The following is a 57,671-nucleotide window of genomic DNA, read 5'->3' on the forward strand; positions in this document are numbered from 1 at the left end:
CCATTTCTGAATGCTTGGATCTGCGATCCGCGCATATTGATGTTCGCATATAAATCCCCCCAATGCTCTAACCGGACTGCGCCACTGACATTACGAATTAGCCCATCGCTCATGCTGACGACCTGTTGGTCTGCCAGCACCTTATTGGTTACGACTTGAACATTTTGCGGAATTTCTAATAAGGGTTCGTTCAAGCGCAAGCTTGTAGAGGTGGTATCTACCTTATATTGTTTCTTACGGCTAGAAATAATCACTTCTTGGAGCTGTTCATTCGTTGCTTGCACCAAAAAATCTTCGATAAGTTCTTTTCCATCGAAGTGAATGAGCCGTTCTTGTTTTTGAATGCCAATAGCTGATAAAACCAGCGTATGCTCGCCCGCTTTAACGCCTTGGATCTCATAAGCTCCTTTACTGTTTGTTTTTCCGCCGATTCGAGTACCCTTAATCCACAGGGATACGCCTACTGCCGGCTCGTTCGACTGGTTGAGTACCGTCCCTTTAATTTGCGCATGAGCCAAATGTCCACATATGCTCAATATTACAACTAAGCTGAATGATTGTCGCTTTTTCACTTTATTTAGAATAAATCTAGTTAACAAATCTTGCACAAACGTACAATTTGTTTCAAAACCTGTCAATGTTTTTTTAGACTTATTTTAATAAGGTATGTATTAATTGGTCAGCCGCTGTTAAAGTGCCATTAACGGCATCTGGGCTCAGCGACGATCAAAACGCTGAGCCCATCCAACTGCTTTAAGGCCTGCCTCTTCTATCTAAAATCCTCATCATCCAATTCATCCTCATCGTCCTGCTCGAATGATGAATTGAAAAGACTACCGAACATATCCGAGAAGGCGAAGCCGCCGCTTAAAATGTTCTTGCTCAGCTGGGAGTACTCTGCTAATCCGTGTAAAACAAACTCCATTAACAATAGTGTCTGATTATCACTTAACTTTTTATGAAACTCTTTAACCACTGAACGCAACCCGGGGACGTGATTCAAAATTGCCGCATATTCTTCGGCAGATAAGGCCTCATTTATATCCAGCTTATTACCTGCGGTAAACCAGTCGACGATATCCTGATACGGATTTTTGGCTTTGGTCTTTTTTAACTTCTCGGGATCTGGAAAATACTGGATAAACAAGGTTTTAATGGCACTGCTAATGAGCTTGTTCGCTACATGAATCGGGCCCTCTAATTCGCCTTCGTATACCAATTCTATTTTTCCGGTAATCGCCGGGACGATCCCCGCGAGATCTGCAATTCGAACAAAGGTTTGCTCTTCATTAGAAAGAAGCATCCTCCGTTCGGCTGTACTTACTAAATTTTCGTAGGCAGAAATCGTTAGTCGCGCTGAAACACCCGATTTCTGATCGATAAATTCGCTTTTCCGCGCTTCAAAGGCCACTTGTTCGATAAGATTCTTCAATAATCCGTCAACTTCAATAAAGCTTTTCTGTTGCGGCGAAAGCTTCGCTTCCTGAAAGGTAATGGCCCTTGAAACGTCAATGGTTTTCGGATAATGCGTTAAGATCTGGCTTTCAATTCGGTCCTTTAAGGGGGTCACAATTGAACCTCGATTCGTATAATCCTCCGGATTCGCCGTAAAAACAAACTGTATATCCAAGGGCAATCGCAATTTAAACCCTCTAATTTGAATATCCTTTTCCTGCAGCATGTTAAAAAGCGCCACCTGTATTCTCGCCTGTAAATCGGGCAATTCATTAATCACAAAAATTCCGCGATGGGCCCGGGGTATTAATCCAAAATGTATCACCCGCTCATCATTATAGGTTAGCTTCAAAGTCGCCGCTTTAATCGGGTCTACATCGCCTACCAAATCGGCCACCGTCACATCTGGTGTTGCCAATTTTTCCGTATAGCGTTCCGATCGGTGTAGCCATGCTATGGGCGTGTCATCCCCTTTCGCTTCTATTTCACTCTTGGCATACCAAGAAATCGGATGAAGCGGGTCATCAAATATCTCACTACCGGCCACGTAGGGTATGTATTCGTCTAAAAGGTTGACCATTAACCGGGCAATACGCGTCTTCGCTTGTCCACGTAAGCCCAATAAGAGAATATTATGCCGCGAAAGAATGGCTGTTTGCAGCTCTGGGATAACCGTCTCATCATATCCCAAAACCCCTTCAAAGCCCTCTTCTTTGCCTTTTAGTTGTTTTATCAGATTTTCACGCAATTCTTCTTTAACCGACCTGCTTTTGTACCCTGATGCTTTTAACTCCCCTAATGTTTTGATCATATTTCTATTGTTAGCTATCAGCCGTCGGCTTTCAGCTTTCGGCTGATTTAATTCGTATAAAGTTTATTAGCAGGCTATCTACCTCACCGTTCTTCTTCTATTTCTGATGTAGTCCTCGAAAATATACTCACCCAAACCATTCAGTGAACTGTAAAAAGCTTTACCTCCATTAACTTGGGTAAACTGCCTCACAAACTGTTGTAAATAAGGGTCGCGGGCAATCATAAAAGTCGTAATAGGTATTTTTAGCCGTTTACATTGAGCAGCCATAGTAAGCGTTTTATTAATCACTTTGCGATCCAAGCCCATGCTGTTTTTATAATACCTTCCGTTCTCTTTGAGACAGGTAGGCTTACCGTCCGTAATCATGAAGATCTGCTTGTTATGGGTCTTTCGTCTACGTAACAAATCGGTTGCAAGTTCCAGGCCTGCATAGGTGTTGGTATGGTAAGGCCCTACCTGCAAATAGGGTAAGTCTTTCAATGTGATAGGCCACGCATCATTCCCGAACACAACAATATCGAGTGTATCTTTTGGGTATTTCGTTCGGATTAACTCAGCCAAGGCCATCGCCACTTTCTTTGCGGGAGTAATCCGATCTTCACCATATAAAATCATACTGTGCGATATATCAATCATCAATACCGTTGAAGTAAGCGTCTTATAATCCCTTTCTTCCACTTCCAAATCCCGCTCAGTTAACGTAAAATTCTGTAGTCCATGATTGATCTGCGCATTATGAATAGACGCTGTCATATCAATTTGATCAAGGCTATCTCCATACTGATACTCCCTGCGATCAGCATTTTTTTCTTCGCCTACCCCACTGCGATTGCTTCCGTGATTTCCCTTACCCGACTTCTTTAGTTTTCCGAAGATCTCTTCCAGGGCCGACTGACGGATGGTTTGTTCCGTTTTTGCCGTAATCTGAAAAGTGCCATCTGTCGGGTTCTCTTGGATGTACCCTTTATTTTTAAGGTCATCGATAAAATCTCCCATTCCATAAGTATCGTCTGTCAGATTGTATTGCTTATCCAACTCATTCATCCAGGCCAAGGCTTCAGCAGCATCGCCCGCGGTGTAATTTAGTAGTTGACTAAACAATTTTAACAGATTATCGAAGCCCCCTTTTGGCATCTCCGTAGGGAGGAATTCGGAAAAACGGAATCCTCTCATAGCTAACTCCCTTCTATTTTCTTAATAATATGAACGCTCAACCGAAGATAAAAGTTTCCGCGGAAATCATTTCTAAGCTCAAGGTCATTTTTAGCAAAGAGCCTTTAGAAATCAGCCTTCCGTTATCAGCTTACTCAAAATTGATCCGATAGCCAATTTCTGAAAGCGCGCTTACAGCTTCACCACACCGCCACTATTCGCACTTTCAATAGCCGCCTCAATCAGCTTCATGGTTTGCACCCCTTCTGCTGCAGTGACCGGCTCCGGTAGATCGCTGACAATCGCCTGGTAAACGCCTTCATAAAAATCAAGGTAATTACCCTTTTCAGAAGGGGCGCGCTCTCTAAAGGCTTTATCATCGCGCTCGGCATGTAATACACCCCATTCGCTTTCAGGTTCTTCGCACCAGGTTTCTGCATTTGGCTTTTCTCCCGCCAACAGTCGTTCCTCTTGCCTATCCGCACGGCTTTTCAGAAAAGACCCCGCCTTTCCGTGAACGATATAAGAAGGAGCCATTTCCCTTGCCAGAAAACCACCCTTTAAGCGCACTCTTTTGTCATCATAATAAAAAAGCAACTCAAAATAGTCGTTCACCTTCGAACCCGTCCGCATAATAGCCAGGTCGGCAAACAGTGCCTTCGGATAACCGAAGAGAAACAATGCCTGATCGATCATATGCGGACCGCGATCTCTTATCAAGCCCGCTGCAGGTGATGGCTCTTCCAAATGAGCTTTTGTATTTAATTTAGGTAGATAAGCTTCATATGAAAAGGTGACTTCCACAATTTCGCCCAAAATACCCGACTCTACTATTTTCTTTACCGTTTTAAAGTCGCTATCCCAACGCCGATTCTGAAAAACCGCCAGCTTAAGTCCGCGCTCTTTTGCCAGGGCTTCCAGCTCCATTGCTTCGTCCGCCGTTATGGTAAAAGCTTTTTCTACAACTGCATGTTTCCCAGCCTCCAACACCTGCCTTGTAAAATCGTAATGAGTGCCGGTGGGTGTGTTTACAATTACCAGTTCAATCGACTCATCTTCCAAGATAGCGTCAAGAGAAGGATAACTTGCTACTCCCGGGTAATCTTGTTGAATAAGCTTTTTGCTTCGTTCCCACGAACCTGCTAGTTCAAAGCCCGTATGCAAATCAATAAAAGGTGCATGGAATACGCTTCCAGACATTCCATAAGATAATAACGCTGTTTTAATGGTACGCATCGATCATTCTATATTGGTTCTACTTCAAACCTAATCTATTTTTCCGAATTTTCTATCCATTCTAAACAAATTAAATACGAATCAGTTATATTTGAATGATCAGTACATGAATTTATCCCAATATTTTGAATAAATGCCCATGGATGCGATTAACCTAAAAGTAAACGGAAAAGATTATTCACTACGTGTAGCTCCTGACACCCCTCTCCTCTATGTATTACGAAACAATTTGCAATTAAACGGACCAAAATACGGTTGCGGTATAGAAAGATGCGGTTCCTGTATGGTGCTGTTGGATGGTGTGGCGATGCCCTCCTGTAGGCGCCCGTGCGATTCACTTGAGCATGTGGCAATCACAACCCTCGAAGGAATCGGACAAGCACCACAGCTAGACGTTGTCCAAGAAGCGTTTATTGCTGAACAGGCTGCGCAATGTGGCTATTGCATTAACGGAATGATTATCGCGTCAAAAGCCTTGCTACAGAAAAATCCGGAACCCACGGAAAAAGAGATTCGAATCGCTTTAGAAAGAGTGTTGTGTCGCTGTGGCAGCCACACCCGCGTGATGCGTGCCGTTCGCCGAGCCTCACGTAAATTAAAAGCAGAAGCATGAATAGAAAGGAATTCCTAACCAAAACGGGCTACCTCGTCATGGGCTTTCATTTATTTCCCTTTTCCTCCTGCTCGCCCGGAAGAGAGGCTAACGGCCTGTCGAGCCCACCCGATAGTAATAACATAGACGCTTGGTTAAAGTTGAACGACCAAGGAAAAGTGACGCTTCTTACCGGAAAAATGGAATTAGGCCAAGGGATTCGCGTCGCTCTGAAACAGATCGCCGCCGAAGAACTAGACGTCGATATCCATCGGATTAATATCATTATCGCAGATACCGGACAGACACCGGACGAGCGGTATACAGCCGGTAGTGCTTCAATAGAAAGCAGTGGTATGAGTATTCGCCAAGCGGCCGCAGAAGCACGCCATCGATTGGTAAATATGGCCGCAGAGCGACTTCAGACGCCGTTCGACTCCCTAATCATCAGTGATGGCTTAATTCGTACCCGATCGAAGCCAGAGAAATCGATAAGTTATTGGGAACTATTACAAGGAAAGGCCATTGAGGGTGAAGTTAAGGGAGATGCACCTACCAAAAACCCGAAAGATTATCGTCTGATTGGCAAAGCAATTCCTCGCGACGACATCCACCGCATGGTGGAGGGCGCACCCTATTACATACAAGACCTTCGTTTCCCCGATATGCTGCATGCTCGTGTAGTACGACCGCCGGGCTATCAGGCGCAGTTATTATCCATCCCCGAAAAAGAAGTTAAAAAGATGGCTGGGGTTAAAGCCTTGATTAGAAACGGTGATTTTTTAGCGGTCGTGGCGCAGGAAGAATACCAAGCTATTCGTGCCCAAACCTATCTCCGGTCGGCTACGCAATGGAAGAAACAAGCCCTATCTCCTCCACCAGCCACTTTATTCGACGAAATGTCAAACTACAACGGAGAAGTCAAGTTAGTGGAAGAAAAAGGCCAAATAAATCAGCAACGCTCAGCCATTGAGGCCACCTATACACGTCCGTATCACATGCATGGATCCATTGGCCCGTCATGCGCCTTAGCCAAGTGGAGTGAAAATAAGCTCACCGTATGGACCCATAGTCAAGGCGTGTATCCCTTAAGGAAAAGCTTGTCAGATCTTTTAAATCTACCCGAAGAGTCTATCCACGTGATGGGTGTACCCGGCTCGGGATGCTATGGACATAACGGTGCAGATGATGTAGCCGCCGATGTAGCGCTGATTGCGCAAGCGCTACCGGGTAAAACCATCCGTCTGCAATGGATGCGTGAAGACGAACATCTTTGGGAACCATATGGTTCGGCCATGCGCATCCAGCTCCGCGCCGATATCCAAGACGGAAAAATAAGCTATTTGGAAAGTGACCTTTGGTCGGACACACATAGCGTGCGGCCTGGCGGACAAGCGTCGCACCTCCTTGCCGCGCAATATGTTGAGCCAAAACGATCTATTGATAAGAAGGGCGTATCCGGAGGAGCCTATCGAAATGCTGTACCAATCTATGCTATCAACAACTTAAAGATCAATGCCCATGCCTACGAAGGCCCGCTGCGCACATCTGCTCTCCGAAGCTTAGGCGCCTACGCCAACGTGTTTGCCCTTGAATCCTTTATCGACGAGTTGGCTTTAGCAAGTAAAGAAGATCCCGCAAGCTTCCGTTTAAAACATTTAACGGATACAAGGGCCATCGCCGTCATTGAAGCGTTGTGCGATAAGGTTAATTGGAACAAGCGACATCAAACCCGAGATACAGGCCTCGGCTTAGCTTTTGCCCAATATAAGAATCATGCATCCTATTTTGCCGTCGCTGCTGAAATCAAAGTCGATCGCCCAAATAAGCGCTTTAAACTCAGTAAACTAACCGGAGTCATTGATGCCGGGCAAACGATTAATGCCGATGGATTAAAAAACCAAACCGAGGGAGGTATGATCCAATCTGCAAGCTGGACCTTATTTGAGGCCGTCGACTATTCAGCAGATGGAATACGCAGTAGCAGCTGGGAGAACTATCCGATTATGCGTTTCTCTGATGTACCTGAAACCGAGGTAATCATTATTGATCGTCCGGAAAAGGAACCGCTGGGAGGAGGTGAAGCCGCACAGGGCCCAACAGCGGCAGCCATCGCCAATGCCCTATATGCCGCTACCGGCACAAGGATCAGAAATCTCCCCCTGAGCGCCGACAAAGTACAATGGTAGTTTTTGCTGCTCATGAGCTAATGCGTATTCTGGGTTAAAGCACGGTTGACTAGCTACGATGATCGTCAGCATCGAATTTCGTTTTTATGTATAAAGCCTCCACCTTTTCCCTCGCCCAGGGCGTTCTTCTTAGAAACTGGAGACTTGATTTAATGCTTGGTTCATTGGCAAAGCAGTTCAATCGCACTAGGCGCGCTAGCTCTTTCCACCCATAATGTTGTTCCAACCGCGTTATGATCATCTCCAACGTAACGCCGTGCAAGGGATTATTGGGCTGTTCTTTATGAAAATCTCTCTGCATATTACTCAGTTGCCGAAGTTTCCAGATAGGTTATAATGGCCATCACATCTTTTTCTCCCAGTCCTTTCTCCAGCGCTTTATTATAGGTGTCAACTAACGGTTGAGACAAAGGGAAGTCGACCCCTTGTTCACGTGCCAAGCGAAGGTCCTTTGCCATATGCTTTAAGGCAAACGCCGCCGGAAAGCTTCCTGCTACGATGCCACTTGTTTTAAGCTTTGTAATTGCACTTCCACAAGCCCCTTCATTCACGATACGTAACATATCTTCTGCTTTTATCCCATTCTTCTTCGCGAACAGCACCGTTTCCGCCAAGCCCTCTAATGTAAGTGCCAGAAAATAGTTAATCGCTAATTTTGCGGACGATCCGGCACCAACGGCACCTAGCCAAAGAGATAGTTTTCCGAGCTTTTCAAATAGAGGTTGCGCCGCACGAAAACTGTCTTCTTCGCCGCCTACCAGAATCAACAACGCGCCATCTTCAGCCGGCTTCACGCTTCCTGAAACAGGAGCTTCCAAAAACCTGGCTCCCACAGCGCTGCTCATCTCTTCCAGCTCATAAGAGGTCTTTGGCGACACGGTGCCCATATTAATAAACAGCTTACCGGTAGCTTTGCTGTTAAGCAGCCCCCCTTCGCCCAAGAAAACGCCTTTTACGGCCTGATCATCCGAAAGCATGGTAATTACCACATCGCTTTCCGAGCACAGCTCTTGAATGCTATTGGCTAAAGTAGCGCCCTCATTGACCAGTCCATCCGCCTTGGATGCCGTGCGATTGTATACGTTTAAGGCGTATCCCGCTTTGAGCAAGTTTCTTGCCATGGGATACCCCATGTTACCTAAACCTATCCATCCAATCGTCTCATTCATTTAACTTGATTTTTACAATGTATATAATCGCTTTTAACGTCCCCCAAATAAACAAACGCAGCCAGCAAATGTTTATGATTAAATACAGTTACAGGCGGTCTCATCACAGACTACGTCTCCCTCGAGCTTAGCATCATTACGGAAAGCTTTCCGTTTGTTAAAAACAAAAGCAAACAATGCACCCACAAAAGCCATAGCCGCACCCACAACAGCCGGCCAGGTATAGTCGAGATGATAAACCAGCGGTAAACCACCTAAGAAGGCCCCTAAGGCATTTCCTATATTAAAACTGGCCTGACTCACAGAAGCAGCAATCATTTCCGCACCCTTGGCCGTATTGATCATCAGCATTTGGATTGGGGCGGCCAAGGCAAAAGCCACAGCGCCGGTCACGAAGGTCATCACAAGCGCCATCGTTGGATTGTAGGAAATGAAATGCACCACCATCAAGGTAATGGCCATAAGCACCAATAAAGCAGCCGAAGCCTTACCGGGTGAAAAACGGTCGGCCAAAAAGCCGCCTACAAGATTTCCAACCATCATACCAACGCCGGCCAACACGAGAATATACGTTACCGCATCTTCGGAGAACCCGGCTACACCAGTCATCATTGGCGCAATATAACTATACCAGCAAAACAAGCCTCCGGTGCCTATGGAGATCATAAATATAATCAGCCACGCTTCGGTTTTCTTGAAAAAGCCTAGTTCCTCCTTCAGGTTTCTATTGGTGTTGGCCGATAAAACCGGCAACAGAGCCTTTAAGCTAAAAATGGTAATCAGTCCCACCGCCACAACGATAGCAAAAGAAAAGCGCCAGGAAAAATTATGCCCGATATAAGTACCTAACGGAACTCCGGCAATGTTCGCAATAGTCAGTCCTAAAAACATCAGCGATACTGCCTGCGCTTCCTTTCCTTTCTTTGCGATACGGCTCGCCACAACAGAGCCCACGCCAAAGAAAGCGCCGTGCGGCAGGCCAGAAAGCAGTCGGGCAATAAAAAGGCTGTTAAAATCCGGCGCAAAGGCTGAAAAAGCATTAAATGCGGTAAACATCACCATCAAAGCGATCAATATGTTTTTTGGCGGATATTTGCCGGCAATCGCTACCAATAAGGGCGCGCCGATCACAACACCCAATGCATAAGCCGATATCAAATAGCCGGCTTCCGGAATAGAAACCGCTAAATCCTTCGCTATGTCGGGCAGAAGGCCCATCATTACGAATTCGGTTATTCCAATACCCAATCCTCCTAAAGTCAACGGAAGTAAATTTTTGTTCATAGCTGCTTAGTGTCTAAAATACACCATGCAAAGTTAGTACATTCCCGTCCAACTTGTATCAAGCTCCGTCGAATAACTCGCTAAGCCTTTTCATATTTACATCAAGAAAACAATCGATACCGCAAAAGGTATTCTTCCATTTTCGCCTACGCGAGGTTTCTTCCTAAATGAAACGCCATTGCCGGTTTTCATATAACAGAAAAATTAAGTAAGTTTGGTTATATGGCATTCGATGTAAACGATCAATTCCCGCTACTGGCACAGTCCACCTACGTTAATACACCGGGTTCTGGGTTGCTATCAAAAGATATTTTAACCTGGCGAAGACAACATGATCAAGACTATTTTAATACCGGTAGCTCTTTTCGGATAAACCAGGAAAGCTTTCTTAGAGAGGTGAAGCAAAGCGTCTCCGATTTCTTTCGCGCAGATGCGGGTTATACCTATCTGGTTCCCAACTTTTCTTTCGGCATAAACACGTTTCTGGATGGCTTGTCGGCAACAGAACGTTTTCTAATGCTAGAAGAGGATTACCCCTCGGTTACTTATGCGGTCAGGAGTAGAGGCTTTCAGGTTGATACGGTTCCAGTAGATGAACAGCTGGAGGATCGTATTTTGACCAAGATTCGCGAATTTAAACCAACGGCTTTTGCTTTCAGTTTAGTACAATATATAAACGGCATTAAGCTCGATATGGGTTTTATAAAGAAGTTGAAAGCTGAAAATCCCGAGCTTTTATTGATTGCTGATGGCACGCAATATTGCGGCACCGAGCGGGTCGACTTTATGGCCTCCGGCCTGGACTTTTTAGGGGCCAGCGGTTACAAATGGATGCTTGCGGGCTATGGCAACGGCTTTGTCTTTCTCAGCAAAGGCAGCGTGGACCGTTTGTATAGGTGTGCATCCAAACAGGATCTTCCAACTGAGCCGTTCCTAAATCAAAAAACAGCACTTTCCTTGTGTTTTGAACCCGGACATCTGGACACCCTGTCATTCGGAACCCTGCAGCGCTCGATCGACTATTTCAATAACATCGGTATGGAGACGGTAGAGGCTGCGATCCGCAACCTGTCGCTTAAAGCGCGTACTGCCTTTTTAGACCGCGGGCTGTTAGCTGATGCTGTTTCCAAACGTCCCGCGCATTCGTCCATATTCAGTCTATCTGTCAACGATGCTGTTTACAAGCGGCTTCAAGAAAGCAACGTCATCTGTATGCGTCGTGGATCAGGTGTCAGAGTGGGCTTTCATTTTTTCAACTCCGAAGCCGATTTAATTAGCATACTGAGCATTTTGGATCAGATCCATGATTCCTAGTCAGTTTTGAGGTGGCTGTATCAACGGTTTAGCTCCTTTATTAATTAAATAAGCCCGACCTGACCGACGATGCCTTTGGTAAAATACGCAGGTATCCTGTCAAAAAACTAATTTTATTTAATTAACAGTCAAATGCTTACTGGAAAAGTAACTGAATTTTCATACGCTCGATAAACTTTGTGCACCGTTTTACTGTTTTTCCTAGGTTTCCGGCACAGCGAACGGTTTTATTATAACTTTCATAGCTTAGTTAAAACTGTTAAATGGTTTTATTATTAACTGGAAATAAAGTAAGTTTGGGAGGCATAGATGAAGAACCACACATCTTTTAATTGTTTATAGATGGGAAAGGCTTATAGGAGAAACCGTTATTTGCGCATCCTCAGCGATGTGTTTCACATTAAAACTATTTCTTTTGCACTCATTTTTATTATTTATTGCCATGCTGGTTACGCGCAACGCCCAGGATATGAAATAGAGCCTTCCAGATCAAGGGCCGACACCACCAAGCAGAAAGATCTGATCGATCTGGCGAAGGACTTTCTTAATATAGAACCACCAAAAGGGCCCGACAGCAGCGGCAAATCGATCTATTTCTCTTTTCTACCTTTTTCCACAACCGTACCGGGCGGCGGACAAGCCTTAATTACATCTACTACAGCAGGTTTTTATACAGGGAACCGCCGCACCACCAACATGTCTAGGGTAACTTTTACACCCTATACCAATTTTAATGGGCGTTTTGGCCTTCCTATTCGCTCCTATGTTTGGTTAAATAATAATGAGTGGGTTATTATTGGTGATACGCGTTTAATGAAGTATCCGCAATATACCTGGGGTTTGGGCAGGCAACATAGCGAAGACGAAAAAATACTGGTTGACTATACTTATGTACGGTTTTACCAATATGGCTTGCGTAAATTTGAGCGAAACTTTTTTGCAGGTTTAGGTTATAACTTGGATTATCGCACCAATATTGACGCAGAAAAAGACGGCATGCTTTTAAAAGAGTACGTCGACTATCCCTACGGAACAGACGATTTTGGTCGGAGCCTATCGTCGGGACTAAGTTTTAATTTCCTTTACGATACCCGAGCGAATTCGATCAACCCTATGGACGGCTATTACGCCTATTTTCAATACCGTATCAACCCCAAATTTCTCGGAAACGACCATTCTTGGAGTTCTGTTTACCTCGACCTCAGAAAGTATCTCCGCTTTACGCAAGATCCGAACCGACAAAATATGCTTGGAATATGGACGTATTACTGGTCGGTTTTGAGCCGAAAAGTTCCTTATTTGGATTTGCCCAGTATCGGCTGGGATGTATACAACCGTTCTGGCCGAGGTTTCGATCAGAACCGCTTTCGCGGCCGGCACTTATTGTATCTGGAGGCAGAATACCGAAGGGATATCACCGATAATGGCCTGTTAGGCTTCGTGGTCTTCACGAATATGAATACCGTCTCCGGACCGAACAGCCAGATTTTTAAAGATTGGAACCAGGCCTATGGTGGCGGACTGCGAATTAAATTCAACAAAGGATCCGGAACCAATATCGCAATAGACTATGGACGCAGCAAGGGTTTTTCCGGCTTTCAAATTGGGCTCGATGAGGTCTTTTAGGAGGCTGTCGGATTTCGGCTATCAGCGTTCAGCTTTATTTCCGTTTCTCAATTTCCGCTTCTTTTGCTATATTGCAAAGTAACAAACTAGCTATTTGCTGATGGACAAAAAGGTTTATAATCGGATTAAAGCCGTTCTGGCAGAACAGGGGAAAACGAACAAATGGCTCGCCGAAACCTTGGATAGGAACATTAACACCGTTTCCAAATGGAGCACCAATAAAATGCAGCCAACGGTAGAGTCGCTTTTTGAAATAGCCGAAGCTTTACAGGTAGATGTCCGCAGCTTACTTGTTTCCACTAAGTCGAACTAAATCGCGCATCGGTAGTTCCGGTTGATGAATAAGACTTATCTTTGTATCCATTACCGGACACCCGTATTAAACAAAAAATGATGAACTATAAGATAGGAGACTTCGTTCGCTTCGTTGAGGAGGATTTCGAAGGACATATTACAAAAATAATTAACAATGAGCTGGTGGGAGTAACCGGAGAGGACGGTTTTGAAATCCCGGTGCAAACTGCTAAAATAACACACGTATTTGGCCAACAAAGCCGAAAAGAGGTGGATTTCGATGAGGACAACAAAAAGCCAACCGCATCTTCGGGGCCTTTCGTTGCGGAAGGGATTTATTTAGCCGTTACAGGTGATCAAAAGCAGAACATAGCCGTCTTTAATCTGGTGAACGAAACGTCTTATGAGTTACTAACAAGTTTCAGCACCGAAAAAGCCAAGCAAGGGGTTGGGGAATATGCAGGAATTATCCCTCCCAAGAGCACACAGAAAATTTACAGCACCAAAATTAGTGAGGTAAGCTCTTGGCCATTATTCGACTTTAAGTTTTTGTTTCATACCGCCCAACTGCAACCCTTAAAACAGGCATTAGCAATTACGAAACGTATCCGACCGCTGGATTTGTCGGAAGCAAAGAAGCATGTTCCGCTGTTAAATGACCGTGCATGGCTCTTCCGGCTCGATGAGGACATTAAAATCGATGCCGAAAAACTGAAAGAGAGTTTTTTTAGCCACCGACCGGAAAAGAAATAATGTGCTTCTTTATGGTATCTTTACGGTCAACGTACCATAAACTCGTCGCCACTGCCTACATCAGACAGGTAAAATTATAGGACCAGTAGTGCATTCCACCGCAAAATGTAATTTTAGAGGCGACCTTACTCGAAACCGGCAGTAGTCGGCTTCTAAGCGGACGTATTAAATTTCTTGAGCCGGAGCGATCCCAGACCTACATTATAACCCTCGTTCTTATAGGAAAGCCGAACACTTCTGTCCGATTCCGAACACCTGAATGTTCAAAAACGAACACCTTTCAACCTTAAAACCCCTCTGGCATATCTTTTTACCTCTTTTACGCTTTGGCGCTGTAATTGGATCTGTAAATTAACAAGCCATTAAACGGCATAGCCGGTCTGATGACAGCGTTTAGAACAGCAAACAACGAGTATGTTAAAAAACTACATCAAAATTGCCTGGCGAAGTCTTGTGAAGCACAAGGTCTATTCCGCCATAAAAGTCGGAGGCTTTGCCTTTAGTATCGCTGCCTGTGTCCTTATCAGCCTATATATCTTGCATGAATTGAGTTATGACAAAACCTACCCTAATGCGGATCGCATTTATCGGATCGTAGGTGAGTTCAACGATCAAGGGAAAGTGATGCGCGGAACAGCATTTCAAGCGCCCTTAAGTAAAGCAATAGCGGCTGATTTCCCCGAAGTAGAGCACATCGGGCGATTATTGCCTAATGCGCTCTTTTATGGAGCAGGAAGTAACCAAATCACAACCGAAGATAATCCAGAGAGCGTTTACGAGCAAGGCTTTACCTATATGGATCAGGAGTTGTTAGACATGCTACAGCTTCCCATGGTTTATGGAGAACGGGCGACCGCACTTACCGACCCGAACACTTTGGTCTTGACGAAAAGTAAAGCGAAAAAGTACTTTGGACAAGGCAATCCCGTTGGAAAAACCATCTATTTAAACGGCGACAAAACCAGTCCCTATACCATCAAAGGAGTCGTAGACGACCTTCCTTCTACCTCCCATTTGAACGCTTTTCAATTCTTTCTTACCCTTAAAGGCGTGGAATTTTATCCCGGAGAGCAAGAAAACTGGGGCGCCACTAACTATCCCATGTACCTTAAACTCAAAAAGGGAACATCGGTAGAACAGTTCGAGAAAAAACTGACTAAAACCGCTCAAGACCATTATTGGGTTCCTAATCTGAAACAAACGGAAAACAAGAGAGCGATTGAAATCTGGAGTGCTATTACGCTGCACTTACAGCCCATAAGAAAAATACACCTTTATTCTTCAGACATTGAAGACTATAAGCAAATTCAGCAGGGAGACATCAAACTTATCTGGCTATTTGGCGGTATTGCAGCTTTCATCTTATTGATTGCCTGCATTAATTTCGTCAACCTTTCTACAGCAAAATCGGCTAATCGGGCAAAAGAAATTGGCCTCCGTAAAGTCGTGGGCTCTTATCGAAGTAGTTTGATCGCCCAATTACTTGCGGAATCGGTTTTATACAGCTTATTATCCTTTATGGTCGGTTTGCTGTTTGCTCGACTGTTACTCCCCCTGTTTAACAGTCTGTCTGGCAAAGCGCTCCTTTTTCCCTGGACCGACTGGCTATTTTTTCCGATCGTCCTTGGTGCCGCATTGATCATCGGATTGATTGCCGGAGTTTACCCTTCCTTTTATCTTTCTGGCTTTCGGCCTATTGCCGTATTAAAAGGCCAAATGAGTGAAGGGTCTAGGGCTCCCATCCTGCGGAATAGCCTCGTTGTCTTTCAATTTGTTGCCTCCATACTGCTCATTATCGGAACTTTAGTCATTAATCGCCAAATGAACTTTATCCTTCACAAAAAGGTCGGCTTTGATAAAAACCATGTGATGATATTACAGGGAACAAACACGCTGGGCGACCAGATCAAAACACTGCGGACTGAAATCGAAAAACTCCCCCAGGTAAAAGCGGCTTCTGTGAGCGATTATTTGCCCATCCGAATGGAGGGAATCAAACGAAACGGCAATGGCTTTTGGAAAGAAGGGAGAACGAAAGAAGATCCCGCTGTTAGCACTCAATTTTGGGAAATCGACGAAAATTATATCTCGACTTTGGGCATGAAACTAGTGGCCGGCCGAAATTTTTCAAAAGACCTGGCTACAGATTCCCAAGCGGTTATTATTAATCAAAAATTGGCAAGGGAGCTCGGATTGATAGATCCCGTCGGAGCCCGGATAACAAATGGAATGGCATTCACTGTCATCGGCGTTGTAGAAGACTTTAATTTTGAATCGCTCAAGGGCGATGTGGAGGGCGTCTGCATGAGCTTAAGCAACAGTCCGAGTATGCTTTCTATTAAGGTAAACGGCCAAGATATGCAAGCGGCCGTTCGGGAAATTTCCAGCCTTTGGAAGAAATTCGCACCTGCGCAGGCCATTCGTTATACTTTTCTGGACGAAGGGTACGCCGCAATGTATGCAGATGTCCAACGTACCGGCTATATCTTCACGGGTTTCGCCGTGTTAGCTATTTTTATTGCCTGTTTGGGCTTATTCGGATTAGCCGCTTTTATGACCGAGCAGCGCACAAAAGAAATCGGCATCCGGAAAGTTTTGGGTGCCAGCGTAGAAGGGATTATTGGATTACTTTCCAAAGATTTTATCAGGTTGGTGTTTGTCGCCATTGTCATCGCCTCACCATTAGCGTGGTGGGCGATGAACCAATGGTTGAGTGATTTTGAATACCGAGTAGAGGTAGAATGGTGGGTATTTGTATTAGCCGGAGCCTTAGCAACAACCATAGCGCTTTTAACCGTTAGTTCACAAGCCATCAAGGCAGCAGTAGCGAATCCGGTGAAAAGTTTGAGGAATGAATAAAGGTTATGAGTTACCAGTTGTGAACGAAAGCCATGGAACAAAAAAGCCTAAAGCGATGTAAAGTTATACGTAGTAAGTTGCACGTTTTAAAGTTGCGAAAGCAGAAATCGTTTGAGCGACGAAGCCGGTTCGCACAAAATAAATCGGTTCAAAATCGATTGAATAGTCTTTACTTAACGTTAAGCATGTACAAATCCAAAAAGTATTGCCACGATTAAGAAACCTGGATTGCCCAATATTAAAATTCTCTGTTGTAATGAACTCGTCATTAACCCAAGCAGGACACCTCTGAAAACCATTTCTTCATCTATTCCTCAAACTGAAATTTGGAAAGCCAATGTTTCATAATCAAATGTTGAGTTAAGGCAAACAACCGACAACTATACAGGCAAACGCCTCTCCCTAACTTACCACCAACAAGCTAAATATCTATTAGTTAAAATTGAGCTAATTGGGAACTTCATAGCATATTATTCGCTTTTATCCGAATGAGGTCCGAACAAGGTCCTTATAAGTTCCCTACTAGCTCCTAGTTATTTAGCCAGTTAGGGATACGTAGGTGCCTGCTTAGTGTCTTGTTAAGGCGGATAGAAACACCGGAATTATATGAATGTGGAGGAGGGCATTTGAGTTAATTTCCTAAACACACTGTCCGATTCCGAACATAAAGTGTTCAGAATCGGACAAAATACAAAAAAACTATAAACATAAACACCTAAAAAACAGTACGATAACTAGTAGGATTGTTTTTTGGGCAGGCAATGGAAGCGTGGGAGTTCAACCACTAAATCGAGATCATCAAGTTAAAACCATAAGCCAATCGGCGAATAGCTGAAACGCCTCTAGAAAAACAAATGATATGTTGCAAAACAGCTTGCTTACTGCGCTTCGATACTTCTGGAAGAATAAGATCACTACCCTTATCAATATTTTGGGGCTAGCCATTGGTATCAGCGCTTCATTGGTTATTTACATCATTATCCGCAATGAATACAGTTATGAAAAGGATGTTCCAAATAAAGAACATGTTTATAGGGTAGTAACCGATGGGGAATGGAAAAACTCCGGTATACGCGTTCCTCTGGCAAGGGCGATTAAAGAACAGGTTAGTGGAATCGAGGCGGTTTCCCAAATATATTTTGATGGCTTTGGGAATACGGTACGGGTGCCAATAAACAACGAAAAACAACCTAAACTTTTTAAGAAAGAAAAGAATATCGCTTTTATAGACACGGGGTTCTTCCATATCTTCCCTCACAGATGGGTAGTCGGAAATCCCGCCCAAGCGCTATCTTCTCCACATCAGGTCGTGCTGACAGAAAGTAAGATGCGCACTTTTTTCCCTGGGATTAATGCTCAGGAAGTTATTGGCAAAGTAATTATCTTTAAAGACTCTTTAGCTGCTTCGGTAAGCGGAATTGTCAAAGACCGGGAAATTAACAGCGATTTTCGTCCGGACATATTCATCTCATTAACGACCATCCCTCATGAACCCTCGTTAAAAGCACTTACCGCCTGGGACGAATGGAACAATACCAACAGTAGTTCTCAATGTGTGGTCATCTTGAATCCGAACACGTCTGTGAAAAAAGTAAACCAGCAAATCGAAACGATCTTCAAAAAAAACAATAAGGAGGAAGACGAGGATGGTGACTTCCACCGCCTTCAACCGATCCAGGACATCCATTTTAATCCCGCTTTTTCGGGACAGAATCCAACGATTGAAAAGTCGACCCTCCGCAACCTGTCAATTTTAGCAGTATTTTTAGTCCTGTTAGGTGCTATTAATTTTATTAACTTATCCACAGCCCAATCTGTCGAAAGAGCAAAAGAGATCGGTATCCGCAAAACTTTGGGTGGTGCAAGAACACAATTAGTTTCTCAGTTTCTCCTTGAAACCTTTTTAATTACGGCAGCAGCCGGTTTATTATCTGTTTTAATCTCTCCGCTGATTTTTCAAGCCTTTTCATCTTTTGTCCCTCGGTCATGGAGTTTCGCTGACCTGCTAGATGGACAGATCTTATCTTTCTTATTGGCCATTATCATAGTCGTTGCTTTTCTAGCAGGACTTTACCCATCATGGGTACTCACCTCCTTTAATCCAGTAACTGCCCTGAAAAACCAAGTGGCCTCCAATAGCAGTCAAACCCGTTCCGCATGGGTCAGGAAATCCTTAACTGTTTTTCAATTTGTGATTGCACAGGTATTCCTGATCTGTGTGTTGGTGGTCAGCAAACAGATCAACTTTTCAAAAAATAAAGACATGGGTTTCCGAAAAGACGCTGTCATCAATTTCTATATTCCCGACTTTTTGGATCAGAAAAGTAGAAAGAAATTTGTCTTGTTCAATGAACTGAAAAATATTCCTGAAATTGAAGCTGTAAGTTTAGGAAACCAGAGTCCGGCCTTCAGTGGATCCATGTCTATGGGGACCTCCTTTATGCGTGGAGATGAAAAAGTAGAAACCAACATAGATACCCGTACCGGCGACGATCATTTTCTGGAGGTTTATCGCATTCCATTGGTGGCAGGAAGAAACGTCGTTGCCACAGATTCAATCAAGGAGCTTTTAGTGAACGAATCCATGGTGAAATTTATGGGTTTAAAATCACCACAAGAAGCTTTAGGCAAAATATTAAACGATGAATGGACGATTGTAGGAATTATGAAAGATTTCAACATCGCCTCTGTCCGCTCCCCCATTAAACCGTTGACCTACCGCAATCAGCAAGATGGATTTGTGATGCATATTGCACTCCGTTCTGCTGACCCTTCTTCCTGGAAGGCAGCTTTATCCAAAATGGAAAAAGCCTGGCACCGTATTTATCCAGATAACGACTTTGACTATACTTTCCTGGATAAGACTATAGAAAATTTCTATAGAAACGACCTCCGCTTATCTCGTCTCTTAAACTGGGCCAGTGGACTGGCTATATTTATCGCTGGAATGGGGCTTTTTGGATTAGGCGTCTTTACCGCCAATCAACGGACAAAAGAAATCGGTATCCGGAAAGTACTGGGAGCTGAGATCGTACAGATTATGGTGTTATTGATAAAAAACCTAGCTGCTCTGGTTTTACTGGCATGCTTCATTGCCTTTCCTATTGCAGCTTATTTTATGCATAACTGGTTAAATGATTTTGCCTTTAAAACGGAATTAAGCTGGTGGATATTCGCACTATCCGGTACAGGAATGCTCCTCGTCGCCATCGCCGTTCTAGGAATAAAAGCCTATAGAGCCGCAATAGTCAATCCGGTAGAGAGTTTAAGAAGTGAATGATTTTAGTTGCGAGTTGTTAGTTGTCCGTTGTGAGACCGATGCTAACAGCCCTCATCTCAATAGTAAACAATCGTTAGTTAACGGATTTAAAAACCCGCAACTCACAACCCATAACGCATAACTCTTATGATTAGGAACTACATTAAAATCGCTTGGCGGAATATCAAAAGGAATAAGGCTTTCGCCTTGATCAATGTGTTTGGTCTTTCCCTGGGCATTGCCTGTGCCTTACTTATTTTTGCACTGGTGACTTATCACCTCAGCTTTGATAATTTTCATCGTAATCCTGATCGTATCTATCGTTTGGTCACGGAATGGCATGATGAGACCATTGACCGTTCGTCCGGTGTACCTAGTCCACTAGGAAACGCCTTCCGGGAAGATCTAAAACTAGATGAGTTCACGGCCAGAATCATCAATTACCGCAACGCCGTTGTTTCTTTTCCTGAATCAGGAGATAAGAAAAAATTTATGGAAGAAACAGGGATAGCTTATGCAGAACCTTCATTTTTCTCCATTTTTAACTACCCATTGCTTAAAGGAAACGCCAATACAGTTTTAAAGAATCCCAATGAAGCGCTGCTTACAGAGAAAATTGCCAAGAAATATTTCGGAAGCAAGGACCCTCTTGGGCAAACCATCCGCATAGACAATAAGATTAATTTCGTGGTAAAAGGTATTTTAAAAGATCTTCCGAACAATACCGACTTAAGACAAGAGATCTTTCTCTCCTACGACAACCTGAAAGACCAAAACCCATTCATTGCAAAAGCTGACAGTTGGGGAGGCGTTTACAGCGGCTCCGAAGTTTACACGCTGTTAAAACCGGGAGTTACACAGGCTGCTGCCGAACAAGCCCTTCGCAGTACTTCCAAAAAGTACTACAGTGAAAAAGAAGCCAAGTCCTGGTATTTTAAATTACAACCATTATCAGATATCCACTTCAATCCAGATCTCGGAGGGCTTGACAAAAAGTACCTTTGGGCTTTGCTTATTATCGGCGCTTTTCTTCTGGCTACGGCTTGTATTAATTTTATTAATCTTGCGACAGCACAAGCTTTAAATCGGTCCAAGGAAATCGGTATCCGGAAAGTACTGGGCAGCCAGCGGAAACAATTATTCTGGCAATTTATTACGGAAACGGCCATTATCACCTGCTTCGCCGGTGTTTTAGCTTATGGTATAGCCAAGATCTCCCTTCCTGGTATCAACCAACTCTTCCAATCTGAAATTGCCCTAAATCTCTTCTCTCAGCTCTCTTTAACAGTCTTCTTTATAAGTGTCCTGCTGTCGGTTATTTTCTTGTCAGGCTCTTATCCAGGACTGGTTTTATCCGGCTTTCGGCCTATACAGGCCCTACGAAGCAAAATCACCCAAAAAGAGGTAGGTGGGTTCTCCCTTCGTCGCACCCTGGTAATCGGTCAGTTCGCTATTTCCCAAATGCTAATCATCGGCATGATCATCATTTCCAATCAAATACGTTACGTCAGGAACAGCGATTTAGGATTTGACAAGGAAGCTATCGTGAATATTGATATACCACAATCTGAAAAAGGTAAACTCTTACGTGATCGGTTTGCTAACGTGAAAGGTGTAAAGAACATATCGCTTAACTATAAAGCGCCCGCATCCAACTCCAATAACACGACTTCCGTCCGCTACGATAACCGCGCCGAAGACGAACGTTGGAGCATCAACGAAAAGTTCGCCGATGATCAGTATTTGCCAACCTTTAATTTGAAACTGGTTGCTGGCCGAAACTTCTTTCCTGCTGACACCACCCGCGAGCTTTTGGTCAACGAGACTTTTGTTAAAAAGTTGAATTTAAAGTCGCCCGACGAAGTATTGGGCAAAAACCTGAATGTAGGAGGCGGCGCGGTCAAAGGAACCATTGTTGGTGTAGTGAAAGATTTTTACAATTACAGCTTCAGGATTGAAAAAGATGCCATTTGCATTATGCCGGACACTGGACAATACTTTAACTGCTCCATTAAATTGGACGGCCCCCAGATTCAATCGTCACTGGCCTCATTCGAAAAAATATGGAACGAAACTTTTCCTGACTATGTATATTCCCATCAGTTTTTAGACGACTCCATTGCCCGTTTTTATGAAATGGATACCATCATGTTGCGGCTGGTACAAGGTTTTGGTTTAGTTGCTATCTTAATCGGCTGTTTGGGGCTTTATGGATTGATTTCTTTCATGGCTTTTCATAAAACAAAAGAAATTGGGGTACGAAAAGTACTGGGAGCAAGCGTTTCCCATATTGTTTGGATTTTTGGCAAAGAGTTTACACGCCTATTATTGGTTGCTTTTGTCATAGCCGTACCGATCGCCTGGTGGAGCATGACTCATTATTTACGGGATTTTTCCTACCATATCAACATTGGATGGGAGATTTTTGCGTTGGCCGTCGGGGTAACCTTTATGATAGCGACGATAACCGTGGGTTATCGATCCGTCAAAGCAGCAACAGCCAATCCGGTGAAGAGCTTGAGGAGTGAATGAAATTTAGTTGTTGGTTCTTGGTTGATAGTTGTTCGTGAACACATCAAACTAAAGACTAAGAAATTGATTGTACACTAGTCAGGGCTAACAACGAATAACGATCAACAAACAACGAAAATGCTAAAGAACTACATTAAAATCGCTTGGCGGCATCTGAGCGGGACAAACAATTGTTGCAGCCAATTAAGTGGCCAAAAAGCGTTAAATATGCAACGTATCCAACAAGAGTCGTAGTACTATGCTATATATCAGCGGGAGATATTCGCTTATGGAAACAGGATTAAAACCTCACAAAGGCCTTAATAACTCCAGTAAAGCTTCTTTCGAAAATCCTTCCTCCATAAACGCATTTCCTTGACGGATCAGTTTATGAAACAATGCTTTTTTTGAAGACTGAAGCTTGATCATCTTCTCTTCCACGGTACCTGAACAGACCAGACGCACCGCAACGACCTTCTTATCTTGCCCCAAACGATGGACACGATCGATCGCCTGGTTCTCTACTGCCGGATTCCACCAAGGATCGATGAGGTACACATAGTCAGCCTGTGTTAAATTTAAGCCCGTACCTCCGGCCTTTAAGCTGATCAAAAATACGCGTTTGTCCGGATCCGATTGAAAGCTATCTACCACATCCTTCCGATTACGTATACCGCCGGTCAGGTAGCTGTATCCAATAAGCCGCTTATCCAGTTCTTTGCGGATTAGATCAAGCATGGATACGAACTGTGAAAAGACCAATATTTTATGATCCGGCACATTTTCCTCTATTTGAGCGACAAGCGTATCCAGCTTAATGGAGTCGTCCCCCGGCAAGCGACCTTCCCCGAGCAAAACGGGCGAGTCACAAATCTGCCGGAGCCTCGTTAATCCCCTCAATACATTCATAGAACTCTTTTTCAGTTCTTCCTGACTCGTTGCCGATATATACTCGCGGAACTCTTTTTCGTAGGCCAGGTAAATCTGCCTTTGTGTAGCGCCCATTTCGCAATACAATACCATCTCCGTTTTTTCAGGAAGCTCTTTGGCTACTTCCCGCTTGGTACGACGAAGGATAAAGGGTCGGACTTTCTGCTGCAACTGCCTCAACCTTGTCTGGTCATGAAACATGTCGATAGGCCTGAGGTAAACGTCCTTAAAATATTTGGCGTTACCCAGGAAACCCGGGCACGCAAAAGAAAGCTGCGCGTAAATATCAAACACATTATTTTCCAATGGGGTTCCGGTAATAGCTATTCGGTTACGGCCCTTGAGCAAACGGGCAGCCTTATAACGCTGTGATTCCGGATTTTTAATCTGTTGCGATTCATCCAGAAAAATGCCATTAAAGGTATATTTCTTTAAAACCGGAATATCCGATACCAAAACACCATAAGTCGTTAAAACCACGTCGTAATCCTGGAAGGTAGATTCATCTTTGTTTCTTCCTGTCGTATAGTACAACAGCACTTTCAAGTCTGGAGCATAGCCAGCCAATTCTTTTTGCCAATGAAAAAGTAAAGTGGTAGGCACCACTAATAAATGGCATACAGCCCCTTTCTTCCTTCGTTGTGCAAGCATAAAAGCAATGATCTGCACGGTTTTGCCCAAACCCATGTCGTCGGCCAAACATCCTCCTAAACCAAATTCGTCCAAAACATTTAACCAAGCCAGGCCTTCCTTTTGGTATTCCCTTAATTCCACCTTTAAACCGGCCGGGACAGGAATCCTTTCCATTGTCCTGTATTTCTTGAGTTTTTCTTCGTATTCCCTGATTTCTACTTTAACCGCATCATCCAGGACTTCTTCATCAAATAATTCCTGGATTAAAGAAAAGTTCGATTTTGAAATGCCTAGAGTATCCTCATCCAGAATTGCTCCGATATTGAAATAGGTATTGAACTTACTTATCCATTCTTCCGGCAGAGTCCCTAAAGTTCCATCGTCCAATCGTATATATTTACGTTTGTCCCTTAAGGTAGCATACAGCCTCCTAAGCGAAGCCTTCTTTTGCCCATAAGTGACACTTAATTTCATGTTAAACCAGTCCATCCCACTTAAAATATGGATACTGATTTTAGGTCGATACGGCTGCATCCTATTCCCTTCCAAATCATTGAACCCATACACCGTAATACCTTCTGTAAACCAAGAATCAAAGACATCCAGAAACCAGTTTTCATCCAAAAAATGCTTGCGGTGGAGATATAGGTATTCAAATTCACTGTCCTGCTGTTCTTCGAAAAAGGGATGTTGCCGAAGAAGGAGCGACATGAAATCGTTTTCTACCCGCTCGTTCCTTTTAACCAAAAAGACATTCCCTTGTCCGTCTTCCAAGTGGATTTGCCGTTTTGTACGTATCGGGACTTCCGCCTCGCCGTAACGCATAACCGGAGTGATTGTTACAAAGTTGCCAAATTCAGCCAGATAAATGAGTTTTTCCTCTTCTATGCCAAAAGCATTTAACTGCGACACAGCGGCTTGCTGTGCATAGACATATTGAACCTCCAGACCAGCTTCCAATTTGCTCAGTACCTGTTTCCGGAAAGCCGGGTATTTTTGTTCATGGATTAATAAATTAGCAGGCTTATCTCTTAAAAGACGAAGTAGTCCCAGCACCGGCGGATGATCAATTAGGTAAAGCGTATCTTCGATCCGCAAAAAATAGCCATAATATAACGTTAAACCGTTTAGGGGATAAACAACATCATCCACCAGTAGGCTTCCGCCCAATTCATAAAAAGGCGGTTTTCGGTTAATGGTTGCCTTAACCGTTTTCGGCAATAGTGCAAGCTGAATGGGTACTAAGGTAGCAGCATTAATTTTTTCTGAACGTTCTTCGTTATGGTAAAAGACAGGATAATGAAAAGGGTTTTGCACAATAGCCTTCAAGGCCTCCACATCCAGCTGTTGCTGTGGTTTCTCCGTTATCGTTGCTTGAAACCGCTGAATAGCCGAAAAAAAACGGCCATATTGCTGTCCTTCCAAAGTCCAAAGCTGCTCTAGAGGAGAAAGCTCTTTCAACGGGTTTTTAATTTTTCCGGTTTTTGTCGCGCTTGCCTGATACAGGCCGATCATTAAATGACGATAATATTTATGGCGCTTAAGCACTAAGATGATTTGTTGATCAGTTTGGGGATTAAGTGCCGGGTTTGTTACGGAAGGTTCCAGCCATTCCGACCATTCCTGTAAATCTTGCTCTCTCAACGGAACTAAAGCACTCAGCTTGGGAATGATACGAAGTCCTTCCTGATAATCCAGCTTGAAGAAACGATCTAAATCAGGTTCCTTTTCCAGACCATAATCGGCAGCCTTTTCTTTAAATAATCTTGCCCGGAGCTGTTCGTCGAAAAAGGCGCGAAAATCCGCTTTCTTTGCAATAGCCAATAGCGCCAATAGCTCTTCCCGGTTTAACCGGCCTTCTCGTCCGTCCAGATCGCTTCCGATTAACAATCCTTCGGTAGACTGTGTAACCTGTATTTTAGAAAAATCCGGTTTGTCCAAGGCATTAAAAAAAACGCCTTTACCCAAGGTTAGTTCTTCTGCTTGAATAAATTGATAGTCTGACGGACCAAGGGTTATGTTCTCTTCAGCCAGTTCCATTAAAAAGGCTTCAGATAAATGGACAAGATGGAGTCCTTCCAGCCATACTTCATGTCGATTAGCCATTGATCAAAGATAAAGGAAAAAGGTGGAAGGTGGCACGGAATCCCAAGTGATTACTCGGAAAATTACTTTGAATTTTTACATCCTTAATCTGCTGTTCAATTTGGAACAATAAGTGTCCGAAAACGAACAGTTTGCTTCTTTCCCATAAAGACAAACAACTATAAATCAGATACTTATTATTTTTGGCGCATTTGATGCGATACTATCAGAAAAGATATAAGACCGCAGTAGCAAGACACAGGACCTTTAAATAATATTGATACTTGATACTATAATGCTAAAAAGCTACATAAAAACAACCTTTCGTTATTTATGGCGGAATCGGCTATTTACCGGTCTCAATGTGCTGGGATTGGCGATCGGAATCAGCGCCTGTTGGTTGGTGTGCCGCATCGTTATACACGAGTTAAGTTACGACCGGGGAATCTCAGATGCGGAAACTATCCATCAGGTTATTTCAAGGGACAAAGGGGAAACGGAAGGAGGCTTTGCCGGCGTTCCTTTGGGGCTCGCCCCATTGTTAACAGCACATGCACCGGAAGATGTATTGGTGATACCCACCTATGATCAATCCTTTGAACGGTTACGAATACAGCAGGAAGACGGTAGAGAGCCTTTACATGTGGAAGACCCTGATAAAATTATCAGTACGCGAAGCGATTACTTTAAGATACTTCCCTATAAATGGCTAGCAGGAAACCAGCATACCGCCTTTGCTGATCCGCACAGTGTGGTGCTAACAGCAAAGCGGGCAAGGATGTATTTCCCATCTTTAGACCCGACAGACATTATAGGTAAGACCATCATGGCTGATACCACGCAGTTCATGGTGACCGGCATTGTCCAAGACCTCTCCTTTCCTAGTACCTTCCAAGGACAGGTATTTATGCCGATATCCACACAAGACTGGACAGACCTAAACTGGACAAGCTTATGGTCGGCGCGTACCTTATATATTAAAACCAAATCACAGGCTTCTCTACATCGATTGTTGGAAGTAGCTCAAGCGGAATACGATAAAACAGGAGCATTAGAACACGCTAAATACACGAACACCATTGTTTTTACTTCCTTTGCCATACCCAATAAACATTTTATGCGGCAATATGACACCAACGGGAGCTCTACCGACAAGAAAGTGCTCTATGGACTGATGGCTATTGGCGGGTTCCTTCTTCTCTTAGCTTGCATCAATTACATAAATTTAAGCACAGCATTAATTCCTCATCGCACCAAAGAAATAGGGATACGAAAAACCCTGGGTGCCAAACCGACCTACCTTACAGCTAACTTCCTGATCGAGACATTGACTGTCACTTTGTTTGCCCTCTTTATTTCGTGGCCACTTGTTAGCCTTTTCCAAAAAGGTTTTCCCACTCTCATGCCCGATAACCTTTCGGACTTCAACGCCTATGGTATACTTGCGTTATTTCTGGTGGGGCTATCGTTGCTGATTACCTTGGTTTCAGGATCCTATCCGGCGTACTTAATCAATCGGGTTCGCTCTATTGAAACCTTGAAAAAAGGGACAGCTGCAAAAAAGGGCGGCAACCGCCTGAGCTTACGCAAATCTTTAATTGTCTTCCAGTTTGTGATTGCCCAATTTTTTATTATCAGCGCCTTAATCATTGGACAACAACTGAACTTTACATTAAATACGGATTTAGGGTTTGCCCATGATGCTGTGATCAATATGCAGATGCCTTATAAATCGTATCAAAACAGCGACGTTAATCCCTTTCTATACAAACGTGCCTTGCTCAAACACCCTGAAATCGCTGGTGTCTCATTGGGACACGAACCGCTTAATAACAGCCATTGGGGCAGTATCTATTATTTTAACGGCGACACGGGCCGCGTTAAATTCACCACTCCTCGCAAATATATCGATGAAGATTACCTCGCGGTTTACCAAATCCCTTTATTAGCAGGCAGAAACATACATGCTACCGACACGATGCGGGAAGTGTTGATCAATGAAACAGCATTAAATGCTTTGGGTTTAACCTCTCCTGCCCAAGCAATAGACCAATCCCTTGTTGGCACCAATAATGAGATGTTAACTATTGTGGGTGTATTTAAAGACTTTAACCAAAAATCACTACGCACTAAAATTGAGCCCCTATTGCTCGGTTCTTCCAACAAAAGGGGCCATTTACAAACGTTCAATATTAAATTGCCGAACGACCGTAACCGCTGGAGCCGTTCCTTAGCGGTCATGAAGAAAGAATGGGCCACCATTTATCCCAACGCGCCCTTTGAATATAGCTTCAACGACGATAGGATCAAAAATTTGTACGAAACGGAATACCGTACCTCTAAATTGATTGGTTTGGCAACGAGTGTCACCATTCTCATCAGCTGCCTCGGCCTGTTCGGCTTGGTTACGTTGGCTGCTTTTCAGCGATCAAAAGAAATCGGTATCCGCAAAGTTTTAGGAGCAACAATCTCTAACATAGTCACCTTATTGTCCAAAGATTTTGTGAAGCTTGTTTTGATAGCCCTGCTCCTTGCCGCACCCATAGCCTGGTGGATGATGAATAAGTGGTTAGAAGACTTTGCTTATAGAATCGACATTAAATGGTGGATGTTTGCCATAGCTGGCTTGGGAACTGTAGTTATTGCTTTATTGACCGTCGGCTATCAGGCCGTCAAAGCGGCTTTGGCCAATCCAGTAGAGAGTTTGAGGAATGAATGATTGATTTGTTGGTTCTTGGGTTATTAGTCGTTCGTGACAATCATCGAACTAATGCCTAAAGAATTGATAGTACACTGGCTACAACGATTAACGAACAACGAAAATGATAAAAAACTATTTCAAAATCGCTTGGCGGAACTTAAGCCGTCATAAAATGTTTAGTGCAATCCATATCTTCGGCTTAGGATTGGCTTTTGCAGCTAGCCTGCTGCTGTTTCTTACGGCAACTTTTGAATTATCATTCGACAATTTTCATGCTCGAACGCAGGATCTTTACCAGACTTATTACGAAACCCATACCCAGGAAGGCAAGGAGGTAGATCCAGCCATGCCCGTACCTTTCGCTGAATTAGCCAAACAAGAGATTCCAGCTATCGAACATCTCACGCGTTATGGCATTCGACAAATGGCCTACCGCGTAGGCGAAAAAGAAGTCTCTTTATCTTCTCGTTTTATCGATCCTGATTTTTTTGAAATGTTCAATTTTAAACTTTTGTCAGGAAGTATAACCTCTTTTGAGCAACCCGGTCATATTGTCCTATCTCAACATACAGCAAAAACCCTTTTTGGCGAGGAAGATGTTATAGGGAAAACACTTGAAATTAACCGTGGGGATAATTGGGAGCAGGCTACGGTTTCCGCCATCATTGAAGATGCTCCACGCAACTCTACGTTGGATGTATCTGTTTTAATGCGTTTCCAAGATTTTCCCCAGTATCAAGAACTGAAAGACAATTGGAATGCCTTTAATCATTCCGCATTTGTACGTCTACATCCTGGTACATCTCCTAAAACTTTCGCCAGGCAGTCTAAACTTTTTAATGAAAAATACCTACGAGAAGATATCGACAACCTAAAACGAGATGGAGCCAAAGCAGACGAAAATGGAGCTTATCTCGCTTTAAATTTACTTTCCATAAAAGATATTCATTTCAGTGATAAAGGTCTAGGATCGGGAATCAACCCCTTTTATCCCTGGATGTTGTTTAGCGTTGCAGTACTCATTCTTTTTATTGCATCGTCTAATTTCGTTAACCTTTCTTTAGCATCTTCCTTTAATCGTGCACGGGAAATAGGAATGCGGAAAACCTTAGGCGCTTGGACCTATCAGCTCATGCTTCAATTATGGGGCGAAGCTGCTATCATCAGCTTAATCGCTCTAGGATTTGGTTTGTTACTCTCGCTCTTTCTTTTATCCCCTTATAATGCATTAATGGGTTATCATCTGGTAATGCGTGATCTATTCAGTTGGAGAAACGGCTTAACGCTTATGGGGTCTTTTTCCTTGGTAACCCTACTTGCCGGAGGTTATCCTGCTTGGACTATGGCTCGTATAAATACCCTCTCCATTTTAAAGGGAAAACTACAAACGAACACGGGCTATACTGTACGGAAAGCTTTTACCATAGGGCAATTCGGCATTGCTTTTCTATTGATCATCATTACGTTGATCGTTTCTAAGCAACTAAATTACTTACATCACAAACCCCTAGGCTTCAATCAAAGCGAAGTGATCAGCATCCCGATAGGTAATGCCATCGCTCCCGATTTAGCGATAAATCAACTACGTGCAGAACTCTCTTCTTTTCCGGAAGTCGAATCGATCAGCGCCTCTTATATCAATATGGGAAAAGGCAATGATGGAAGGGAATCTACTTCCACTTCCAACTTCGACTATGAAGGACGTCAGGTGTACACCCATAAACGCCGGGTCGACTTTGATTACCTAAAAACCTTGGGTTTGGCTTTATTGGAAGGCAGAGATTTTTCGAGAGGTTTTTCCACGGATTCCAATGCCGTTATCATTAACGAAAAAATGGCGACACAATTGGGCGGTAAAAATCTTATTGGCAAAAATATTTCCCTTTACGGTGATAATACGAAGATTATAGGCATTGTAAAAGATTTTAATTTCGAAAGCCTGCACGCCCGTATTGAACCGATGACATTGCATATGAACTCACAGCAGGGAAATTTCCGCTATATCTTCGTCCGCATCAATCCCGGCAATTTATCCTCATCCATGGCGCTCATTACTGACGTCTGGAAGAAAGTCAATCCAAAAGCCACCGATATGCCCTCATTTCTTCAAGAAAATACTGATAGAATTTATAAAAGAGAACAGCAATTTTCCCACATTCTGATCAGTGGATCTATACTTGCTATCACCATTGCTTGTTTAGGTTTATTTGCATTGGCACTCCTCATGACAAATCAACGCAGTAAAGAAATCACTGTACATAAGATATTAGGAGCCCGCCACATACAACTTATCTTTTTGCTTTCGAAAGACTTTCTCAAACTAATCGGGATTTCATTTATCATAGCTACCCCTTTAAGTTGGTGGATGATGAACAGATGGCTTCAAGACTTTGCATACCGCATCGATATACAAGCAAATGAATTTTTGTACGCGGGTATCTTAGTCCTATTTATTGCTGGATTGACAATAGCCACGCAATCTATCAAAGCCGCATTGGCCAATCCGGTGGATAGTTTGAGGAATGAATGATTTTAAGCGGAGCGCTTTAATGCGGAAGGCTAAAAGCAGACTTGAGATAGTCATATCAAGACACAAAAATTTTTTGTGCATGTCCAATCTCTAAATCATCTGCTACTACAAAAGCATGATCAATTTGTTGAATCTGTTTTGTGTTTTTAGTTCTCCCTCCTATTTCAAAAGTATAGTTTTTAAACATAAAATCTCCAGATTCCGTATATCGAAGAGGTCCAAGCCCACTCATCGACTCCGCGGGCACCGTTAATTCCTATTAGACGATTATTCCATTCGAATATGATCAAACAAATACCGTTGAAAACCAAGAGGGACTCTGTTAATCTTCTTATATGATTTTTCAAATAAAATATCCATTTTGCTCTATATAAAAAGCAAAAACACCAGTTTTTGATCTATAAATAAAACAATTTAAAGTAAAAATGCTCTTTATGCAGAGCATTTTGCTGGTTTAGCCGCAATCGTCATCGCCGTGCTCACTGTAAGTTATCAGTCGATCAGAGCAGCCATAGCGAATCCGGTGGATAGTTTGAGGAATGAATGATTTTAAGTAGAAGCTTTGGAGGAGACCAACGAAGCGCTTGACGATTTCAGGAAAGGGCGGATGTTCGGCTCGCCCGAAATAACTTTCGGATAGTCTCAGTTGTCAGATTTTCTTCAGGGAACGTGGAAAGTAGACGGAAAACAAATCTATGACCGTTGGGATAAATCTAACATTACGACCGTATTTGCGGATAAAATCTGGAAAGCTAATCCTAAACACATAGTCTTTTTATCTAAGCCGTAACCCGATATTGCTTTTCGATTAATACAATCGCGTTTAAAAGAAATCGATTTATCGGTGTTTCAATACCCAACGCTCCTCCTTGCCTCACAACCTCTCCGGCAAAGATCTCCACTTCCGTCTTCCGATGCGCTTCCACATCTTGCAACATCGAAGTCTTTCCAGCCGGATTTAAAGCTAAAATAATATCCATCATTTCTTGCATATCATCATCGCTAATCGCAATGCTTTTCCTTTGCGCAATAAGCCGCACTTCCCTGGCAGCCAAGAGCAGCATATTCCTCGCTTCTTCGTGCTCCCCGAATTGACCAAAAGGCATTTTCATCAAAGCCGAAACCTGGTTAACAGCCACATTGAGCATAAACTTAAACCACATGGCCTTAAGGATATCCGGAGGGACCTGAAAAGGTATTTCTGCCTGATGCAACAAATCTTTCACGGCTTCGACGCGTTCGGAGCTATGATTATTCTTTTCGCCGAAGACCAAATAACCCATGTTGGCAAAAGTCACATCCCTCCCTCGGCGTAAGACGTCCATCTGCACGCCAAAGCCGTATAAGAGGTGCTCTTCGCCGAAATGTCGGGCAATAATTTCTTCACTGGATATGCCGTTTAATAGCGAGAGGATGGCGGTATTTTTGCCGACAAAAGGAGCCATTAAAGGAAGAGCCTCGGGAAGGTGATGCTGTTTCAAGGCGACAATAATGAGATCTGCGGGTTCGGCATCGCTCCTTGGTGTAATAAATTCAAATTGAGAAAGATTACCATTAACAAAAATCTGTTCCTGTTCGTAGCGATCTTTTCGTTCCTCATCCACGATAACCTTAACCAAACTTTTTTTGAACCGCTGCAGCTTGGCGGCATACATCGTGCCCAATGCTCCAAGCCCTAAAAGATATACACGTTCTATGGTTGTTTCCGGCATAGAACAAACTTAGGAGAAATGTAGTTAATCTCCAAAAAGCGCTAAGCCGTTATGGACTGTTAATCTCTTTTTGCGAACTCCAAATATCCCCACTTATCTGGTCGATGCATATCGATCACCCCTTGAGGGCTCCAAACCCAGTTGTATTCCGGAATAAGCTTACCGGTCTTCGGATCTTTCTTGCGTTCGTATTTACCATTTTTGATGTCCGTCTGCCAATTTACCCGGGAAAAATTCAACCGCCACACCGTTCCGTCCTTTGGGTTTGGCGTGACGAAATCTCCATATTTCAGATCGTCAAAAGGAATAGCCATTTCGACCGTCCACGAACTGTCCCGATCGCTAGGATCATTTAATGTCCCTTTAATTTCTACGGCCGAAAGGAATCCGTTCATATCATAATCATGATCAGGCTTTCCTTTACTCCTATAAGGTTTTGGCAAGAACAAATCAAAGGTATTATTAATGGCATTCACCTCCATCTCAAAGTAATTGAGGTTATCTCCATCTGGATCGATAAATACTTCAAAATCGTTTTCATAAAAAACGATTTGATCTTTTACCGACTGATAAGCCCAAATATCTTTCTCTTCTAATACGGCAGCTATATAAAGATATTGATCGTCCCAAAGCATTTTTGCGCGCGTAGACATCGCTGGTTTCGGCTTCTTATCCCCTTCTATATCGATAAAAAGATCAGTCCATGCCGCTTCATTCCAAGCTGCCTCATCCAATTGACCATCAATCTTGGGTCCTTCCTTAACATGATAACAGGTGTAACGCTTGGGGACGGCAAGCGCCTGCGCCGAACTATGGCTAGCGAGCGCACTTAACAGAAAAAAGACCCCAACAATGTGTAATGTACGAACAGAAGTAGGAAATGCCATATATCTTGTTATTAGAAAAGCACGAAGATAGCTAAATTTTCACCACCCACTGGATAAAAAAGTCGATAGATAAAAGAAGATCTCTTCTAGGTTTTTAGAAGAATTGTTCGAAACTGAACAGGCTACTGTCCGTTTTCGAACAAGCTTATAACCCTAAACCACTCCTCAAAGGCTTTAATCCAGCAATCTCATTATGGCAATCTTATTGTGTGGACCAAATCGATTGTTGGCTCTCCGTTGCTGGTTGCTCTAATACCTCAGGCTAAGCATCAAAGCTTAGCGGTGAGCGGCAACCCTCAACACCAAATAAGATTAACAAACAACGGACATGTTAAAAAACTATATAAAAATTGCATGGAGGAGTTTATTGAGATATAAATTCACTTCTTTTATTAACCTGTTTGGTTTAAGTGTGGGCATTACCTGCTGTTTATTGATCATGCTCTATGTGTTGGACGAAGTGAGATACGATCGGTACAACAGTCACGCGGAACAGGTTTATCGGGTTGAGCGTACCTTCCTGAATCCGGAAGACAAAAGCATATCCTTGTCGTTGGGCGCTGTTGCACCTCCCATAGGGCCTTTATTACAAAATGATTTTAAGGAAATCCAAGCGTTGACTAGTATCCTGCCTATAGGAGGTATGACGCTCCAATACCAAGATAAGATCTTTAATGAAGAGCATGTATACTGCGCGGATGAAAATCTCTTTAAAGTCTTTGATTTTACCGTAACCAAAGGAGACCCAAAAACGGCCTTGAACGAACCTTACTCTGTTATGTTAACAGAAGAAATGGCGAAAAAGTACTTCGGTGAAGAAAACCCGGTGAATAAATTATTAACATTTAACCAGCAGCTTGTTGGCACGGTTACCGGTGTTTATAAAGCTTTGCCAGCGAACGCACACTGGCACCCCAATATTATGATATCGTTCTCTACGCTGAGAGATACGGCCATTTATGGCGAAGAACAACTGCGTACGAACTGGGGAAATAACGCCTTTTACAACTATATTCTACTCCCCAAAGATTACGATGCCAAAAAATTAGAAGCGCAATTTCCGGCATTTTTAAACCGCCATATCCCGAACTCCGACAATAAAGCGCAAGAATGGACTTCACTTTCCTTACGTAAGCTGACCGATATTCATCTACGTTCCCATAAAGATAGTGAGCTGGAAGAAAACGGCGATATTAAGCGTGTGTACATCTTTACCATTATCGGCTTATTCATTTTATTGATTGCTTGTATCAATTACATGAATCTTTCTACAGCACGCTCCGCCTTGCGCGCAAAAGAAATTGGCATCCGTAAGGTAGTTGGAGCCGAAAAAAGGGAGCTGGTTTATCAGTTCTTGAGTGAAAGCATCTTGCTTTGCTTTCTGGCGACGGCGATCTCTATCCTAATAACCGGATTAACCTTAGCCGGTTTAAACAGTGTATCAGGGAAACAGCTTCCCATTCAACAATTGATCCAGCCGCAAATACTTATTCCGATTGTGTTATTGCCGCTATTGATCGGTAGCTTATCGGGCCTTTATCCAGCCCTGTTTTTGTCGGAATTTAAACCCATTAAAGTATTGAAAGGCATCGTAAAAAGTGGAAAAAAAACGCTCTCCCTAAGGAAGGCTCTGGTGGTCTTCCAATTTACGGTATCTATAGCGCTTATTATCAGTACGATCATCGTGTTCCGACAACTGGATTATATACAGCATAAAAGCCTTGGTTTTAACAAAGAACAAATTGTTATATTAAATAATAACGAGGCATTAAAAAACAGTTTCCCAGCTTTTAAAACCGCTGTACTGGACAACCCGTCCATCAAATCAGTAGGCAGGTCAAGTCGCATTCCCTCGGGAAGACTCTTGGATGATCAAGTTGCGCAGATAAACTTAGGGAATAACCTTGCCCCGGCTAAAGCGGATATTAAGTATGTACGGGTAGACGAAGGGTTTATTCCCACTTATTCCATACCAATCAAAGCCGGTCGGAATTTCAACCGCACTGACGGAACGGACACCCTATCCTTCATTATTAACGAAGCAGCAGTCAAAGCCTTAGGATTGAAATCAAATGAAGAGGCCATAGGCAAGCAATTTCAGTACGGTCGCATTGGACAGATTGTCGGCGTGATGAACGACTTCAATTTTGAATCGCTGCACCAACGGATCATTCCTTTAGTTATGTTTAATTCGGCCGAACGAAACGATTATGGCCGGATATCGATCAAAATTACCGGCAGCATACCCCAAGCATTAAAACATATACAGTCTACCTGGGAAAAGTTCATGCCGGAAACGCCTTTTGATTATACCTTTTTAGACGACCGTTTTACCGATCTTTATAAAGCAGAACATAAACAGCAGATTATCTTCACCCTATTTTCAGGCATTGCTATTGCTATTGCCTGCTTAGGCTTGCTTGGCTTATCGGCCTTCACCATAACGCAACGTATTAAAGAAATCGGCATCCGGAAAGTACTTGGTGCGAGTATGACCTCTATCGTAAGCTTGCTGTCGAAAGACTTCCTACTATTGGTCGCTTTTGCAGCTATCATCGCTTTCCCTATTACCTGGTTTGCCATGAGCAATTGGTTAAACGACTTTGCTTACCGCATCGATCTCTCTTGGTGGGTGTTCGTACTTGCTACCGCCATCGCCCTGCTCATCGCATTCGTCACCATCAGCATACAAACCATTAAAGCTGCGCGGGCCAACCCAGTGAAATCGTTACGTAGTGAATAACCTTATAGGAGTGAGTTATAGGTTATAAGGGTGTTGGACACGCCGGTCAGGTAAATGATGAACCCTCTCTAACGACCATGTTGTGCGCATATTTAACATTTATACGTATTATTGTAATAATAATAGGGCAACTATGAAAGCGAAATTAAATTTGACCATTGACAAACAGCTCCTGACCGAGGTAAAGGCATATGCTGCGCAAAAACATAGTAGTGTTTCCGAACTGGTAGAAGGCTATTTTAAGATTTCAGCAGCGTAGTCTTCCTTCTCTCCCTGTAATTTCGCCAAAAGAATTTATCGCCTTTATACAAAAAGAATCCTTCTAGTAATTTTTATCGGTACTCGTCATACAGGTGTATCGCTGAACGCAGAAACCGAATGCCGACGATTAAATCAAAAAAGCCCGTATCTTTGCATCGATATGAAACTCGATATTAGCTCTCTACGCCAATACATTAAACCGTTCGATGTATTTAACCCCTATGAATTATATGCCCTCTTGAGGCTTAGAAGTGAAGTTTTCGTAGTAGAGCAAAACTGTGCTTTTTTGGATGCAGATAATAAGGATCAAGTGTGCCTTCATTTACTGATTTACCAAGATGAAGCGCTTGCTGCTTATGCGCGCTTGGTCCCTCCCGGGGTTTCCTATCGGGAGATGTCGATCGGACGTATTGTCACAAGCAAACAAACAAGAGGTACCGGTTTAGGGAAAGAGTTAATGAAACGAGCAATTCAAGCCTGCTACGACCACTTCGGCGAAGGCCCCATCCGCATTGGCGCTCAAGTGTATGCTATACCTTTTTACCAATCAGTGGGCTTCGTGGTCGACGGAGAAGTATACGATGAAGACGGGATCGACCACGTCGAAATGCTCAGGAAAACAGATGCCTTATAAATGGACAGTAACCCATAGCGGGATTACCACCACTGTCCGTTAACGAACACCCTATTGTCCGATACCGAACAGCCCCTGTTAAAAGAAAGCAATAAAAACGCTGTGAATCAACTGTTTACTATTATGGACTAACTTTGGTAAAGCTTATTCAAGCACCTTACTTCATTATTAGTTCACTTAGTCGATAGTATAGTAATGATCACAAACTATATCAAAATTGCTTGGAGAAATTTATTGAAACATAAATTTAATACCGCTATTAATGTTCTCGGCCTCGCTTGCGGCCTCTCATTCGCGCTACTTATTGGCGCTTTTGTTTGGCAGGAACTCCGCGTCAATCAAAACATTAAGCATATCGACCGGCAATATCTCTTACAAAGTAATCTAAACGAGTACTCCGCCATAGGCATGCTTTCAAAAGCGCTCAAAGATAATTATCCCCATTTAGTGAAGGAGTACTTTCGCTTCGACGGCATTACCGCTGTAATTTCTTACAAAGGCGAGCCTATACAAACGAATTCTATTGTTGCCGACTCAACCTTTTTCGACATGTTTGGCTTCCAGCTAGCTGCCGGGGAAACGCATTCGGCCCTGAAAGAGCCAAATCAAGTAGTGTTGTCTGCCCCTTTTGCGAAGCGGCTATTTGGCAAAGGCCAAGCAATCGGCGAACAGCTTATCGTACGGAATTTCAACAAGGAAGAGCAACTTTTTACCGTTAGCGGCGTATTGGAAGATACCGGAGAAAATGCAGTCCTAGACTTAACGGGTAGCCCTACGGATCTACTACTTTCAATCCAATCTTCTTCCTTTTTTAAGCGGCCCATTGATGATTGGCAAAACCTCTATGTCGCTTCATATTTGGAATTGCAACCAGGCGTTGAGCCCAAGTCCTTAGAAAAGCCCATAAACGCGCTTGTTCAAACTCACGCGCCCACAGCCATCGCAAAAGATTACAAAGCGTCCTTAGTACCATTAAAAACCTACCACTTAGAAAAAGGCGACGGCTCTATGAAGCATTTGCTCTATACCGTTTCTGTCGTGGCTTTTGCCATCTTATTGCTCGCCGTCATCAATTTTGTCAACATCAGTATTAACACTTCTGCGGGTCGATTGAAAGAAATCGGCATCAGAAAAGTGATAGGCGGCACTAAAAAGCAACTCCGGATTCAGTTCATCGCCGAGGCGCTATTAACGGTCAGCATTGCTATGATCCTTTCACTCGCACTTTTCCCTTTTTTGTCAAAGGTGCTGTCAACTGTTTTAGGAAAGTCTATTCCCTCGCTGTTCGACTTACCTCTTTCCTTCTGGCTGTCCGTTGTCATCGCCGACTTAACCATAGGCTTATTGGCCGGTGCCTATCCTGCATTGCGCCTATCTTCCCTTCCCACCGTTCAATCGGTACGCGGCAAAGTAGCGCGGACCGTAGACGGACTGTTTCTTCTGCGGGGATTGATTAGCCTGCAATTCGTCATTGCACTCATTGCCCTGATATCCTCGGTTATTATCGCCCAACAGGTGAGCTTATTCTTTAGTAAAAACTTGGGCTACGATAAAGATTATTTACTGACCGTACAAGTACCCCGCGACTGGACTCCCGAGGGTTTGCGACATACCGAAGTGGTTAGACAAGAATTTGCCAATTTACCAATGGTAAAAAACGTCTCCATCTCCTACGACATACCGGGTACCATGTCTTCTGGTAATATCCAAGTTTTGAAGACCGCCACAAGCGATACACCGGTTAGTACCCAATTGGTTTTCTCCGACCGGCATTTCGCCGACACCTATAAAATACCGCTACTATCCGGCAGTTTCTACAGCCCGGACGAAGCCTCCGAAAATACCGATCGCATTGTCATTAATGAAGCGCTATCCGAAGCGCTGGGTTACAAAAATCCTGCAGAAGCGATTAACCAAGTCGTGCATTTTCCGGGCAGCAGCGCCGCAGCCATTGCCGGCGTAACGAAGAACTTTTATGGCGGATCTATGCATTTTCCGGTAGGGCCCATGCTATGGTTTAATGTCAAAAACAGTAATGCCTATCGTTATTTCAGCATTCGGCTAAAACCCGGCAATATAGGTTCCTCTTTAGATCACTTAACGGCCCTTTGGAAAAAACTTTTACCAACGGCCCCATTTGATTACACTTTTATGGATGCGAAGTTGGCGCAACAGTATAAAACTGAAATGCAATTAAAACAGGCAGGAGCTGTTGCAACCGTATTAGCCATGATTATCGTACTCTTGGGTATATTGGGACTTGTGTCGCATAACTTACAAAAAAGGGTGAAAGAAATAGGGATAAGAAAAGTGCTGGGGGCCTCCGTAAAACAGATTGTTTATTTGTTTGTCCGGGATGTATACCCCCTGTTTTTATTATCAACACTCGTCGCAGTACCTACAAGCTATTGGCTAATGAAGAAGTGGTTAACGAATTATTATATACGAACCGAATTGGATACGAGTAATTTTCTTATGCCCATTTTGGTTCTGGGACTGGTCACCCTCTCCGTAATTGCGTTACAGACGATTAAAACGGCTATTAATAAACCCGTTGACGCATTGCGGAACGAATAAATTCAGTGCTTGCTTATTGCTTGTTCGCGAAGAGGCCGAAACCAAGAAGCTCATTATGAAGTGGGTTACGACTAATAACGATTAAAAAATAACGAATATGTTAAAAGGAATTAGCTAAAGTATTAAGCTTTTGTTCATTTCGAGCAAACCTCAATACTTCGGGGACGTCGACATCAGGTGGACGTTCTTAGCCCCTGAAACATCATCAAAAGACGAATGCAATGTTCCAAAACTACCTAAAAATCGCTTGGCGCAACATGCTAAAGCATAAGGCGCACACCCTGATCAATATTCTCGGCATGGCCATCGCTTTTGCGTGCAGCATTTTACTGCTTACAGCCGTTTATCACGAGTTTTCCTTCGATAATTTCCATGAGCATAAGGATCGCGTATTTAAGCTCTATAAATTTCATAATTTGGTGAAGGGTACTGAACTAAGTACGACCATGGGTTATCCGGTGGCTACCTATTTAAAGCAAGAAGACATCGCGATCGATAAAGTAACCCGCATTAAACGCAAAGGCCGAGAGATCCGTTACCAAGATAAAACACTTGATTTAGGAATCAGTTTAGTAGATGCCGACTTCTTTGATATTTTTTCATTCAAAATCGTGGCGGGGCAGCGCCGCTCGCCACTGGCAAACGTGGCAGATATTGTACTCAATGAAGAAATAGCAACGAGCTTATTTGGTGAGGAGAACCCCATCGGTAAACCCGTAGAAATCAAAATTTCGGGAGAATGGAAGCGACTGATCGTATCAGCAGTAATGGAAGATGCTCCCAAAAATTCCACTTTCAATTTTCCGATCTTGGCACGTACCGAATTAGATCCCGATTGGACCAGAACCCGGGAAGAATGGTACGAACAGCATCACGATGTATATGTTCGCCTCGCCCCCAATACCAGTCAAGCACAGGTCGAAAAGCAACTTCGCCTTTTTGTAGAAAAACACCTGCACCCAGATGGCGAATCGCTAAAAAAGGACGGCTTTAAGGCGGATACCAATGGGGATTATTTAGGAATGAGGCTCCTCCCTTTAAACGACCTCCATTTCAATACGGAGATCGGCTCGGGCGACACGGTCAGTAAAACCTATCTTTATATTCTCCTCTTGGTGAGTATGGTGATTCTATTTATAGCCTGCTTTAACTTTATCAACATTCAAATCAGCTTATCCTTTACGCGCAGTAAAGAACTAGGCGTGAGGAAATGTTTGGGGGCGGCCGCCCATCAGGTATGGGGTCAGTTGTTCTGGGAAAACTTTTTACAGATTAGCCTTTCCTTGGCGATAGGCTTACTCGGCACTTTTTTTCTGATCAAAACGCTTACGCTGCACAACTTCATTAAATTCGACAACAGCGTACTCTATGATCCAAAAATGTTGTTAAGCTTATTTTTGATACTGATACTTATTTCCTTCACATCGTCCGGATACCCCTTCTTTATCCTGAATAGGCTCAAAACCACTGAAATATTCAAAGGGAAATTTAGCATCATCAAGTCAGGACTTGGCCGGAATGTACTCATCGCTTTACAATTCATCACCGCGATTATACTCATTTGTGCCACCGCCATCTGCTACTTGCAATTTCAATACCTGCGCACGGCCGACCTGGGCTATAACACCTCCTCCATCATCAGTATACCTGTAAAAGATGCAACCCAGGGACGGAATATCAGTGCCAAGCTGCGTACACGCTTAGCGTCAGACCCGTCGATTATAAGCGTATCTGGTAGCGATATCAACTTGGGCATCGGGGCAGACGGCAGCAGCAGCCGATCAAGTGTTGGCTTTAGCCATGAGGGTAAAAATATACAAACATCCTATATCGCTGCCGACTACGATTTCCTAAAAACCTTGTCCATCAAACCGGTGGAGGGGCGAGACTTCTCAAACACTTTTGTATCCGACAGTGTAGATGCCGTTATCATTACAGAAAGCATGGCTCAACAGTTAGGCGGAAACCAGTTTATCGGACGAAAGATCAACACCGATTCGACTGGTCGCTATGGATGGCACATCATTGGCGTTATCCCCGATTTTCACTTATATTCGATGCATGAACCTACCAAACCGCTCACCATTGCACTGGATAATACGGCTCCCATTGAGTACATTTTGGTGAAGGTAAACACGCAGAATCCTCTTGCCACCATGGAGCAGTTAAAAAAGGTTTATGCCGGTCTTGAACCGGATGCAGAATTCAAGGGAAGTTATGTGGACGAAAATATCGACCGCTGGTACAAAAAAGAAAAACGCTTAGCTGCCCTATTTTCCGTTTCGGCAGGTATCGCCATTTTGCTCTCCTGTATGGGCCTGTTTGGTTTGACGCTCATCATCATCAATCAAAAAGTAAAGGAAATCGGTATCCGAAAAGTGTTAGGAGCCACCGTTTCTCATATTGCAAGCAAAGTAATCCAAGAGTTTGTAAAGCCCGTTGCCCTAGCCTTTTTAATTGCCGCTCCTATTGCGTGGTGGATTATGAACTTATGGCTGGCCGATTTCGTCTACCGTACGGATATTCCTCTTTGGGTGTTTCCTTTGGCGGGAATTGCTACACTCCTCATTGCCATATTAACCGTGGGCGTTCAATCGCTAAAAGCCGCAAAGGCTAATCCGGTAGACAGCCTGCGGAGTGAATGAGGTTAATTGATAAGTCAAAGAATACAGATTGATATGTTTCAAAACTATATTAAAATCGCTTGGCGAAATATTAAGAAATACAGAAAGTACTCCTTGCTTCACCTGTTAGGTTTAGGCTTAGGGATTACCACCTGTTTATTTTTATATTTATATATCGATTTCCATCGGAGTTTCGACCGCTTCCATACCGAAGGCGACCGCACATTTAGGCTTGTACACGAATTGCACCTGGAAACAACGGAATATAACAAGGGCGGATCTTATGCCATTTACCAGGCATTACTCACGGAAATACCCGAAGTAGAAAAAGCTGCTTTCGAACTGGGAAACCAAGAGTTTACGTTAAAGATCAACGATCAACTTTACAAAACCGATAAAAAAGTAGCCCTTACTACTTCCGCCTGGTTTGATATTTTCGATTTTGAATGGCTTGCGGGAACGCCAACAGAACTCAACGCGCCTAATACCGTCGCACTTACAAAGCGGGTGGCTAAAAAGTACTTTGGCAATACCGATCCGCTCGGTCAAACCATTCTTGTAGAAAGTAAACATCCGTTCAAGGTTGTGGGTGTTATTGACGATTCGCGCAGCAATACAAGCGTTAATGCAGACATGTACCTTTCTTTTGCCTCGATTAAAACCTTGCAGCCCGACCTAATGGATGACTTTTTCACCTATTGGGCTTATTTCAACTCAAGTAACAGCGTCTTCTTAACCCTAAGCGATGCCGCTCAGAAAAACGCGGTGGAAAAGAAACTTATGCAGTTAGCAAAAAAGAATCTTGACCCCAGTATAGCAAGCGCCTTTGTATATAAATTATTACCGCTGTATGATACTCACTTTGATAATCGATATGGCGGAACGGTTAGCCATACCCTATTAACGATTTTAACAATCATCGGAAGCTGCATCATGTTGATCGCAGGGATCAACTACGTTAATCTTAGCATTGCCCAGCAAGCACGCAGAAGCATGGAAATAGGTACACGCAAAGTTCTTGGCGGCAGTAAATGGCAGCTATTTATGCAATTCATGGCCGAGTCGGTCTTAATTTCCTTAATGGCATTGCTTATCGGACTGGCGGGTCTGAAAGTTCTACTGCCGCTGGCAAATGAATATTTATTGGGCAAAGAGCCGATTCAGGTCCTTTCCTGGAGCCGACTCTGGTTTTTTTCAGGAGGCCTTTGGCTGATCGTAACCTTAGGCGCGGGTTTATATCCCGCCTATGTTATGGGTCGACTTCAACTGCATGAGGCACTAAAGAATAGGCTTTCGTTAAAAAAAGGTGTGGGCAGGCAATCACTGGTGGTTCTCCAAAGTGTGATTGCACAGATAATGATCATGGTAACGGTTGTAATCGTATTCCAGGTCAATTACCTCCGCAATACCGATATAGGCTTTAATCGCGAATCGGTTATGGTCATCTCTCTTCCCAAGGAAGCCGGCAATAACATGAACGTTTTGAACAAGCTCCTTTCTGCTGATCCGAGAGTATTGCAACACAGTTTTTGCTTTCAAGGACCGGCAAATGATCAACGATGGGGCGGTACCGTCTTATTTGATAATCGAGCCGACTGGGAAACTTGGGCAGCTCGCTATGCTTATGCAGATACGGCTTATTGCAGCACTTTTGGCCTGCAGTTGGTTGCCGGACGCAACTTCCGAGCAAACACGGCCTCCCACGAATACTTAGTCAACGAACTAATGGTTTCCATGTTAGGTTACGATGATCCACAACAGGTATTGGGCAAGTCGCTATTAGCTGGGGGAATGCACGACGAAGCCGCCGGTGTCATCGTGGGCGTTGTTAAAAACTATAACACCAACTACCTTTCCGAACCCATTAACCCAACAGTAATAGGCAGTAAGCCTGCCATGTACTCTTCTTTGGCCGTGAAGTTTTCGCCGGAAAATATAACTGGATTAATCGCCGATTTACAAAAAGAATGGCGAGCCTTATTTCCAAATACCCTTTTTGATTTTACCTTTCTGGACGATCAGATTGACGCCTTGTATACAAAAGAAATACAGCAACAACGATTGGTATGGATCGCTTCTTCCATTGCAATAACCATCAGTTCGCTTGGATTGCTAGGTATGATCGCGCTGGTAATTTTACATCGCACCAAAGAAATTGGCGTACGTAAAGTATTCGGTGCCTCGGTACAAAGCATTGTATTTATACTTTCTTTTAACTTCGTCCGTATTGTAGGCATCGCCTTTGTTATCGCTGCCCCGATTGCTTGGTGGGCGATAAATAAATGGCTAGCGGATTTTGCTCACCGCATCGATCTTCAATGGTGGATGTTCGCCCTCGGCGGAGGCGCTGCTTTCATTATTGCAATAAGCACCGTAGCTGTTCAGGCGATAAAAGCCGCTCTAGCCAATCCGGTAGATTCGTTAAGGGATGAGTAAACGATGTTTTACGTTGTAAGTAATAGGTTGTAGGAAGAGGAGGCCCCGGTTTCAGAGGTCACCAAACAAGAGCGACATTGTATAACTTAAAGTTTTTGTCCTTCGAAATAATTTGTAGATTGTTTGTCAAAGATTGACAAATTATAATTCTGTCAAAAGGGTCGCGATGGTGGAACGGTAATGTGGAGATCTTTATTGTATCGTCAAGACTGATAGGTAAAAGTTGGAAACCATTTAAGGAGATGATATCTTCAATCCGCGCAAAAGGCTCACTTAATTCGAGCTTTTAAGGCTGATCTTGACGGCGATCTCCCATAAACTGGCGATGCTAACGTAGTTCACCGCTCCTTTCCTTTCGATATTCTTCTTTGCCTTCGCAGATAGTTGGCTATCACCACTTAAAAACCAAATAAAGGTATGCGTGTCAAGCAAATTATGCTGCATTACGTATATTCTTTGAAATCCTCTAGCGGTTCGTCAAAATCGTCACGCATTTTGAACATTCCCTTTGCACTACCAAATTTTGGAACTTTTTGTTGCTGAGGCCTCTCTCGGTTCTTTTGTGCTTTTGTCACCAAAAAATCGATAAAATCTGCCACCTCTGCCCTCATATGTTCTGGAAGAGATTCCAATTTACTATATAACAGACGATTATCCATAACATTCCTCCTAAGATATCAAAGATAGTAAAAATTATTCTACCAGTGCATGGGAAGATAATTTATAAAAGCCGCTCTAGCCGATCCGGTAGATTCGTTAAGGGACGAGTAAACGATGTTTTAAGTTGTAAGTAATAAGTCATCAGATCTTCAATTAACTTCGGTTACTTTCTTTCAACTCCAGATCACCATAAAGCTTCATTAACAACTCACAAGGATCAACGTCTATTGCTTTCGCAATCAATACCAATTCGTCTGCTCTTAATTTTGCCGTCGGATTGAGCGAAAGTTCACTAATACGCGGTTTACTTAAGCCGGTGCGCCTTGCTACCAACGATTTATTTACCGACTTTTTTGCTAAATATTCTCCTAATGGGGTCATACGATCAATTTTATAGTCGCTTGTACAGGCAAATATTCAATTTATACAGGTTTTCTTTACATTTTGTTTGAAAATTGAAATTAATTCTGTAAAATTGTAAAGATTTTCTTTACAAGAACGTTTTAAGCAACATTTGTAAGCACTTTTCGCTACAGCGTCCCTTATCTCTTTAATCGTGCATCAATAGCGATAGGTGTCATCATTAAATTCATCGAATATGAACAAAATTAAAACCATTCTGAAAACATTAGCGGAAAAGATACCGGTTGATTGTATCTATGAATTTCCTTACTCTTTTTTAGGAAATGAGAAATTTCATCTTCTTGTGGTTATTGATCCTAAATGCCAGGTTGCCACTAAAACGCTGGAACCGATGGCCGAGCTATGCTTGCCTGAAACACGCTTGCATAGTTATTCCTTGATTCCCTATGGCGAATTGAAAACAGCGATCAAAAATGGGACACTTCATTATTCCTTAGCCTGTCGTAAGCAACATTTAAAACTCAGCCTCGGGAAAAAACCGATTCCAGATCTTACCCGAACAGAGTTGGAAAGTATCCGTACGAAGGCACGGGAACACTATGAGAAAGCAACCACCAAACAGCGCGATTTCTTGGACGGTATGGAGTTTTACTGCAACAAAGAAAACTTTGAACAGGCGCTCTTTATGCTGCACCAAGCCGCTGAGTTAACTTTTCGGGGTATCGAACAGGCAATCTTTAAGCGTGATCGTCCAAGTCACAGCTTACAGGAGCACATCAAGTTAATAGCAAAATACATCCCTCCGTTTGTCGATCTAGTTGGCAAAGAAAATCCTTATCGTTACCGATTGCTGAAGCTAATCGATCAATCTTATACCGCAGTGCGTTATCAACGGCAATTCGATGTGGAGAAAGAGGAAATTGACCAGTTGATACTTACGCTAATCCCTGTTTTAGACTGGTGCAACGACTATTATCGTGCGTGCATCGCTGAGCTTGATGGGATGATACAACAATCCTCAAACCAACCGGAAGTAGGATCAACCATGGCTTTTACGCCAACGGCAGTTGCCTTATCTTTTCCCGACACCCTTATCAAGCAGCTGGGAGAAGCAGCTATAAAGACGCTGACCGCTATTTGCACCAATCTCATCAAAAGGGAATCCCTCCAACAACTCGTTCTTATTGGCCACGAAGCCGGTGAATCGAAAAAGGTCGCACTCTACCAGCCAGACGCCTTCGACGCTGTGCAAACACCACATTGTTTTCTGCTCGGCATCGGTTCCGGAAAGAGTACCTCTAAAAGTCATACCATCGTCCACACCGACATTCGAGTTACGGTCATCCTGTGCGCATGTCCGCGAGCAAGCCAAGCGTTAGAAAAGAAAAACCGCTTCTTTCTGCAAACGCTTAACCATGGCACAACGCTCTTTATCGATGCAGATAAAGGTCCCTTCACCATTCCAAAACCGGATTGGTCCATGACTTTGGAAAAAGCGAAAGCCGTTTGGAATTACCGAAAATATAAAGCCGATACCTTTCTTGCTTGCGCGGATCAAGCTCTTCGGGAAAGGCAAGACACCCAAATCACTATTTTCCTCCTGTCACAGAGTATGGAACAGCTCTGCGTCGGATTAATTTACGCCTGTCTCGGTTACCATGCGGATCAGAGCACCATTCCGTTTTTGCTTCAGGTAACCAAACTGATATCCCCGCAGCTAGCTGATTGCTTTGCCTTCGGTGGAGATACCACCAGACAGGCGCTCAAGTCGCTCGCCAACAGCCTACCGGCTATCCGTTACAAGAAAGAAGCTGCCCCTAGTGACATTGCGTTAGCAACCGCTATGGCCTGCTATGAACGTTTTTATGCTATTGCGAAGCTTTGCTGCACCACTAACTTTTCGCAATTAGAAAAACAGATCCAGCAAGCATGTGCTATAAATCAAGATTTGGTCGAAACGGCAGTTGACGCCCCTGCCGACGAACCGAGCAAGGTGTCATAGTCTCTTCTAAACCTGGCTATGCCCTTGCGTAAACATCTTATCTTCGACAATAAATTTTGCGGTGTAGGCCGCAAAATTTATATCCTCCGCTGAATCGGGTTATTGTCTACGCAGGTATTTAGTGAGGATCACGATCAGCTGCCCTTCTACCCTTCCCTCTATCTGTTCCGGATTATCCTCCACTAAACGGATATTTTTCACCACTGTGCCCAATTTCGCCGAGAGCGAACTTCCCTTTACATCCAATGTTTTAGTCAAAACCACTGAATCACCGTTTTGGAGCACATTGCCATTCGCATCTTTATGCACAGGTTTAGCGGCTTCCCCTTCTTCAAAGGAACCGGCTTGTGCCCACGCGAGCGTGTCTTCCTCCAGATAAAGAATATCCAGCGCATCCGCCGCCCAGCTTTCACCTTTCAAGCGATTGAGCACCCGCCAAGCCAATACCTGCACGGCTGGGATTGCGCTCCACATAACATCGGGCAAAAAACGCCAATCTTCGGCAGAAAAGCTGGCGGTTCCTTCCAGCTGAGCAGCCAGCTCTTTTGCGACTACGATTTCATTATCCGAATAACTGTCAGGAGTTACACTGTAAACCACTACTTCGCCTTCTTTGCCACTTAATTCGCACTTCCCTCCGCTTCTGGCCATAAGGGTATCATTTATTACCATGTTGCAATTTGTTGTTAGCTTGCAAAGATACGTTTTTAAGACCGCTTAAATACGGGCTTTCCTTTATCTCCTGCTAGACACCTAAGTTGTTAAACCCACCTGTACGGAAATGAACACCGATTTGTTCATTTCCGTACAGCGCTTCTATCAACCCCCTTATTGGAAGCCGCAATAAAGCCCTTTTTAATATGGCCGCTTAATTGTACAATAAAATAAAGCTTCCTGAATTTTAGAATACCAGAGCAAATAGGCCCATTGATTCGGAGAAGAATAGAAGCATCATTAAAACAGACAAAATGTGGACAAATTATTTAAAGATTGCCTGGCGCAATCTTCAAGCAGATAAGCCTTATTCCTCTATAAACATCTTGGGCCTGGCTCTGGGCATAGCTGCCACGATCCTCATCCTCTTCTATATATTAGATGAGCTAAGTTATGATAGCTATCATGAAAAAGCCGATCGCATTTATCGTTTAGAAGCAGACTTCCTTGTAAACGGTAACACCTTTCGCGAACGCACGGTCCCTGCACCCTTCGGTGCAGTATTGACTAAAGATTATCCGAAGATTGAAAACTACGCCCGCATATTAGGTCCGAGAAAGTCTTTAGTAAAGAACCCCGGGGATACACAAACTTTCGCAGAAGCCAATACGGTATTTGCTGACGCTTCCATATTCGACATCTTCACGCTACCTGTGCTCGCAGGGAATCCACGTGTCAGTCTGCGCGAACCAAACACGATGGTTATCTCCGAATCAGTTGCTAAAAAATACTTCCACAGCATTCAGGTAGTAGGAAAGACACTGCACATGGACAACACATCCGACTATAAAATTGTGGGTGTTATTAAAGACATGCCTACCCAGTCGCATATCCGCTTTGATATTATACAAGCGATGGCCGGCAATGCCGAAAGCAAAGAAGTAAACTGGATGAGCGATAATTTTGTGACCTATTTACTTACTAAACCAAATTTAGATATCAAGGAGTTAAACACTTACTTGATAGAAGCCACCCGAAAATACATGGATGGGCCTTTGAAAAAGATGACCGGCAGCAGCATTGCCGAGCTGGATGCTCACCAAGAATATTTCCGCTACAACAGCATGCCTATTACAGATATTCACTTGAAGTCGACCTTATCGGATGAGGCGGAGCCTTCAGGAAGTATACAGACGGTTCATCTATTCATGATAATTGCAGTGATGATCCTTTTGATAGCGTGCGCCAACTTTACCAACTTATCTACGGCTCGGGCTAGCAGAAGGTCAAAAGAGGTAGGCGTCCGTAAGGTATTGGGATCTACGCGATCTAAACTCATGGTACAGTTTTTAACAGAGTCTATATTGATGAGTTTCTTCGCCTCACTTTTTGCCCTTATTCTTGTTGCTTTACTATTACCTTCTTTGAACCAAATTAGTGGAAAAGCCATTTCCCTTTCATTTCTGAAAACTTATTGGCTATTGGGAGGACTACTCTTCTTTTCGCTCCTCGTCGGATCGGTATCAGGTATATATCCGGCTTTCTTTCTCTCTGCTTTTGAACCGGCTAAAACCTTAAAAAGCAAAACGGCCAGTGGTTTAAAAGACCGCGGACTACGAAGCGTATTAGTAATTTTTCAGTTCGCCGCAGCCATCATTCTTATTATTAGTACCTGCGTTATTTTAACGCAATTACATTTCATACAGAACGTACGGTTGGGCTATAACCGGGATCAAGTCCTGGTTATTAAAAATGGTTATTCACTGTGGAAACAGTTGCCAATCTTTAAAGAAGAACTAAAAAAGCTTCCGGGTGTGCAGTCGGTTAGCATTGCCCGTACGCTACCCACCGACCTGAACCGCAATGTCCATATTTTTTCTAAGGATCCGGCACGAAGCAGCGGCGAAGTAACAGGTATTGCCCAATGGGATATTGATCATGATTACTTTGCGACCCTTGATATCGAGCTGTTAAAAGGCCGTAATTTCCTTGCCCATAGTATAACGGATTCATCTGCTATTTTGATCAATGAAAGCGCCGCAAAGTTATTAGCTTATAAAGATCCGCTTCATCAGTCCCTATATGAAGGGAATATAAAACGTGAGATCATTGGCGTAGTGAAGGACTTTAACGCGGGCTCTTTACACAGCACCGTCCCTCCCCTTGTTTTTTCCCTTACTGACATGGCGGATAACATTATCGTTCGTGTAAACACCAGTAATATATCACATCTGCTTAATCAAATCGAAGAACAGTACCATGGTATGGAGAAAATGGACGGACAGCCTTTTAGTTACTCCTTTCTGAATGAAAACTTCAATCGACTCTATGATGCGGAACATCGGGCGGGAAAATTATTCTTCGTTGCTGCGGCTTTCGCCATATTCATTGCTTGTTTAGGTCTATTTGGCCTTATCAGTTACAGCTGCCAACAAAGAACCAAGGAAATCGGTATTCGAAAGGTGCTAGGTGCATCCGTTCCCTCGATTGCTCGAATGATTTCAATTGATTTTATCCGATTGGTTGGTTTGTCCATCTTGGTCGCTTCTCCTATTGCTTGGTGGGCGATGAACAATTGGCTGGAAAACTTTGCATATAAAATCGGCATACAGTGGTGGATGTTTTTGCTAGCTGGTGGCGTAGCTATAGCTATCGCTTTGCTTACCGTTAGTTTGCAAGCGATCAAAGCAGCTTTGGCTAATCCGGTAGACTCCTTAAGGAATGAGTAACTATGATTGTCGGTTATTCGTAGTCAGTTATTAGAAATTAAGTTAATCAACAAAACTAATGTAGGCAAAACACCAAAAGTAAGACGATACGGATAAAGCCGATATCGCTTAATATCCGACCGATTTGTAGGGCTCTGAGTTTAAAAAAAGATAAAACAATCAGTTTTAACCGTGCGATTTCCATAACATGTGCGCCTGTTTAATATGTGACGCCAATAGCCCAACAAGGTTACAGCAAGACGCGAATTCACCACCTGCTGTCTCTTCTTGTCTTTAAAGTCCTGTGAGAGCGACATAGGTGCTCGGGGAACCACGCGACTACCCTATATAGATGGATGAACTACCCGCCAATGTCAACAGCTATTTTACCTACAAAACCACCTTTCTGCTTCATCGAAAGGGCTTCGGTCAATTGACCGAGGTTAAACACTTTTTCGATGTGTAATTTTAAATCCCCACGCTCTATAATGTCTCTTAATGCGCGGAGGTCATTCGCCTTCGGCTTAACGAAAACAAATTTCATATTAGGCTCGAACACCACATCAACAGCAGTTTTCACTAATCCCTTTAGGGTGTTCATTTCTCCTCTTGTAGTAACAAAAAGGCCTTGCTCATTTAAATGATGCTTTAAATCGCTATACGTATACATACCGGCGGCATCAAATATGAGATCGAAGCGGGCACCAGAAGGGATTCGCTGATTCTGATAGTCGATCACTACATCGCAACCAATTGATTTGGCGTAGCTTCGATGCTGTTCGCTGCACAATCCACTAATATGACAGTCTATCGTGCTCGCGAGTTGAACCGCAGCAGATCCGACACCGCCTGTACAACCCGTAATCAACACATTTTCCTTTCCTTGCAGTCGGCCGACTTTAAACAAAGCCTGATACGCCGTCAACCCAACCAAGGGAATCACCGCGGCCTCTAAGTAAGATAGCTTTTGTGGCTTTAATGCCACCTGACTGGCGTCTACCGCCAACTCTTCGGCATAGGCGCCACCTTTCAGCGCAGCAAGCATCCCGTATACTTCGTCTCCCTCTTTAAAGAGTCGACTTCTGGATTGGATAACTTTTCCGCAGAAATCACTACCGATCACCTGATCAGAAAACCCGGCGCTCGACAGCAGCGATTTTCCGTTTTGCACCATCACGTCGATGGGATTTACCGATGACGCATAATTCCGGATTAAAACTTGTCCGTTTTTAATTGACGGACTTACGAGTTCCTTAATTTTAAATTTTGCGCTTGCGCCTTTCTTTTCTACTACTGCAGCTTTCATTATGTTGTCGACATCCTTCCCTATAACAACATGCAAATTAAGGAATTGTGCAAGGGTGATTGTTGCCTGTATCTCATTTTGTGATTGTTTTTGTTATCTTTTTGTAAAAGAACCCGCAATAAGTAGGTACAAAAATGTTTTTATGCTCAAAAGCCCACATGCCCGCATAACTTGAAATAAAGATTATAATCAAATTCGCAAAAAATATTTTTAAACCTTAAATAATTAAACCTGAAAAATCGATATGTTTGCGGTCTAAACTCAAAATTTTATATGAAAAAACTTTTATTATTTTTTATGGCTTTTTTAGCCACTGGGGCTTCCTATGCCCAAAATGTTGATACCGACTCCCTTTCATTAAAAGCAACCGCCGGCAGTTTTGCTACCGAATTAAACTTTAATCCTTTTAACGGAGAGATCAGTTTAAACAACTCGCTCAATCAAATCAAAGTCCGATACTTCGCTAAATCGGACCTTGCCTTACGCTTAGGCTTTAATGTCAGCACAGACAATGCTCTTACAGACAACCAGCAGCCCTATGGTACCGACAACTATCGTTTTAAAGACAAAAAAAACAGTACCACCATTGGCGTCAACGCAGGTGTAGAGAAACATTTCAAAGGAACGCGCAGGTTATCACCCTATGTAGGGTTTGACCTTACCTTCACTAACAAGTCGATGAGCCAAGAACTTATCGAAGGGGAGTCTATTTTGGACGTCAAAGGAGGCTGGTATCAAACTTCTTATAACAGCAACGGTTATCCCATCCGATCCGTTGCAGGATACGGCTTCAAACGCTATGGAGCAGCCCTTATATGCGGTTTTGATTTCTATATGGCTGCTAACTTTTTCTTCGGTTACGAGTTTAGCTTAGGTTTTGATCAAACGGATTTCGATGAAATTACCTTGACCCAACGCGGAAATCCAACGTCTACCCCGAATAATTACACGGAAAACTCCAGTAGTTCTTTTGGTCCAAGAGTAATGAATGGCGTTCGTCTCGGTTATATTTTAAGATAAACATACATGAAAAAATTAGTATCAACCAACACCTTTTGGCTGTTCATCTGTAGCCTAAGCTTTTGCTTAAATGCTTGTAAAAAAGATCTTGATAAACATCCGCAAATGCTAACGGAAGATCCGATAGCGATCAACTTAAACACGGTTGAATTCAAAGGAAAAATTGTTGAAAAAGGTGAATTCAATGTGATCGACTATGGATTTATCTATGCCGCTTACCCTAACATCGACGATCAAAATGGAATTAAAGTTTCTTTGGGAAACAAGGCTTCCGTCGGCGACTTCAGTACCCTTGTTTCTAATGTACTGGATAACATATACGGCAGTACCGTGTATGTCCGATCCTACCTGACGAATAGCAACGGTACGGCTTATGGCTCGGTGAAACAGGTGAGTTTGCCGATTCCGTCAACCTCCTCTGTAAGTCCGACAGCAGGAAAGGCCGGAGATCTTATCACCATCTCCGGTCAATTTCATACCACAGATACCGCTGCAATCGCCGTATTTTTTATGGATAAAAAGGCCACTATTAAGACCTTGCAACAGGACAAGATCGTAGCAGAAGTACCAACCGGTATTCAGGCCTCTCACAACAGCCAAATCGGCATAAGCTTACAGATCGGGCAGCAAATATATCAAGCCAGTTACGACTTTAGAATACAAGCACGCATTAAAGACTTTACCCCCAAAACAGGTGCTATTGGCGCGGCAGTTACCTTAATCGGAGAAAACCTTCCAAGTTATTACTACGGAGATCAAGGTATCAAAATGTACTTTGGAAATGTGGAGGCTAACTTTATGTATCTGGACGTTCCTACCTATGTAGTTCCGCCTACCATAGAAGAAACATCCAAAGTATATATTGAGATTAATGGAGAAAGGTCGGAACTTCCCGGCGAATTCAAGGTTTTGGCGCCAACAGTCTCTGCTGTTTCGATTAATGCCGGCCTACCGGGCGAAACCATCGTAATCACGGGCACCGATTTTAGTACAGACTGGGCAAATCTGCCGAAAGTGAAACTTGGGAGTTATGACTTAGACGTATATGATGTCCGTCAAAACAGTATAACAGCAGTAATTCCCGCCAGCATTCCTTCCGGCACTTATGCGTTAACCGTGACTTCGGGACCGCATACCGTCACCGCCAATAACGCGTTTAAAGTAGAAGGTTATTCGGCATCTAGCTTCAGTCCGAAAAAAGGAGCCATCAACAGCCTTGTAAAAATCAACGGTGTTTTTAATGCCAACAATTATTATGAAGTGAGTTTTGGCTCGACACGGGTGGGCGCCACCGCTACTTCCAAGAGTGTTTTGGAAGTAAGCGTTCCTTACGGGCTTCCTGCAGGCAAAGTAAAAATCACCGTTCACTTCCCAAATAAGGACATTAAACTTGCTGATGATTTCGAAGTCATAGGCCCATCCATCAGCTCTTTTTCTCCCTCTTCGGGCGTTCCCGGAACAGCCGTTACCATCACCGGCGAAGGGTTCGCAGCAGACACCTGGAATACAGTGGTGAAATTTGGAACGGTTGAAGCCACCATTACGTCGATCACAGACACGCAAATCAAGGTTTTGGTTCCGTCGAATGTCAACATGGGCGCAATGAAAATAAACGTCGTATCAAACGGCCAAACAGTGACTAGCAAGGATGATTTCACTGCTATCAACTAAATAACCGGGTGAGCATTTCGGTGCTCACCCTCTTTACCGCTACGCGATCTAAATCCCCATTTTAGCGCATATCCAAAACTTTCCCGACTTCTTGCTATTTCCCCTTTCGCCGTCTTTTTCTTAGGTCTTCACCCTGTTCATTTCCGAACGAAACCTGTTCGCTTTCGGACACTTTTCGGCACGACAAACACACAAACAGCTAATAATCAAGTTATTACTATTTTGGAAACGTTTTGGTATAGATTTTTAAGTCCTTTTACGTGCCGCTTTAGCAAATCCTGTGGATTCTTTGCGGAATGAATGATTTGGTTACTCGTTATTAGTTGTTAGTTATTCGCTATTCCTGAAGGACGAACAACTAATATATTGATACTTGAATAAAAAACTATCCGTCGATTGGCGGATAGCTGCACAGCTCTGAAAAACGAATTAGTATGATTCAAAATTACTTGAAAATCGCTTGGCGGAATCTTTGGAAAAACCGAGGGTATTCGGCACTTAACATCGGAGGTCTGGCTATCGGAATGATGGCCTCCATCGTGATAACATGCTGGATTCAAAGCGAAATGACCTTCGACCGCTTTTATAGTACAACAGATCGCCTTTACCAGGTTTATAGTGAGGCAACCTTCGAAGGAAAAAAACACGCTTGGGGTAATACCGCAGCCATTCTTGGACCAGTGTTGAAAGAAGAGCATGCTGAAGTTGAAGAGACCGTACGGATTTCTTCCCTGACTGACTTCAATGTCTTACGTGTAGGTGACAAGAAATTCATTCCCAAAGGCCTAGCAGCAGACTCTTCCTTTTTCCGCCTTTTTGATTTCAAGTTTCTCTCTGGAGACACGAGAAACCCCATAAAGTCAGTCAATGATATTGTTATTACAGCCTCTTTAGCGCAAAAATTTTTTGGAAAAGAGAACGCCGTAGGAAAGGTGATCGCTTTTGATACGCTAAGCAACATGCTTGTTAAAGCAGTAATTGAGGACATACCTGACAATTCGCGATTTAGAGGAACGGAATATTTTTGTTCATGGCCCCTTTTAGAGCGTTTAGGTTGGGTCAGTTATTCTTCTTGGGGCGCGAACAACCATCAAACCTTCGCTCTATTGAAACCACAGGCTGACATCGCCCATGTCAACAGGAAAATTAAAAACTTGATCCAAAAGCACTCTGCAAATCAAAATCAAACGTCTATCTTCTTGCATCCCGCAAGCAAATGGAATTTATATAACCGATCCGAAAACGGAGAAATGGTCGCAGGCAGATTAAACACCGTTCGTTTATTTATTGTCATTGCTATATTTATCTTGTTAATCGCCTGCATCAATTTCACCAACCTAAGTACCGCCCAAAGTGAAAAAAGAGCGAAAGAAGTCGGTGTGAGAAAGGTCGTCGGCGCGCGCAAAAACATGCTTATTAACCAATTTTTGACAGAATCAATTCTTTTGTCCTTTATCTCGGGAGTACTCGCTATTGTACTTACAATCGTCGTATTGCCCTTTTTTAACCAGATCGTCGGCAAACAGCTTCAGGTTCCGACTGCTGATCTATCGTTTTGGTTATTATTGGTCTCCTTTATTTTGTTAAGCGGTATACTCGCGGGTGTTTACCCTGCTTTTTTCCTCTCTTCCCTTAAACCCATAAAAACGCTAAAGGGAACTTTTGTCTCCGCAGGCTCGGTCTTTAATCCCCGCAAGGTATTGGTGGTTTTACAATTCACGTTTTCGATTACCCTTATTATCTGTACACTCATCGTCAGCAAGCAAATCCGGTATGCCCAAGAGCGAGACAGCGGCTACGATAAAAACCAGCTTATTTATACTTCATTGGCTGGCCAAACAGATAAACACTATGAAGTCATCAAACATGAGCTTTTGAACAAAGGCGCAGCAATTGCCGTCTCTAAATCATTGGGACCAATTACTAGATATAGCAGCAACGGATGGGGCTTTAGCTGGCCCGGCAGCAAACCAGAAGATTATGATGTAGTGTTCGATCGCTTGAGCGCAGATGCCGACTTTACGAAA

39 protein-coding genes (2 of these 39 cut by a window edge) are annotated in these 57,671 nt (G+C 43.4%); 22 read left to right on the forward strand and 17 right to left on the reverse strand.

Annotation, left to right across the window (positions count from 1 at the left end):
* From EPX21_RS10845 to EPX21_RS10860, 4 genes are all read right to left on the reverse strand, one after another.
* Positions 1–572 carry the 5' portion of a TonB-dependent receptor gene (locus tag EPX21_RS10845; RefSeq protein ID WP_134089713.1) on the reverse strand. It extends 1,816 nt beyond the left edge of the window, so 572 of the gene's 2,388 nt are visible here — the first part of the coding sequence; its start codon is at positions 570–572; the stop codon falls past the left edge of the window.
* A 197-nt stretch (positions 573–769) separates the two neighbouring features.
* A complete protein-coding gene (locus tag EPX21_RS10850) occupies positions 770–2,266 on the reverse strand; it encodes a sigma 54-interacting transcriptional regulator (RefSeq protein ID WP_134089714.1) in 1,497 nt (498 codons plus the stop codon).
* 78 nt (positions 2,267–2,344) lie between these two features.
* Complete coding sequence (locus tag EPX21_RS10855; protein ID WP_134089715.1) at positions 2,345–3,442, reverse strand: VWA domain-containing protein; 1,098 nt, start codon at positions 3,440–3,442, stop codon at positions 2,345–2,347.
* Positions 3,443–3,613: 171 nt separating this feature from the next.
* Positions 3,614–4,657 carry a Gfo/Idh/MocA family oxidoreductase gene (locus EPX21_RS10860; RefSeq protein ID WP_134089716.1) on the reverse strand — a complete coding sequence of 348 codons (1,044 nt, stop codon included), beginning with the start codon at positions 4,655–4,657 and terminating at the stop codon, positions 3,614–3,616.
* A gap of 139 nt (positions 4,658–4,796) precedes the next feature.
* Here EPX21_RS10860 and EPX21_RS10865 point away from each other — a divergent pair, with 139 nt between their 5' ends.
* Together EPX21_RS10865 and EPX21_RS10870 are read left to right on the forward strand one after the other, a co-directional pair.
* A complete protein-coding gene (locus tag EPX21_RS10865; protein WP_134089717.1) occupies positions 4,797–5,270 on the forward strand; it encodes a (2Fe-2S)-binding protein in 474 nt (157 codons plus the stop codon).
* Positions 5,267–7,438 (forward strand): molybdopterin cofactor-binding domain-containing protein, encoded by a 2,172-nt coding sequence (locus EPX21_RS10870; RefSeq protein ID WP_134089718.1) that lies wholly within the window; start codon positions 5,267–5,269, stop codon positions 7,436–7,438. Before EPX21_RS10865 ends, EPX21_RS10870 begins: the two co-directional genes overlap by 4 nt.
* A 49-nt stretch (positions 7,439–7,487) precedes the next feature.
* On the opposite strand, the gene EPX21_RS10875 is transcribed toward EPX21_RS10870, so the two are convergent.
* The 3 genes from EPX21_RS10875 to EPX21_RS10885 form a co-directional block, all read right to left on the reverse strand.
* Positions 7,488–7,739, reverse strand: a complete 252-nt coding sequence (locus EPX21_RS10875) for a VF530 family DNA-binding protein (RefSeq protein WP_134089719.1) — start codon at positions 7,737–7,739, stop codon at positions 7,488–7,490.
* A 1-nt stretch (position 7,740) separates the two neighbouring features.
* The gene (locus EPX21_RS10880) at positions 7,741–8,607 is read right to left on the reverse strand and encodes an NAD(P)-dependent oxidoreductase (protein WP_134089720.1); all 867 of its coding nucleotides are present in this window, start codon (positions 8,605–8,607) and stop codon (positions 7,741–7,743) included.
* Between the two features lie 78 nt (positions 8,608–8,685).
* The gene (locus EPX21_RS10885) at positions 8,686–9,891 is read right to left on the reverse strand and encodes an MFS transporter (RefSeq protein ID WP_134089721.1); all 1,206 of its coding nucleotides are present in this window, start codon (positions 9,889–9,891) and stop codon (positions 8,686–8,688) included.
* 222 nt (positions 9,892–10,113) lie between these two features.
* On the opposite strand from EPX21_RS10885, the gene EPX21_RS10890 reads away from it, so the two are divergent.
* The 5 genes from EPX21_RS10890 to EPX21_RS10910 all read left to right on the forward strand — a co-directional run bounded on the left by EPX21_RS10890 (position 10,114) and on the right by EPX21_RS10910 (position 16,737).
* Positions 10,114–11,205: an aminotransferase class V-fold PLP-dependent enzyme gene (locus tag EPX21_RS10890; RefSeq protein WP_134089722.1), complete on the forward strand. Its 1,092-nt coding sequence runs from the start codon at positions 10,114–10,116 to the stop codon at positions 11,203–11,205.
* 342 nt (positions 11,206–11,547) lie between these two features.
* Positions 11,548–12,831 carry a BamA/TamA family outer membrane protein gene (locus tag EPX21_RS10895; RefSeq protein WP_134089723.1) on the forward strand — a complete coding sequence of 428 codons (1,284 nt, stop codon included), beginning with the start codon at positions 11,548–11,550 and terminating at the stop codon, positions 12,829–12,831.
* A gap of 100 nt (positions 12,832–12,931) precedes the next feature.
* A complete protein-coding gene (locus EPX21_RS10900) occupies positions 12,932–13,144 on the forward strand; it encodes a helix-turn-helix transcriptional regulator (protein WP_134089724.1) in 213 nt (70 codons plus the stop codon).
* A gap of 77 nt (positions 13,145–13,221) precedes the next feature.
* Positions 13,222–13,878: a hypothetical protein gene (locus tag EPX21_RS10905; protein WP_134089725.1), complete on the forward strand. Its 657-nt coding sequence runs from the start codon at positions 13,222–13,224 to the stop codon at positions 13,876–13,878.
* 414 nt (positions 13,879–14,292) lie between these two features.
* Positions 14,293–16,737, forward strand: coding sequence for an ABC transporter permease (locus tag EPX21_RS10910; RefSeq protein ID WP_134089726.1), 2,445 nt, complete (start codon positions 14,293–14,295; stop codon positions 16,735–16,737).
* 179 nt (positions 16,738–16,916) lie between these two features.
* On the opposite strand, the gene EPX21_RS23455 is transcribed toward EPX21_RS10910, so the two are convergent.
* The gene (locus tag EPX21_RS23455; protein ID WP_370450971.1) at positions 16,917–17,036 is read right to left on the reverse strand and encodes a hypothetical protein; all 120 of its coding nucleotides are present in this window, start codon (positions 17,034–17,036) and stop codon (positions 16,917–16,919) included.
* Positions 17,037–17,596: 560 nt separating this feature from the next.
* Here EPX21_RS23455 and EPX21_RS10920 point away from each other — a divergent pair.
* On the forward strand, positions 17,597–20,017 hold the full coding sequence (locus EPX21_RS10920) for an ABC transporter permease (RefSeq protein ID WP_134089727.1): 2,421 nt from the start codon (positions 17,597–17,599) through the stop codon (positions 20,015–20,017).
* Positions 20,018–20,143: 126 nt separating this feature from the next.
* The gene (locus tag EPX21_RS10925) at positions 20,144–22,528 is read left to right on the forward strand and encodes an ABC transporter permease (protein ID WP_134089728.1); all 2,385 of its coding nucleotides are present in this window, start codon (positions 20,144–20,146) and stop codon (positions 22,526–22,528) included.
* Positions 22,529–22,816: 288 nt separating this feature from the next.
* Here the strand turns inward: EPX21_RS10925 and EPX21_RS10930 are convergent, their stop codons facing one another.
* Entirely contained in the window at positions 22,817–26,176 is a 3,360-nt protein-coding gene (locus EPX21_RS10930; RefSeq protein ID WP_134089729.1) for a DEAD/DEAH box helicase, read from the reverse strand.
* A 274-nt stretch (positions 26,177–26,450) separates the two neighbouring features.
* On the opposite strand from EPX21_RS10930, the gene EPX21_RS10935 reads away from it, so the two are divergent.
* Together EPX21_RS10935 and EPX21_RS10940 are read left to right on the forward strand one after the other, a co-directional pair.
* Entirely contained in the window at positions 26,451–28,874 is a 2,424-nt protein-coding gene (locus EPX21_RS10935; RefSeq protein ID WP_134089730.1) for an ABC transporter permease, read from the forward strand.
* Positions 28,875–29,028: 154 nt separating this feature from the next.
* Entirely contained in the window at positions 29,029–31,386 is a 2,358-nt protein-coding gene (locus EPX21_RS10940; RefSeq protein ID WP_166670732.1) for an ABC transporter permease, read from the forward strand.
* Positions 31,387–32,165: 779 nt separating this feature from the next.
* Here EPX21_RS10940 and EPX21_RS10945 read toward each other — a convergent pair.
* Together EPX21_RS10945 and EPX21_RS10950 are read right to left on the reverse strand one after the other, a co-directional pair.
* Positions 32,166–33,098: a ketopantoate reductase family protein gene (locus tag EPX21_RS10945; RefSeq protein ID WP_134089732.1), complete on the reverse strand. Its 933-nt coding sequence runs from the start codon at positions 33,096–33,098 to the stop codon at positions 32,166–32,168.
* Between the two features lie 59 nt (positions 33,099–33,157).
* A complete protein-coding gene (locus EPX21_RS10950; protein WP_134089733.1) occupies positions 33,158–33,985 on the reverse strand; it encodes a carbohydrate-binding family 9-like protein in 828 nt (275 codons plus the stop codon).
* Between the two features lie 328 nt (positions 33,986–34,313).
* Here EPX21_RS10950 and EPX21_RS10955 point away from each other — a divergent pair, with 328 nt between their 5' ends.
* The 6 genes from EPX21_RS10955 (at position 34,314) to EPX21_RS10980 (ending at position 45,260) form a co-directional block, all read left to right on the forward strand.
* Positions 34,314–36,728, forward strand: coding sequence for an ABC transporter permease (locus EPX21_RS10955; RefSeq protein WP_134089734.1), 2,415 nt, complete (start codon positions 34,314–34,316; stop codon positions 36,726–36,728).
* 133 nt (positions 36,729–36,861) lie between these two features.
* Positions 36,862–36,987, forward strand: a complete 126-nt coding sequence (locus tag EPX21_RS23080; protein ID WP_240768660.1) for a DUF6364 family protein — start codon at positions 36,862–36,864, stop codon at positions 36,985–36,987.
* Positions 36,988–37,149: 162 nt separating this feature from the next.
* Complete coding sequence (locus tag EPX21_RS10960; protein WP_134089735.1) at positions 37,150–37,623, forward strand: GNAT family N-acetyltransferase; 474 nt, start codon at positions 37,150–37,152, stop codon at positions 37,621–37,623.
* 195 nt (positions 37,624–37,818) lie between these two features.
* The gene (locus tag EPX21_RS10970) at positions 37,819–40,200 is read left to right on the forward strand and encodes an ABC transporter permease (RefSeq protein WP_134089736.1); all 2,382 of its coding nucleotides are present in this window, start codon (positions 37,819–37,821) and stop codon (positions 40,198–40,200) included.
* A 257-nt stretch (positions 40,201–40,457) separates the two neighbouring features.
* Positions 40,458–42,845 (forward strand): ABC transporter permease, encoded by a 2,388-nt coding sequence (locus EPX21_RS10975; protein WP_166670733.1) that lies wholly within the window; start codon positions 40,458–40,460, stop codon positions 42,843–42,845.
* A 33-nt stretch (positions 42,846–42,878) separates the two neighbouring features.
* The gene (locus EPX21_RS10980) at positions 42,879–45,260 is read left to right on the forward strand and encodes an ABC transporter permease (RefSeq protein ID WP_134089738.1); all 2,382 of its coding nucleotides are present in this window, start codon (positions 42,879–42,881) and stop codon (positions 45,258–45,260) included.
* A 58-nt stretch (positions 45,261–45,318) separates the two neighbouring features.
* Here the strand turns inward: EPX21_RS10980 and EPX21_RS23460 are convergent, their stop codons facing one another.
* The 4 genes from EPX21_RS23460 to EPX21_RS10995 form a co-directional block, all read right to left on the reverse strand.
* Entirely contained in the window at positions 45,319–45,516 is a 198-nt protein-coding gene (locus EPX21_RS23460; protein WP_206106053.1) for a type II toxin-antitoxin system VapC family toxin, read from the reverse strand.
* 17 nt (positions 45,517–45,533) lie between these two features.
* Positions 45,534–45,704 carry a PIN domain-containing protein gene (locus tag EPX21_RS22910; protein ID WP_206106050.1) on the reverse strand — a complete coding sequence of 57 codons (171 nt, stop codon included), beginning with the start codon at positions 45,702–45,704 and terminating at the stop codon, positions 45,534–45,536.
* Entirely contained in the window at positions 45,704–45,919 is a 216-nt protein-coding gene (locus EPX21_RS10990; RefSeq protein WP_134089739.1) for a DUF2281 domain-containing protein, read from the reverse strand. The genes EPX21_RS22910 and EPX21_RS10990 overlap by 1 nt, the downstream gene beginning before the upstream one ends.
* A gap of 154 nt (positions 45,920–46,073) precedes the next feature.
* A complete protein-coding gene (locus EPX21_RS10995) occupies positions 46,074–46,301 on the reverse strand; it encodes a helix-turn-helix transcriptional regulator (RefSeq protein ID WP_134089740.1) in 228 nt (75 codons plus the stop codon).
* 217 nt (positions 46,302–46,518) lie between these two features.
* Here EPX21_RS10995 and EPX21_RS11000 point away from each other — a divergent pair, with 217 nt between their 5' ends.
* Positions 46,519–48,285, forward strand: a complete 1,767-nt coding sequence (locus tag EPX21_RS11000) for a HEPN domain-containing protein (RefSeq protein ID WP_134089741.1) — start codon at positions 46,519–46,521, stop codon at positions 48,283–48,285.
* A 99-nt stretch (positions 48,286–48,384) separates the two neighbouring features.
* On the opposite strand, the gene EPX21_RS11005 is transcribed toward EPX21_RS11000, so the two are convergent.
* Positions 48,385–48,936 carry a PhnA domain-containing protein gene (locus EPX21_RS11005; RefSeq protein ID WP_370450972.1) on the reverse strand — a complete coding sequence of 184 codons (552 nt, stop codon included), beginning with the start codon at positions 48,934–48,936 and terminating at the stop codon, positions 48,385–48,387.
* 317 nt (positions 48,937–49,253) lie between these two features.
* Here EPX21_RS11005 and EPX21_RS11010 point away from each other — a divergent pair, with 317 nt between their 5' ends.
* Positions 49,254–51,668, forward strand: coding sequence for an ABC transporter permease (locus tag EPX21_RS11010; protein ID WP_134089743.1), 2,415 nt, complete (start codon positions 49,254–49,256; stop codon positions 51,666–51,668).
* Positions 51,669–52,008: 340 nt separating this feature from the next.
* Here EPX21_RS11010 and EPX21_RS11015 read toward each other — a convergent pair whose 3' ends face one another.
* Complete coding sequence (locus EPX21_RS11015) at positions 52,009–52,953, reverse strand: NAD(P)-dependent alcohol dehydrogenase (protein ID WP_134089744.1); 945 nt, start codon at positions 52,951–52,953, stop codon at positions 52,009–52,011.
* A 273-nt stretch (positions 52,954–53,226) separates the two neighbouring features.
* On the opposite strand from EPX21_RS11015, the gene EPX21_RS11020 reads away from it, so the two are divergent.
* The 3 genes from EPX21_RS11020 to EPX21_RS11030 all read left to right on the forward strand — a co-directional run.
* The gene (locus EPX21_RS11020; RefSeq protein WP_134089745.1) at positions 53,227–53,973 is read left to right on the forward strand and encodes a hypothetical protein; all 747 of its coding nucleotides are present in this window, start codon (positions 53,227–53,229) and stop codon (positions 53,971–53,973) included.
* A gap of 6 nt (positions 53,974–53,979) precedes the next feature.
* Positions 53,980–55,644 carry an IPT/TIG domain-containing protein gene (locus tag EPX21_RS11025; protein ID WP_134089746.1) on the forward strand — a complete coding sequence of 555 codons (1,665 nt, stop codon included), beginning with the start codon at positions 53,980–53,982 and terminating at the stop codon, positions 55,642–55,644.
* A gap of 434 nt (positions 55,645–56,078) precedes the next feature.
* A protein-coding gene (locus tag EPX21_RS11030) for an ABC transporter permease (RefSeq protein ID WP_134089747.1) crosses the window boundary here: on the forward strand, positions 56,079–57,671 show its 5' portion. The gene runs 795 nt beyond the window's last position; only the first 1,593 of its 2,388 coding nucleotides appear in the window; its start codon is at positions 56,079–56,081; its stop codon lies off the right edge, out of view.

The organism is Olivibacter sp. XZL3 (assembly GCF_004368405.1).
Lineage (GTDB): Bacteria > Bacteroidota > Bacteroidia > Sphingobacteriales > Sphingobacteriaceae > Olivibacter.

Coding starts and splice junctions, on each gene's coding strand:
- EPX21_RS23455 (WP_370450971.1), bottom strand. CDS start 17,036: ATGGTTTTCAGAGGTGTCCTGCTTGGGTTAATGACGAGTTCATTACAA.
- EPX21_RS22910 (WP_206106050.1), bottom strand. CDS start 45,704: ATGCAGCATAATTTGCTTGACACGCATACCTTTATTTGGTTTTTAAGT.
- EPX21_RS10940 (WP_166670732.1), top strand. CDS start 29,029: ATGTTTAGTGCAATCCATATCTTCGGCTTAGGATTGGCTTTTGCAGCT.
- EPX21_RS11015 (WP_134089744.1), bottom strand. CDS start 52,953: ATGAAAGCTGCAGTAGTAGAAAAGAAAGGCGCAAGCGCAAAATTTAAA.
- EPX21_RS10970 (WP_134089736.1), top strand. CDS start 37,819: ATGATCACAAACTATATCAAAATTGCTTGGAGAAATTTATTGAAACAT.
- EPX21_RS10960 (WP_134089735.1), top strand. CDS start 37,150: ATGAAACTCGATATTAGCTCTCTACGCCAATACATTAAACCGTTCGAT.
- EPX21_RS10855 (WP_134089715.1), bottom strand. CDS start 3,442: ATGAGAGGATTCCGTTTTTCCGAATTCCTCCCTACGGAGATGCCAAAA.
- EPX21_RS11025 (WP_134089746.1), top strand. CDS start 53,980: ATGAAAAAATTAGTATCAACCAACACCTTTTGGCTGTTCATCTGTAGC.
- EPX21_RS11020 (WP_134089745.1), top strand. CDS start 53,227: ATGAAAAAACTTTTATTATTTTTTATGGCTTTTTTAGCCACTGGGGCT.
- EPX21_RS23080 (WP_240768660.1), top strand. CDS start 36,862: ATGAAAGCGAAATTAAATTTGACCATTGACAAACAGCTCCTGACCGAG.
- EPX21_RS10920 (WP_134089727.1), top strand. CDS start 17,597: ATGTTGCAAAACAGCTTGCTTACTGCGCTTCGATACTTCTGGAAGAAT.
- EPX21_RS10945 (WP_134089732.1), bottom strand. CDS start 33,098: ATGCCGGAAACAACCATAGAACGTGTATATCTTTTAGGGCTTGGAGCA.
- EPX21_RS10890 (WP_134089722.1), top strand. CDS start 10,114: ATGGCATTCGATGTAAACGATCAATTCCCGCTACTGGCACAGTCCACC.
- EPX21_RS10955 (WP_134089734.1), top strand. CDS start 34,314: ATGTTAAAAAACTATATAAAAATTGCATGGAGGAGTTTATTGAGATAT.
- EPX21_RS10980 (WP_134089738.1), top strand. CDS start 42,879: ATGTTTCAAAACTATATTAAAATCGCTTGGCGAAATATTAAGAAATAC.
- EPX21_RS10850 (WP_134089714.1), bottom strand. CDS start 2,266: ATGATCAAAACATTAGGGGAGTTAAAAGCATCAGGGTACAAAAGCAGG.
- EPX21_RS10865 (WP_134089717.1), top strand. CDS start 4,797: ATGGATGCGATTAACCTAAAAGTAAACGGAAAAGATTATTCACTACGT.
- EPX21_RS10990 (WP_134089739.1), bottom strand. CDS start 45,919: ATGGATAATCGTCTGTTATATAGTAAATTGGAATCTCTTCCAGAACAT.
- EPX21_RS10870 (WP_134089718.1), top strand. CDS start 5,267: ATGAATAGAAAGGAATTCCTAACCAAAACGGGCTACCTCGTCATGGGC.
- EPX21_RS10910 (WP_134089726.1), top strand. CDS start 14,293: ATGTTAAAAAACTACATCAAAATTGCCTGGCGAAGTCTTGTGAAGCAC.
- EPX21_RS10950 (WP_134089733.1), bottom strand. CDS start 33,985: ATGGCATTTCCTACTTCTGTTCGTACATTACACATTGTTGGGGTCTTT.
- EPX21_RS10900 (WP_134089724.1), top strand. CDS start 12,932: ATGGACAAAAAGGTTTATAATCGGATTAAAGCCGTTCTGGCAGAACAG.
- EPX21_RS11000 (WP_134089741.1), top strand. CDS start 46,519: ATGAACAAAATTAAAACCATTCTGAAAACATTAGCGGAAAAGATACCG.
- EPX21_RS10880 (WP_134089720.1), bottom strand. CDS start 8,607: ATGAATGAGACGATTGGATGGATAGGTTTAGGTAACATGGGGTATCCC.
- EPX21_RS10885 (WP_134089721.1), bottom strand. CDS start 9,891: ATGAACAAAAATTTACTTCCGTTGACTTTAGGAGGATTGGGTATTGGA.
- EPX21_RS10975 (WP_166670733.1), top strand. CDS start 40,458: ATGCTAAAGCATAAGGCGCACACCCTGATCAATATTCTCGGCATGGCC.
- EPX21_RS10930 (WP_134089729.1), bottom strand. CDS start 26,176: ATGGCTAATCGACATGAAGTATGGCTGGAAGGACTCCATCTTGTCCAT.
- EPX21_RS10860 (WP_134089716.1), bottom strand. CDS start 4,657: ATGCGTACCATTAAAACAGCGTTATTATCTTATGGAATGTCTGGAAGC.
- EPX21_RS10875 (WP_134089719.1), bottom strand. CDS start 7,739: ATGCAGAGAGATTTTCATAAAGAACAGCCCAATAATCCCTTGCACGGC.
- EPX21_RS11010 (WP_134089743.1), top strand. CDS start 49,254: ATGTGGACAAATTATTTAAAGATTGCCTGGCGCAATCTTCAAGCAGAT.
- EPX21_RS10925 (WP_134089728.1), top strand. CDS start 20,144: ATGATTAGGAACTACATTAAAATCGCTTGGCGGAATATCAAAAGGAAT.
- EPX21_RS10995 (WP_134089740.1), bottom strand. CDS start 46,301: ATGACCCCATTAGGAGAATATTTAGCAAAAAAGTCGGTAAATAAATCG.
- EPX21_RS10905 (WP_134089725.1), top strand. CDS start 13,222: ATGATGAACTATAAGATAGGAGACTTCGTTCGCTTCGTTGAGGAGGAT.
- EPX21_RS11005 (WP_370450972.1), bottom strand. CDS start 48,936: ATGGCCAGAAGCGGAGGGAAGTGCGAATTAAGTGGCAAAGAAGGCGAA.
- EPX21_RS10935 (WP_134089730.1), top strand. CDS start 26,451: ATGCTAAAAAGCTACATAAAAACAACCTTTCGTTATTTATGGCGGAAT.
- EPX21_RS10895 (WP_134089723.1), top strand. CDS start 11,548: ATGGGAAAGGCTTATAGGAGAAACCGTTATTTGCGCATCCTCAGCGAT.